At 71.9% G+C, this 57671-nt stretch carries 48 protein-coding genes and 1 riboswitch (1 of these 49 running past the window's edge); of the genes, 38 read left to right on the top strand and 10 right to left on the bottom strand.

All coding sequences use genetic code 11. The annotated features are described in order from the left end of the window. Window positions 1–95, bottom strand: partial view of a hypothetical protein gene (locus tag ACIP64_RS00240; protein WP_401580173.1) — the 5' end (the start) only. 733 nt of this gene lie to the left of the window's left edge; 95 of the gene's 828 nt are visible here — the first part of the coding sequence; its start codon is at window positions 93–95; its stop codon lies off the left edge, out of view. A gap of 341 nt (window positions 96–436) precedes the next feature. Between ACIP64_RS00240 and ACIP64_RS00235 the strand changes: the two genes are divergently transcribed. Genes ACIP64_RS00235 through ACIP64_RS00225 form a run of 3 tightly spaced genes read left to right on the top strand, consistent with a single transcriptional unit; the run spans window position 437 to window position 3687 of the window. After that, window positions 437–1228: an SDR family NAD(P)-dependent oxidoreductase gene (locus ACIP64_RS00235; RefSeq protein ID WP_401580171.1), complete on the top strand. Its 792-nt coding sequence runs from the start codon at window positions 437–439 to the stop codon at window positions 1226–1228. A gap of 39 nt (window positions 1229–1267) precedes the next feature. Further along, the gene (locus tag ACIP64_RS00230; RefSeq protein WP_401580169.1) at window positions 1268–1975 is read left to right on the top strand and encodes a lysophospholipid acyltransferase family protein; all 708 of its coding nucleotides are present in this window, start codon (window positions 1268–1270) and stop codon (window positions 1973–1975) included. Between the two features lie 11 nt (window positions 1976–1986). Continuing rightward, complete coding sequence (locus tag ACIP64_RS00225; protein WP_401580167.1) at window positions 1987–3687, top strand: FAD-binding oxidoreductase; 1701 nt, start codon at window positions 1987–1989, stop codon at window positions 3685–3687. Window positions 3688–3860: 173 nt separating this feature from the next. Here the strand turns inward: ACIP64_RS00225 and ACIP64_RS00220 are convergent, their stop codons facing one another. Then, window positions 3861–4904, bottom strand: a complete 1044-nt coding sequence (locus ACIP64_RS00220; protein ID WP_401580165.1) for a LacI family DNA-binding transcriptional regulator — start codon at window positions 4902–4904, stop codon at window positions 3861–3863. Between the two features lie 467 nt (window positions 4905–5371). Here ACIP64_RS00220 and ACIP64_RS00215 point away from each other — a divergent pair, with 467 nt between their 5' ends. The 7 genes from ACIP64_RS00215 to ACIP64_RS00185 all read left to right on the top strand — a co-directional run bounded on the left by ACIP64_RS00215 (window position 5372) and on the right by ACIP64_RS00185 (window position 11590). Beyond that, window positions 5372–6697: an ABC transporter substrate-binding protein gene (locus ACIP64_RS00215; RefSeq protein ID WP_401580163.1), complete on the top strand. Its 1326-nt coding sequence runs from the start codon at window positions 5372–5374 to the stop codon at window positions 6695–6697. Window positions 6698–6977: 280 nt separating this feature from the next. Beyond that, entirely contained in the window at window positions 6978–7970 is a 993-nt protein-coding gene (locus ACIP64_RS00210) for a carbohydrate ABC transporter permease (RefSeq protein WP_401580161.1), read from the top strand. Between the two features lie 14 nt (window positions 7971–7984). Continuing rightward, window positions 7985–8905: a carbohydrate ABC transporter permease gene (locus tag ACIP64_RS00205; RefSeq protein ID WP_401580159.1), complete on the top strand. Its 921-nt coding sequence runs from the start codon at window positions 7985–7987 to the stop codon at window positions 8903–8905. A gap of 184 nt (window positions 8906–9089) precedes the next feature. Continuing rightward, a complete protein-coding gene (locus ACIP64_RS00200) occupies window positions 9090–10541 on the top strand; it encodes a GH1 family beta-glucosidase (RefSeq protein ID WP_401580157.1) in 1452 nt (483 codons plus the stop codon). Between the two features lie 131 nt (window positions 10542–10672). Further along, a complete protein-coding gene (locus tag ACIP64_RS00195) occupies window positions 10673–10930 on the top strand; it encodes a type II toxin-antitoxin system Phd/YefM family antitoxin (RefSeq protein WP_401580155.1) in 258 nt (85 codons plus the stop codon). Next, complete coding sequence (locus ACIP64_RS00190; RefSeq protein WP_401580153.1) at window positions 10927–11187, top strand: Txe/YoeB family addiction module toxin; 261 nt, start codon at window positions 10927–10929, stop codon at window positions 11185–11187. The genes ACIP64_RS00195 and ACIP64_RS00190 overlap by 4 nt, the downstream gene beginning before the upstream one ends. A 28-nt stretch (window positions 11188–11215) precedes the next feature. Further along, complete coding sequence (locus ACIP64_RS00185; protein WP_401580151.1) at window positions 11216–11590, top strand: hypothetical protein; 375 nt, start codon at window positions 11216–11218, stop codon at window positions 11588–11590. 9 nt (window positions 11591–11599) lie between these two features. Here ACIP64_RS00185 and ACIP64_RS00180 read toward each other — a convergent pair whose 3' ends face one another. From ACIP64_RS00180 to gcvT, 4 genes are all read right to left on the bottom strand, one after another. Next, a complete protein-coding gene (locus ACIP64_RS00180) occupies window positions 11600–12982 on the bottom strand; it encodes an L-serine ammonia-lyase (protein ID WP_360909674.1) in 1383 nt (460 codons plus the stop codon). A gap of 154 nt (window positions 12983–13136) precedes the next feature. Beyond that, window positions 13137–14408 carry a serine hydroxymethyltransferase gene (gene glyA / locus ACIP64_RS00175; protein ID WP_401580149.1) on the bottom strand — a complete coding sequence of 424 codons (1272 nt, stop codon included), beginning with the start codon at window positions 14406–14408 and terminating at the stop codon, window positions 13137–13139. Between the two features lie 64 nt (window positions 14409–14472). Further along, a complete protein-coding gene (gene gcvH / locus ACIP64_RS00170) occupies window positions 14473–14853 on the bottom strand; it encodes a glycine cleavage system protein GcvH (RefSeq protein ID WP_360909670.1) in 381 nt (126 codons plus the stop codon). Between the two features lie 86 nt (window positions 14854–14939). Next, window positions 14940–16052, bottom strand: coding sequence for a glycine cleavage system aminomethyltransferase GcvT (gene gcvT, locus ACIP64_RS00165; protein WP_401580147.1), 1113 nt, complete (start codon window positions 16050–16052; stop codon window positions 14940–14942). A gap of 183 nt (window positions 16053–16235) precedes the next feature. After that, a riboswitch (glycine riboswitch) is annotated at window positions 16236–16338 on the bottom strand. A 172-nt stretch (window positions 16339–16510) separates the two neighbouring features. On the opposite strand from gcvT, the gene ACIP64_RS00160 reads away from it, so the two are divergent. Then, entirely contained in the window at window positions 16511–17200 is a 690-nt protein-coding gene (locus ACIP64_RS00160) for an AAA family ATPase (protein WP_401580145.1), read from the top strand. 56 nt (window positions 17201–17256) lie between these two features. Here ACIP64_RS00160 and ACIP64_RS00155 read toward each other — a convergent pair whose 3' ends face one another. Next, window positions 17257–17946: a hypothetical protein gene (locus ACIP64_RS00155; protein WP_401580143.1), complete on the bottom strand. Its 690-nt coding sequence runs from the start codon at window positions 17944–17946 to the stop codon at window positions 17257–17259. Between the two features lie 205 nt (window positions 17947–18151). On the opposite strand from ACIP64_RS00155, the gene ACIP64_RS00150 reads away from it, so the two are divergent. Beyond that, the gene (locus ACIP64_RS00150; protein WP_401581090.1) at window positions 18152–18922 is read left to right on the top strand and encodes an enhanced serine sensitivity protein SseB; all 771 of its coding nucleotides are present in this window, start codon (window positions 18152–18154) and stop codon (window positions 18920–18922) included. 54 nt (window positions 18923–18976) lie between these two features. Further along, window positions 18977–19756, top strand: coding sequence for an enhanced serine sensitivity protein SseB C-terminal domain-containing protein (locus ACIP64_RS00145; protein WP_401580141.1), 780 nt, complete (start codon window positions 18977–18979; stop codon window positions 19754–19756). A 63-nt stretch (window positions 19757–19819) separates the two neighbouring features. Here the strand turns inward: ACIP64_RS00145 and ACIP64_RS00140 are convergent, their stop codons facing one another. Continuing rightward, the gene (locus ACIP64_RS00140; protein WP_401580139.1) at window positions 19820–21331 is read right to left on the bottom strand and encodes a DUF885 family protein; all 1512 of its coding nucleotides are present in this window, start codon (window positions 21329–21331) and stop codon (window positions 19820–19822) included. 285 nt (window positions 21332–21616) lie between these two features. Between ACIP64_RS00140 and ACIP64_RS00135 the strand changes: the two genes are divergently transcribed. From ACIP64_RS00135 to ACIP64_RS00035, 21 genes are all read left to right on the top strand, one after another. Next, on the top strand, window positions 21617–22615 hold the full coding sequence (locus ACIP64_RS00135; RefSeq protein WP_401580137.1) for an ABC transporter permease: 999 nt from the start codon (window positions 21617–21619) through the stop codon (window positions 22613–22615). Between the two features lie 65 nt (window positions 22616–22680). Beyond that, window positions 22681–24447: an ABC transporter substrate-binding protein gene (locus ACIP64_RS00130; protein WP_401580135.1), complete on the top strand. Its 1767-nt coding sequence runs from the start codon at window positions 22681–22683 to the stop codon at window positions 24445–24447. Window positions 24448–24525: 78 nt separating this feature from the next. After that, window positions 24526–25539 carry an ABC transporter permease gene (locus ACIP64_RS00125; protein ID WP_401580133.1) on the top strand — a complete coding sequence of 338 codons (1014 nt, stop codon included), beginning with the start codon at window positions 24526–24528 and terminating at the stop codon, window positions 25537–25539. A gap of 218 nt (window positions 25540–25757) precedes the next feature. Then, window positions 25758–26819 (top strand): ABC transporter ATP-binding protein, encoded by a 1062-nt coding sequence (locus tag ACIP64_RS00120; protein ID WP_401581087.1) that lies wholly within the window; start codon window positions 25758–25760, stop codon window positions 26817–26819. Window positions 26820–26830: 11 nt separating this feature from the next. Continuing rightward, complete coding sequence (locus tag ACIP64_RS00115) at window positions 26831–27895, top strand: ABC transporter ATP-binding protein (RefSeq protein ID WP_401580131.1); 1065 nt, start codon at window positions 26831–26833, stop codon at window positions 27893–27895. A 72-nt stretch (window positions 27896–27967) separates the two neighbouring features. Continuing rightward, a complete protein-coding gene (locus ACIP64_RS00110; protein WP_401580129.1) occupies window positions 27968–28633 on the top strand; it encodes a trimeric intracellular cation channel family protein in 666 nt (221 codons plus the stop codon). A 109-nt stretch (window positions 28634–28742) separates the two neighbouring features. Then, window positions 28743–29912 carry a cysteine desulfurase family protein gene (locus tag ACIP64_RS00105; protein WP_401580128.1) on the top strand — a complete coding sequence of 390 codons (1170 nt, stop codon included), beginning with the start codon at window positions 28743–28745 and terminating at the stop codon, window positions 29910–29912. A 24-nt stretch (window positions 29913–29936) separates the two neighbouring features. Next, the gene (gene mnmA / locus ACIP64_RS00100; protein WP_401580126.1) at window positions 29937–31100 is read left to right on the top strand and encodes a tRNA 2-thiouridine(34) synthase MnmA; all 1164 of its coding nucleotides are present in this window, start codon (window positions 29937–29939) and stop codon (window positions 31098–31100) included. A gap of 55 nt (window positions 31101–31155) precedes the next feature. Further along, the gene (locus ACIP64_RS00095) at window positions 31156–31695 is read left to right on the top strand and encodes a TIGR00730 family Rossman fold protein (RefSeq protein WP_401580124.1); all 540 of its coding nucleotides are present in this window, start codon (window positions 31156–31158) and stop codon (window positions 31693–31695) included. Window positions 31696–31720: 25 nt separating this feature from the next. After that, window positions 31721–32410 carry an SDR family oxidoreductase gene (locus ACIP64_RS00090; RefSeq protein WP_401580122.1) on the top strand — a complete coding sequence of 230 codons (690 nt, stop codon included), beginning with the start codon at window positions 31721–31723 and terminating at the stop codon, window positions 32408–32410. Window positions 32411–32419: 9 nt separating this feature from the next. Further along, window positions 32420–33454, top strand: a complete 1035-nt coding sequence (locus tag ACIP64_RS00085) for a methionine synthase (protein WP_401581084.1) — start codon at window positions 32420–32422, stop codon at window positions 33452–33454. A gap of 46 nt (window positions 33455–33500) precedes the next feature. Further along, the gene (ligA, locus tag ACIP64_RS00080) at window positions 33501–35696 is read left to right on the top strand and encodes an NAD-dependent DNA ligase LigA (protein ID WP_401581081.1); all 2196 of its coding nucleotides are present in this window, start codon (window positions 33501–33503) and stop codon (window positions 35694–35696) included. 214 nt (window positions 35697–35910) lie between these two features. Next, window positions 35911–38019, top strand: a complete 2109-nt coding sequence (locus ACIP64_RS00075) for a putative bifunctional diguanylate cyclase/phosphodiesterase (RefSeq protein ID WP_401580120.1) — start codon at window positions 35911–35913, stop codon at window positions 38017–38019. Between the two features lie 204 nt (window positions 38020–38223). Continuing rightward, on the top strand, window positions 38224–38520 hold the full coding sequence (gatC, locus tag ACIP64_RS00070; protein WP_319659825.1) for an Asp-tRNA(Asn)/Glu-tRNA(Gln) amidotransferase subunit GatC: 297 nt from the start codon (window positions 38224–38226) through the stop codon (window positions 38518–38520). Window positions 38521–38525: 5 nt separating this feature from the next. Next, entirely contained in the window at window positions 38526–40019 is a 1494-nt protein-coding gene (gene gatA / locus ACIP64_RS00065; RefSeq protein ID WP_401580118.1) for an Asp-tRNA(Asn)/Glu-tRNA(Gln) amidotransferase subunit GatA, read from the top strand. Next, the gene (locus ACIP64_RS00060) at window positions 40016–40255 is read left to right on the top strand and encodes a hypothetical protein (protein WP_401580116.1); all 240 of its coding nucleotides are present in this window, start codon (window positions 40016–40018) and stop codon (window positions 40253–40255) included. The genes gatA and ACIP64_RS00060 overlap by 4 nt, the downstream gene beginning before the upstream one ends. A 25-nt stretch (window positions 40256–40280) precedes the next feature. After that, window positions 40281–41789 (top strand): Asp-tRNA(Asn)/Glu-tRNA(Gln) amidotransferase subunit GatB, encoded by a 1509-nt coding sequence (gene gatB, locus ACIP64_RS00055; protein WP_401580114.1) that lies wholly within the window; start codon window positions 40281–40283, stop codon window positions 41787–41789. A 261-nt stretch (window positions 41790–42050) separates the two neighbouring features. Next, a complete protein-coding gene (locus tag ACIP64_RS00050) occupies window positions 42051–44255 on the top strand; it encodes an MMPL family transporter (protein WP_401580112.1) in 2205 nt (734 codons plus the stop codon). A 17-nt stretch (window positions 44256–44272) separates the two neighbouring features. Further along, a complete protein-coding gene (locus ACIP64_RS00045) occupies window positions 44273–44908 on the top strand; it encodes a hypothetical protein (protein WP_401580110.1) in 636 nt (211 codons plus the stop codon). Window positions 44909–45057: 149 nt separating this feature from the next. Continuing rightward, window positions 45058–45285, top strand: a complete 228-nt coding sequence (locus ACIP64_RS00040; RefSeq protein WP_401580108.1) for a hypothetical protein — start codon at window positions 45058–45060, stop codon at window positions 45283–45285. A gap of 50 nt (window positions 45286–45335) precedes the next feature. Next, window positions 45336–48371, top strand: coding sequence for an AAA family ATPase (locus ACIP64_RS00035; RefSeq protein WP_401581080.1), 3036 nt, complete (start codon window positions 45336–45338; stop codon window positions 48369–48371). Window positions 48372–48465: 94 nt separating this feature from the next. Here the strand turns inward: ACIP64_RS00035 and ACIP64_RS00030 are convergent, their stop codons facing one another. Together ACIP64_RS00030 and ACIP64_RS00025 are read right to left on the bottom strand one after the other, a co-directional pair. Continuing rightward, window positions 48466–49677: a PQQ-dependent sugar dehydrogenase gene (locus tag ACIP64_RS00030; RefSeq protein ID WP_401580106.1), complete on the bottom strand. Its 1212-nt coding sequence runs from the start codon at window positions 49675–49677 to the stop codon at window positions 48466–48468. A 76-nt stretch (window positions 49678–49753) separates the two neighbouring features. Next, window positions 49754–50746, bottom strand: a complete 993-nt coding sequence (locus tag ACIP64_RS00025; protein WP_401581078.1) for an aldo/keto reductase — start codon at window positions 50744–50746, stop codon at window positions 49754–49756. Between the two features lie 56 nt (window positions 50747–50802). Between ACIP64_RS00025 and ACIP64_RS00020 the strand changes: the two genes are divergently transcribed. The 4 genes from ACIP64_RS00020 to ilvN all read left to right on the top strand — a co-directional run bounded on the left by ACIP64_RS00020 (window position 50803) and on the right by ilvN (window position 57506). Further along, window positions 50803–51756, top strand: a complete 954-nt coding sequence (locus ACIP64_RS00020; RefSeq protein ID WP_401580104.1) for a 2-hydroxyacid dehydrogenase — start codon at window positions 50803–50805, stop codon at window positions 51754–51756. A 282-nt stretch (window positions 51757–52038) separates the two neighbouring features. After that, window positions 52039–54858 carry an EAL domain-containing protein gene (locus tag ACIP64_RS00015; protein ID WP_401580102.1) on the top strand — a complete coding sequence of 940 codons (2820 nt, stop codon included), beginning with the start codon at window positions 52039–52041 and terminating at the stop codon, window positions 54856–54858. Between the two features lie 212 nt (window positions 54859–55070). Next, window positions 55071–56948 carry an acetolactate synthase large subunit gene (locus ACIP64_RS00010; RefSeq protein ID WP_401580100.1) on the top strand — a complete coding sequence of 626 codons (1878 nt, stop codon included), beginning with the start codon at window positions 55071–55073 and terminating at the stop codon, window positions 56946–56948. 30 nt (window positions 56949–56978) lie between these two features. Continuing rightward, window positions 56979–57506 (top strand): acetolactate synthase small subunit, encoded by a 528-nt coding sequence (gene ilvN, locus ACIP64_RS00005; RefSeq protein ID WP_401580098.1) that lies wholly within the window; start codon window positions 56979–56981, stop codon window positions 57504–57506. Window positions 57507–57671: the final 165 nt, after the last annotated feature.

Genomic DNA, 57671 nt, shown 5'->3' with positions numbered 1-57671 from the left:
CCGCGGTGGCTGCCGTGTGCCGTGCGGGCGAACTCCCGCACGTCGAAGCCCGCTGTACCGGGCGGCGCGGTCGCCGCCTCGTCGTGTGAGTGCATGCGCGGGCTTTCTGGGGGTGGGGGGAATTCCTGCGGGGCACCGGAACGCGCGAAACGCCGCCGGGGGCCATTACCTGCGACCGGGCAAGGGGCCGATGTGTGACAGGCGGGGCGATTCCCGAGTTCGCGTGATCACGCCCGAAAACGGGTGTCACAGGATCGGCGCATGCCCGGTCGAAGGATGTGAGCCGGAAAACAGGGGTGTGCTGTGCCCGCTTTCCGGCCCGCCCGTCGGACGGCTCGGAAGACCGCTTCCGGATCACCGGCGTGAAAGCGCTTGCCATCTCATATCGCCGTTATGAACGGGGAGTTCGTATGCCGATCAGATGCCCTGTGAAACCATGTTGAGCGGCACGCGGGTCGCGCTCGTCACCGGTGCCACGTCGGGAATCGGCGCGGCGTTCGCACGCGCTCTGGCCGACCGCGGATGGGACTTCGTCCTGGTGGCGCGCGACCGCGAGCGGCTCGCCCGGACGGCGGCCGAGCTCGAGTCCCGGGGCCGCGCCGTCGAGGTGCTGCGCGCCGACCTGTCCGACCGCGCCGACGTCCAGCGGGTCGCCGCCCGGCTGGCGGACCCCGCCCGTCCGGTGGACATGCTGGTCAACAACGCCGGCTTTGGCGTGCACGCATCGATGACCTCGGCCGACACCGTGCCGCACGACCGGGCGATCGAGGTCATGGGGCGCGCGGTCATGGTGCTCGGCGGCGCCGCCGGGCGGGCCATGCGCGAGCGCGGCCGCGGCGCGATCGTCAATGTGTCGAGCACGGCCGGCTTCGTCACGATGGGCAGCTATTCGGCCGTCAAGGGCTTTGTGACCCTGCTCACCGAGGGCCTGGCGAACGAACTGCGCGGCACGGGCGTCACCGTGACGGCGCTTTGTCCGGGCTGGGTCCGTACCGAATTCCACACCAGGGCCGGAATCCGCTCGTCGGGCATTCCCGACTTCCTCTGGCTCGACGCCGACCGGCTCGTGGCGGCGAGCCTGCGCGACGTACGGCGCGGACGGGTCATTTCCATACCGAGTTTCCGGTACCGGCTGCTCATCTGGGGCACGCGCCATCTTCCGCGCCGCTCGGTGCGATGGATCTCGCGGCGGATCTCGTCCAGCCGCAACGACACTCCCACTCCCTGAAAGAAGCAGTGCGGGCGAGCCCGCACCGGAAGGAAGCGGATGGCCGCGACGATGCGCGACCGTTTCACCTCACGCTCCCACGCCGCCGCGCGGTTCGTCGCGCAGCGCGGGCTGCTGAAGCCCGTCGTCTGGAGCGTGACCACCGTCACGGTGCTCGGGCGCGAGCGGCTGGCGGCCGTCGAGGACACGTACGTCGTCGTCGCCAACCACACCTCGCACCTCGACACGCCCCTCATCATGGGCGCGCTGCCCCGCCGGCTGGCGCGCTACCTCGCGGTCGGGGCCGCCGCCGACTACTTCTTCGACGTGTGGCGGCGGCGGGGCCTGACCGCCCTGTTCTTCAACGCCTTCCCGGTCGACCGCAGCGGGACCAACGCCCGCAAGGTGAGCGCCAGATCACTGCTGAACCGGGGAGTGCCGCTGCTGATCTTCCCCGAGGGCACCCGCTCGCGCGACGGATCGCTCGGGGCGTTCAAGCCCGGGGCGGCGGCGCTCGCCTCGTCGGCCGCGGTGCCGGTGCTCCCCGTCGCGGTCATCGGCGCGCACGCGGCGCACCCCCGCGGATCGAACTGGCCCCAGCCGGGCCGCCTGCCGGTCGGGGTGGTCTTCGGCGAACCGCTCACCGCCCGTCCCGGCGAGCCGGTGGGCGAGTTCAGCGAACGCATCCGCTCGGCGGTCGCCGCCCTGGCCGAGGAGCACACCGACCGGATCCTCGGCCCGCACACCACCGCACGCCGTCACACCTGAAGGAGACCCCCGTGACCGAACCCGCCCGCCGCACCGAGGCACCGCGCACCGATGAGGTGACACACATGAAGTGGTGGGGCTGGGGCGTGGAAGGCGTCGGCTTCCACCACGAGGACAAGCCCGCCTTCGCCCCGTTCGTCCACCGGGCCGTCGGGCTCGACCTCCGGGCGGCCGCGCGCACCGAGCGGCCCGACTTCTCGCAGGTCGAGGTGCCCGCCTCGACGGCGCCGGAGGAGTTCGTCGCGGCGCTGCGCGGCATCGTCGGACCCGGGAACGCCGTCGTGGACGACCTGGCCCGGGTCGTCCACACGTACGGCAAGAGCCTGCGCGACCTGGTCCGCCTGCGCGCTGGAAAGATCGCGCGCTGTCCCGATGTGGTCGTCTACCCGGCCGACGAGGCGCAGGTGCGGGGCGTCGTCGACGCCGCCGTCGCGGCGGACGCCGTGATCATCCCCTTCGGGGGCGGCAGCAACATCGCGGGCAGCCTGGAGCCGCACCCGGACGAGCCGCGGGTGGTCGTCTCGCTCGACCTCGGCCGCCTGCGCCGGGTGCTGGAGATCGACACGGACTCCGGCCTGGCACGCATCCAGGCCGGGACGCTCGGACCCGACCTGGAGGAGCAACTCAACCGGCACGGCTGGACGATGGGCCACTTCCCCGACTCGTTCACCCACTCCTCGCTCGGCGGGTGGGTCGCCACGCGCTCGTCCGGCATGCAGTCGGACAAGTACGGCGACATCGCAGACATCGTGAAGGGGCTGCGGGTCGTGCGGCCCGGCGGGGTCCTGGTGATCCGCGCCGTTCCGAGCGCGTCGACCGGGCCGAGCGTGCGGGAGATGGTGGTGGGCTCGGAAGGGCGGCTCGGCGTCATCACCGAGATCACGGTGCAGGTGCACCGGATCCCCGAGCGGCGCGCCATCCACGCGTACTTCTTCAAGGACTTCGACCACGGCCTCGCCGCCATGCGGGAGATCGCCGAGAGCGACGTCCCGCCCTCGGTCACCCGGGTCTCGGACGCACACGAGACGGGCTTCTCCCTGGCGACGGGCAAGGAGTCCAAGGGCGTCAAGAAGGCGGCCCAGGCCGCGCTGACGGCGTACCTCAAGAGACGCGGCTGGAAGCTCGACGAGATGTGCCTGTCCTTCATCGGCTTCGAGGGCGGCGAGGCGCACGTGAAACTCCAGAAGTCGCACATCGACCGGATCGTGCGCAAGCACCAGGGCATCGGCGTCGGCAAGGGACCCGGCGCGCTCTACGACCGGAAGAAGTTCGACACGCCGTACATCCGCGACTTCCTGCTCGACCGCGGCGCCGCCGGCGACGTGAGCGAGACCGCCGGTCCCTGGTCGAGGCTGCGCGACATCCATGCGGCGGTCTACGCGGCGGCCGACCGCGCGTACGAGGAGATCGGCCGCAGGGGATGGACGATGTCGCACCTGTCGCACTCGTACCACTCCGGTGCCTGCCTGTACTTCACCTTCGCCTTCGTCTTCGGCGACGACCCGCTCGGCGAGTACGACACGGTCAAGCGCGCGATCCAGCAGGCGTTCGCCGACGCCGGCGGCACGGTCTCGCACCACCACGGGGTGGGCCTGGAGCACGCGCCGTGGCTGGCGGAGGACATCTCGGCGCAGGGTGTCGCGGTCATGGCGGGGCTCTTCGAGGCCGCCGACCCGGGCGGCAACTTCAACCCGCGCAAGATCGTGGTCTGAGCGTGGCGGTGCGTCGCCGCCGGGTTCCGCACGCGCCGCCCCGAGGGCACGCGGGGCCCCGGCCGGTGCCGCGCGCGGGTGCGGGTCCGCCTGGTGGCCGCGCCGGCGACGCCGTGACCGCGACTCCGCGGCCGGCGCGTTCCGGCGCGCCCGGGCTCACCGCCCGGGAGCGCTCACGCGGACTGCCGCACCACCAGCCGCGTGGGCAGGACGACTTCCTGCCGGCCCGTGCCGAACTGGGCGATCTCGTCGAGGAGCAGTTTCGCCATCCGGTGGCCCATCTCCTCGATCGGCTGGCGGACGCTGGTCAGCGGGGGATCGGTGTGCCGGGCCACGATCGAGTCGTCGAAGCCGATGACGGCGACGTCGTCGGGTATCCGGCGTCCTGCCGCGCGCAGTTCGAGGATGGCGCCCGACGCCGTCACGTCGGAGGCGGCGAAGACGGCGTCCAGTCCGGGGCGCCGCCGCAGCAGTTCGCGCATGGCGGCCCGCCCGCCGTCCTCGGTGAAGTCACCGGCCGCGACGAGCCCTTCGTCGGCCACGACACCGGCGGCGTGCAGGGCGTTGCGGTAGCCGTCGAGGCGCCCCCGGGCGACGTCCATGTCCAGCGGGCCCGTGATGGTGGCGATGGTGCGCCGGCCCCCGTCGAGCAGGTGCCGGACCGCGGCCCGCGCGCCGCCCTCGTTGTCGGCGCGGACGTGCCCGAGGGGCTCCTCGGCGCCGCGGCGCCCCGCCAGCACCGTCGGGATGGCGCGCTCGGCCAGCAGGTCGGGGAGCGTGTCGTCGCGGTGGACCGCCACCATCAGCACGCCGTCCACGCGCTGTTCGGTCAGGTACGTGGCGAGCCGGGCCCGCTCGCTCTCGTCGCGCACGAGCACCAGCAGCAACTGCATGTCGGAGTCGGCGAGGCCGGAACTGACGCCCCGGATGATGGCCGAGAAGTACGGCTCGGAGAAGAGCCGGGTCTCGGACTCGGGGACGACCAGGGCGATGGAGTCGGTACGGCTGGTGACCAGCGAACGGGCCGCGCGGTTGGGGACGTAGCCGAGTTCGGCGATGGCCTTCTCGACGGCGGCGCGGGCCTGCGGGCTGACCTTGGGCGAGCCGTTGATCACCCGGGAGACCGTGCCGCGGCCCACACCGGCGCGAGCGGCCACCGCGTTCAGCGTGGGGCGTCTGGCTCGGGTGACCTCTGGTGGCTGTGCGGCAGGACTCATGATTCACCTTCCGGCGTACTGCGCGGGCTGCTTCATTGTGACCCCGGAGACCGGGAGGGCGGTCCTCGGGTGGCCCACCGGCCGCACTCCCGCGGCCTCTCAACCGTGACCTGCGAGGATTGTGCACCACGCTTCCGCGGCGCGACACATCCATGTGACGCGACGGACACGCTTGCGCAACGACGTCGTTTTCAACTCTTGACATCTGGCCCGTCACGAACGAGTCTTCCGGCATGCCGCATGGGAGCGGTCCCACGGTTCGCCGGGGGCGTCTCGCGCGGCGCCGAAGAACCGCAGGCCTTTCCCTCCGATCGTGCATCGAATGCCGTATGACCAGTGCTTTTTCGCCGTGCGTGGCGCTCTTGCACTGGCCGGCGCTCGACCCGCGAGGGACTGGTCAGGACCGTCGACCGCTGACGGCCCGAATCCTGAGGTCCGTTCCCCCACTGGAACAAGGAGTAGTGGAAATGCGCATAACTGGCACCGGCGGCGGTCGCGGCCGCAAAGTGGCGGTCCTGACCACGTCGGTCCTGGCGGCCTCGGCTCTGCTGCTCACGGGATGCAGCAGCAGTGACGACGGCGACTCGGACGCGTCCGCCTCCGGCGGCGGCATCACTCTCACCGTGGCCGACTTCGGACAGTTCGGCTACAAGGAAGCCGACCTGTTCGCCAAGTACCACCAGCTCCACCCGAACATCACGGTGAAGGAAGAAGTCACTGCGAACGAGCAGGACTACTACCCGAAGCTTCTTCAGCAGCTGAACACGGGGAGCGGTCTCGGGGACGTCACCGGCATCGAGGTCGGCCGCATCAAGGAGGTCGTCGACACCCAGGCCGACAAGTTCGCCGACCTGAGCAAGTCGATCAACGTGAGCGACTGGGTGTCCTGGAAGGAGAAGCAGGCCACCACGAAGGACGGCGCGGTCATCGGCGCGGGCACGGACATCGGCCCGATGTCGCTGTGCTACCGCAAGGACCTCTTCCAGCAGGCGGGCCTGCCTACCGACCGGGCGGAGGTCGCCAAGGCGGTCGCCGGCGGCTGGGAGGACTACCTCAAGCTCGGTGAGAAGTACAAGGCGAAGGCCCCCGCCGGGACCTTCTTCATGGACTCCGCGAGCGCCATGTACAACGCGGTTGTCAGCTCGGACGCCAAGCAGTACTACGACGCCGACGGCAACCCGATCTACAAGGACAGCCCGGCCGTGCAGCAGGGCTGGAACCTGGCCGCCGAGGCCGCGCAGAAGAAGCTGAGCCAGGGCCTGCCGCAGTTCACCGACGCCTGGACGGCGGCGCTGCGCAAGGGCTCCGTGGCCACCGTGGCCTGCCCGGCGTGGATGGCCAACCAGATCTCCAACAACTCCGGTGACGCCTACAAGGGCAAGTGGGACATCTCCCGCGCGCCCGGCACCACCGCGGCCAACTGGGGCGGTTCCTTCCTGGCCGTTCCCAAGGGCGGCAAGCACGTCAAGGAGGCCACCGACCTGGTCAAGTGGCTGACGGCCCCCGAGCAGCAGGCCGCCGTGTTCAAGGCGGCCGGCATCTTCCCGTCGAACCAGGGCGCCTACGAGCTCCCCGACGTGAAGAACGCCACGCTCGCGTACTTCAGCGACGCCCCCATCGGCCAGATCTACGCCGAGGAGGCCAAGTCCATCCCCGAGGCCGTGCTCGGCCCGAAGGACGGCGTGATCAAGGACACGATCTCCACGCAGATCAACAACATGGAGCAGCGGGGCACCAAGCCCGACGACGCGTGGAAGGCCGCGACCGACACGATCGACAAGGCCATCGGCTGACGCACGCCGGTGCGGGCGGCTCTGGCTGCCGCCCGCACCGGCCCGGGTGCCCGGGCCGCGCGGCGGGTCAGGGCCCGCCGCGGGGGCGGGGGCACCCGGGCCCGTGAGGGCGAGGGCGTCGCGGCGCCCGCCGCGCGGTCCCGGTACGGTGCCGTGCCGGCCGTGCCGCGCCCGGAACCGTACCGACCCGCTTCGGGGGATGAGGGGACCGGCGCCCGGCCCAAGGACGCGACTTCGGTCCCGAACGTACCCGGCCGAACCCCAGAGAAGGACCTCCTCCGTGGCAACAACGACCCCCACCCCGGACGCCGTCAGCCCGCCGCCCAGCGGCTCCGGCACCGCGTCGAAGAGCAGGCAGGCGTGGCGCAGCCGGCTGTGGCGCTTCGACGACAAGGCCTCCCCCTACGCGTACATCGCGCCCTTCTTCCTCATCTTCGGCGCCTTCGGCCTCTACCCCTTGCTCTACACCGGGTGGATCGCCCTGCACCGGGTGGAGATGACGAGCCTGGACCAGTCCCAGTGGGTGGGCTTCGACAACTTCACCAAGATCCTCCAGGACTCCGAGTTCTGGACGGCCGTCGGCAACACCTTCGTGATCGGCGTCATCTCCACCGTCCCCCAGCTGCTCGTCGCGCTGGGCCTCGCGCACCTGCTCAACTACAAGCTGCGCGCCAGCACCGTGTGGCGGACCGTCATCCTCACCCCGTACGCGACCTCGGTCGCGACCGCGGCCCTGGTGTTCGCCCTGGTCTTCCGGGCCGACGGCGGTCTGCTCAACTGGGTGCTGCACTTCGTCGGGTTCCACAACATCGACTGGGGCAACGGGGAGTGGACGTCCAAGATCGCCATCTCGGTGATCGTGATCTGGCGCTGGACGGGCTACAACACGCTGATCTACCTGGCGGCCATGCAGGCCGTGCCGGCCGACCTGTTCGAGGCGGCGGCGATCGACGGGGCGTCGCGGTGGCAGCAGTTCCGCAAGGTGACCATTCCCTCGCTGCGGCCGACGATCCTGTTCACGATCGTCATCTCCACCATCGGCTCGATGCAGCTCTTCGGTGAGCCGCTGCTGTTGCAGGGCGGAACCCTCGGATCCATCGGCGGCAGCGAGCACCAGTACGAGACCCTCAGCATCTATCTCTTCAATTACGGCTGGAAGCTGGGGCACTTGGGCCCGGCCGCGGCCGTGGCCTGGGCGATGCTCGTCCTGCTGCTGCTCATTGCCCTGATCAACTGGATCGTCGGCCGGCTCGTGCGCAAGAGCGCGGCCTGACGGGAGCGACTTCGATGACCACGACCAGTCCCACCAGCACCGCACCGGACCTCCGTGCGGCAGGTCTGCCCAAGCCCCAGGGCCGGGGCCGGGGCCGCCTCAAGCTCGGCGCCGGCCAGCAACTCAAGGCCGGCCCGCTGACCTACACCGCTCTCGTCGTCGTCGGCCTGGGCTCGATCTTCCCCCTGTACTGGACCCTGGTCGCCGCCTCGCACGACCAGCAGCGCGTCCTGGACACGCCGCCGCCGCTCGTGCCGGGCGGCCGCCTGTGGAGCAACCTCCAGGCGGCCTGGGAGCAGGCGAACCTGGGCAAGGCGATCGTCAACAGCATCGTGGTGTCCGGCTGCATCACGCTCGCCACGCTGTTCTTCTGCACCCTGGCCGGATACGCCTTCGCCAAGATGCGGTTCCGCGGGCGCGGCGCCCTGATGACGGCCGTCATCGCCACGCTCACCATTCCGCCGCAGCTCAGCGTCGTCCCGCTGTTCATGATGATGTCGGACATCGGCTGGGGCGGAAAGCTGGAGTCGGTGATCTTCCCGACCCTCGTCGGCGCCTTCGGTGTCTTCTTCATGCGCCAGTACCTCATCGAGGCACTGCCCTACGAACTGATCGAAGCCGCCAAGGTGGACGGCGCGAACAACCTCCGGATCGTCTGGAGCGTGGTCCTGCCGGTGGCACGCCCCGCGATGATGGTGCTGGGCATGCTCACCTTCGTCCAGGCGTGGAACGACTTCTTCTGGCCCTTCCTCGCGTTGAACCAGCAGAACCCCACGATCCAGGTGGCCCTCGGCCAGCTCAGCGCCTCCTACACCCCGGACCAGAGCATCGTCATGGCCGGCGCCCTGATCAGCACCCTGCCGCTGCTCCTGGTGTTCGTGATCTTCGGCAAGCAGATCGTCGGAGGCATCATGGCGGGCGCCGTGAAGGGCTGACACCGACCGCACCGGGCCGGAGGCCGCGGCAGCCCAGGTGCCGCCGCGTCCACCGTGCCCCGCGGCCCGCCCCGAGGGCGGGCCGCACCCGGCGGGCGCCCACGCCCACTTCCCCGCCGCACTTCCCGCGAGCCGGACCCCGCTGTCCAGGCCGTTCACCCGATACTTTGGGAGCGTTCTCACGATGACCGCCGTACGACCCGAGGCGAGCCCCCGGCCGGCCTCGGCCTCTTCCTTCCCGCAGGGCTTCATCTGGGGAGCCGCCACCGCCTCGTACCAGGTCGAGGGAGCCGCAGCCGAGGACGGCCGGACCCCCTCCATCTGGGACACCTTCAGCCACACCCGCGGAAAGGTCAGAAACGGCGACACGGGGGACATCGCCGCCGACCACTACCACCGCTACCGCGACGACGTCGCGCTCATGAAGGACCTCGGACTCCAGGCGTACCGCTTCTCCGTCTCCTGGTCCCGCGTGCAGCCCACCGGCCGCGGGCCCGCGGTCGAGCGCGGCCTGGACTTCTACCGCCGGCTCACCGACGAGCTGCTGGAGGCCGGCATCACCCCGGTCGCCACCCTGTACCACTGGGACCTGCCCCAGGAACTGGAGGACGCGGGCGGCTGGCCGCACCGCGACACCGCCCACCGCTTCGCCGAGTACGCCGACATCATGGCCCGCGCCCTCGGCGACCGGGTCGGCGTCTGGACCACCCTCAACGAGCCGTGGTGCTCGGCGTTCCTCGGTTACGGCTCCGGCGTGCACGCGCCGGGCCGCACCGACGCGGCCGCCACCCTGCGCGCCGCCCACCACCTCAACCTGGGCCACGGCCTGGCGATCGGCGCCCTGCGGGCCGCGCTGCCGGTGTCCGCGCAGACCTCCATCACGCTCAACCTGCACCAGGTGCGCCCGCTCACCGACAGCGCGGGCGACGTCGAGGCCGCGCGCCGGATCGACGCCGTCGGGAACCGGGTCTTCACTGGCCCGATCCTGGACGGCGCCTACCCCGAGGACCTGCGCCAGGACACCCGGCACCTGGTCGACTGGGACGCCCTGGTGCACGACGGCGACCTGGCGGAGATCTCCCGCCCGATCGACGTGCTCGGCGTCAACTACTACTCCCCGACGGTCGTCTCGCTGCCCGCCGACGGCGCCGGCACCACGAAGAACGACGGGCACGGCGCCAGCGACCACTCGCCGTGGAGCGGCTCCGAGCACATCGCCTTCCACCTCGCCAACGACAACCTCACGGCGATGAACTGGGCCATCGACCCCAGCGGACTGCGCACCCTGCTGACCGACCTGGCGGCCTCGCACCCCGAACTCCCCCTGATGGTCACGGAGAACGGCGCCGCCTTCGACGACTACGTCTCGCCCGAGGGCGTGGTCAACGACCCGCAGCGGATCAGCTACCTCCACGCCCACCTGGACGCGGTGCGCGAGGCCATCGCCCAGGGCGCGGACGTGCGCGGCTACTTCCTGTGGTCCCTGCTGGACAACTTCGAGTGGTCCTACGGGTACTCCAAGCGCTTCGGCACGATCTACGTCGACTACGCGACCCAGCGCCGCATCCCGAAGGCGAGCGCGCACTGGTACGCGAACGTGATCCGGGAGAACGCGCTCCCCGCCGGCGAGGAGTAAGCGCCGACCTGTCGCGGGTCCGAAGGGCGCCGGGGGTGCCGCCGTGTGGGGCGGCGGCACCCTCGGCGCCCGTTCCGTTGCCCGCTCGCACCGCAGGACGTACAATTTTTTGTACCTATAGGAGGCCGACTGTGAAGACCATGTCGTACTCGGAATCGCGGGCGAAGTACGCGGAAGTGCTCAACGCGGTGACCGACGACCGCGAAGAGATAGTGATCACGCGCGCCGGGCACGAGCCGGTTGTCATCGTCTCCCTCGAGGACTACGAGTCCTTGAAGGAGATGGCGTATCTCCTGCGCAGCCCCGCGAACGCACGCCGCCTCCTGGCTTCCATCGAGGAGTTGGAGAACGGCGGCGGCACGGTGCGGGAGCTGACGGACCCGGAGTGAAGATCACCTTCTCCTCCCGTGCCTGGGAGGACTACCTCTGGTGGCAGGTCCAGGACCGCAGGATTCTGAAGCGGATCAACACGCTCATCGCAGATGTGGCACGCAACGGCAATGAGGGAATCGGCAAACCCGAACCCCTCAAGCACGGCTTCCCTGGCTATTGGTCGCGCCGCATCAATGACGAGCACCGACTGATCTACAAAGTCACGGACGACTCGATTCTGGTCGCGCAGTGCCGATACCACTACGAGAGCTGACGACTGCGTTTCCGGGAGACGGATACTGATGTCCGCCATGGTGGGATTCAGCGACGGAAGCGACTGGTCGGTCGGCCGGCGCGGCTGGAACAGCCTGCTGGACCGGACCCGAGAGCAGCTTCGCGCGCAGGGGCTCGACAGCCTGCAGTGGGAAATCTTCGACTACGGCGTGGATTTCGAGGCGCACCCGGAGCACATTCGCCGTCCCCTGGCGCGGGCACTCCTCGCCGCGGCTCGCGGGCTGCAGATCGAGCTCGGTGCCCAGGAGGGCTGGGACGCCGGCAACGGCCCTACTTCGGCAGCCTGGTGGAACTGCTCGAGCACGAATCCGCCTGACGGCACCGTACATGGGACGGCGGAGCCCCCCGCGAGGTTCTCGCGGGGGGCTCCGGGCCAGGTATGACCCCGCGGGCTAGCACTCGATGACGTTCACCGCGAGACCGCCCCGCGCGGTCTCCTTGTACTTGACCTTCATGTCCGCCCCGGTCTCCTTCATGGTCTTGATGACCTTGTCGAGGGAGACGTGGTGCCGCCCGTCGCCGCGCATCGCCATCCGCGCGGCCGTGACGGCCTTGACCGCGGCCATGCCGTTGCGCTCGATGCAGGGGATCTGGACGAGGCCGCCGACGGGGTCGCAGGTGAGGCCGAGGTTGTGCTCCATGCCGATCTCCGCGGCGTTCTCGACCTTCTCCGGGCCGCCGCCGAGGACCTCGGCGAGCCCGCCCGCGGCCATCGAGCAGGCTGAGCCGACCTCGCCCTGGCAGCCGACCTCGGCGCCGGAGATCGAGGCGTTCTCCTTGAACAGCATGCCGATCGCGCCCGCCGCGAGGAGGAAGCGGACGACGCCGTCCTCCTTCTCCGCCTCCGTCGACGCCTGGGCCACGAAGTTCACGTAGTAGTGGAGGACGGCCGGGATGATGCCGGCGGCGCCGTTGGTGGGCGCGGTGACGACGCGGCCGCCCGCCGCGTTCTCCTCGTTGACGGCCATGGCGTACAGCGTCACCCACTCCATCGCGTGGGCGGCCGTGTTGCCCTCCGCGCGCAGCTGCCGGGCGGTGGCCGAGGCGCGGCGGCGGACCTTGAGGCCGCCGGGGAGGATGCCCTCGCGGGTCATGCCCGCGGCGACGCACTCCTTCATGACGCCCCAGATCTCCAGCAGCCCGGCCCGGATCTCCGCCTCGGAGCGCCAGGCCTTCTCGTTCTCCAGCATCAGGCCGGAGATGGACAGACCGGTCTCCTGGGTGAGGCGCAGCAGCTCGTCGCCGGTGCGGAAGGGGTACTTCAGCACGGTGTCGTCGAGCTTGATGCGGTCCTCGCCCACCGCGTCCTCGTCGACGACGAAGCCGCCGCCCACCGAGTAGTAGGTCTTCTCCAGCACGGGCGCACCGGACTCGTCGTAGGCGAAGAGCGTCATGCCGTTGGCGTGGTACGGCAGGGAGCGGCGCCGGTGCAGGACGAGGTCGTTGTCGGCGGAGAAGGGGATGTCGTGGGCGCCGAGCAGGTTGATGCGGCCGCTGCTGCGGATGAGCTCGACACGCTCGTCGGCGGTCTCCACGTCGACGGTGCGGGGGGACTCGCCCTCGAGGCCGAGCAGGACCGCCTTGGGGGTGCCGTGGCCGTGCCCGGTGGCGCCGAGGGACCCGAAGAGCTCGGCGCGCACGGAGGCGACACCGACGAGCAGTCCGTCGTTCTTCAGGCGCTGGGCGAACATCCGGGCGGCCCGCATCGGGCCCACGGTGTGCGAGCTGGAGGGGCCTATGCCGATCGAGAAGAGGTCGAAGACGGAGATGGCCACGGTGAAGGACTCCTCGGGTTCACGGACCCCGTTGTCCGTGGGTGGCCGGCGGGATCGCCGCCGGGTGGTGCGGATGGCGTGCACGGGTGTGGCGCGCAAGGTCCAGTGTGCGGGACCGCCCGCCCGGGCGGTCCCGCACACGGGGTGACGGCCGTTACTTCAGGCCGGGGTACAGCGGGTGCTTCCCGGCGAGCGCGGCGACCCGGGCGCCGAGCGCCTTGGCGGTCTCCGCGTCGAATCCGGGCTTGAGGGCCTCGGCGATGACGTCGGCGACCTCGCGGAAGTCGTCGGTGCCGAAGCCGCGGGTGGCCAGCGCGGGCGTGCCGATGCGCAGACCGGAGGTGACCATCGGCGGGCGCGGGTCGTTCGGGACGGCGTTGCGGTTGACCGTGATGCCGATCTCGTGGAGCCGGTCCTCGGCCTGCTGCCCGTCCAGCTCGCTGTCGCGCAGGTCGACCAGGACCAGGTGCACGTCCGTGCCGCCGGACAGGACCGAGACGCCGGCCTCGGCGAGGTCGGACCGCGTCAGCCGCTCGGCGAGGAGCTTCGCGCCCTCCAGGGTGCGGACCTGGCGGTCCTTGAAGTCCTCGCTCGCCGCGACCTTGAAGGCCACCGCCTTCGCCGCGATGACGTGCTCCAGCGGGCCGCCCTGCTGGCCCGGGAAGACCGCCGAGTTGATCTTCTTGGCGAGTTCGGCCGTGCTCAGGATGACGCCGCCGCGCGGGCCGCCCAGGGTCTTGTGCGTGGTCGTGGTGACGACGTGCGCGTGCGGTACGGGGGAGGGGTGGAGCCCCGCCGCGACCAGGCCGGCGAAGTGCGCCATGTCGACCATGAGGTAGGCGCCGACCTCGTCGGCGATCCGCCGGAAGGCCGCGAAGTCCAGCTGGCGCGGGTACGCGGACCAGCCGGCGATGATCAGCTTCGGCCGGGACTCCTTGGCCAGCCGCTCGACCTCGGCCATGTCGACCTGGCCGGTCTCGGCGTCCACGTGGTAGGCGACCACGTTGTAGAGCTTGCCGGAGAAGTTGATCTTCATGCCGTGGGTCAGGTGCCCGCCGTGGGCGAGGTTCAGGCCCAGGATCGTGTCGCCGGGGTTCAGCAGCGCGAACATCGCGGCCGCGTTGGCCTGCGCGCCCGAGTGCGGCTGGACGTTGGCGTGCTCGGCGCCGAACAGCGCCTTGACCCGGTCGATGGCGAGCTGCTCGACGACGTCGACGTGCTCGCAGCCGCCGTAGTAGCGGCGGCCGGGGTAGCCCTCGGCGTACTTGTTGGTGAGCACCGAGCCCTGGGCCTGGAGCACCGCGACCGGAGCGAAGTTCTCCGAGGCGATCATCTCCAGGGTGGACTGCTGGCGGTGCAGTTCGGCGTCGACGGCGGCGGCGACGTCGGGGTCGAGCTCGTGCAGGGAGCTGTTGAGAAGCGACATCTGGGGGGTCATCCGTCCGGAGGTCGGGGTGGGCAGGTCGGGGCGGCGGGGCGCCGCGGCGGCGTCAGCTGCCGGTGAAGGCGGTGTACTCGTCCGCCGAGAGCAGGTCGGCGGGCTCCTCGGACACCTTCACCTTGAACAGCCAGCCGCCCTCGAAGGAGGCCGAGTTCACCAGGGAGGGGTCGTTGACGACGTCCTCGTTGACCTCGGTGACCTCACCGGAGACGGGGGAGTACAGGTCGCTGACCGACTTGGTGGACTCCAGCTCGCCGCAGGTCTCGCCCGCGGACACCGAGTCGCCGACCGCCGGGAGCTGGACGTAGACGACGTCGCCGAGGGCGTTCGCCGCGTGCTCGGTGATGCCCACCGAGGACACGCCGTCCGCGTCCGCGGCCGACAGCCACTCGTGCTCCTTGCTGTAACGCAGCTGCTGGGGGTTGCTCATGACGTGATTCTCCTGGATGACGGGATGTGCTGGTGAACGGCTGTCTTGACAGGTGGGACGGCTGTGCCCGGGGTACGGACGGGGCCTCAGCGCTGCCGCTTGTAGAACGGCAGGGCCACCACCTCGTACGGCTCATGCGTACCGCGGATGTCCACGCCCACACCGGAGGTGCCCGGCGCGGCGTGCGCGGCGTCCACGTAGGCCATGGCGATCGGCTTGCCCAGGGTCGGGGACGGGGCGCCCGAGGTGACCTCGCCGATCACGGCACCGCCGGCCACCACCGGGTAGCCCGCGCGCGGGACCCGGCGGCCCTCGGCGACCAGGCCCACCAGCGTGCGCGGCGGTTCGGCCGCGGCGCGCTCCGCGGCGGCGGCCAGCGCCTGCCGGCCCACGAAGTCACCGGGCTTGTCGAACTTCACGACCCGGCCGAGGCCGGCGTCGAACGGCGTGAGGGCGGTGGTCAGTTCGTTCCCGTACAGCGGCATGCCCGCCTCCAGGCGCAGCGTGTCCCGGCAGGACAGGCCGCACGGCACCAGGCCGGCGTCCGCCCCCGCGTCGGTGAGCGCCTGCCACAGCTTCTCGGCGTCGGCCGGGTCGACGAACAGCTCGAAGCCGTCCTCGCCGGTGTACCCCGTCCGGGCGATCAGCGCCGGGACGCCGGCGACCGTGCCGGGCAGTCCGGCGTAGTACTTCAGCCCGTCGAGGTCCGCGTCGGTCAGCGACTTCAGGATGCCGGGGGACTGCGGCCCCTGGACGGCGATCAGCGCGTACGCGTCGCGGTCGTCGCGCACGGCCGCGTCGAAGCCGGCCGCCCGCTCGGTCACGGCGTCCAGGACCACCTGCGCGTTGGAGGCGTTGGCGACGACCATGTACTCCTGGTCGCCGAGGCGGTAGACGATCAGGTCGTCCAGGATGCCGCCGTCGGGGGCGCAGATCATCGTGTAGCGCGCGCGGCCGACCGCCAGCGCGGAGATGTGGCCGACCAGCGCGAAGTCCAGCGCCTCGCCCGCGGCGGGGCCGGTGACCGTGATCTCGCCCATGTGGGAGAGGTCGAACAGACCGGCCCTGGTCCGTACGGCGGTGTGCTCGTCGCGCTCGCTGGCGTACCGCAGCGGCATGTCCCAGCCCGCGAAGTCGGTCATGGTGGCACCGAGGGACCGGTGCAGGGCGTCCAGCGCGGTACGGCGGGGTTCACTCATCGGGCGGGCTCCCAAGGACATGGAAAACAGGTCGGACGATGACAGGAAGGGGGCTTGCCCTCCCCATCTGTCATCGGAACCTGAGAGGTTCACCTGGACCCTCCGCGCGGAGGAGCCCCGGTTTGCACCTTGGGTGGGGCGGCCGCCCCCGACCGGGAGGGCTCGCCCGCTTTTCAGATGTGCCTCGGACGCGCGGTATCTGTGCCTGAGAGATTCAAGGGAGGACTTGCTCCTTCGGCGCCCCGCCCGCCACGGCGGGAGCGGGGAACTCTCCCGCGCGGCCTCGAACGGCCGATATGTGATTGAGGCCGCCATCATTGCACGGCCGCTCCGCCTTGTCGCGGTCGTGTCCCCGATGTCCCGGTCGGGTCCCGATCGTGTCGTCACCGCGTCGCTTCCCTGGGTAGGTGCATACCGAGGATTTACCATTTCTTGAAAGTCTCACCGGGAGGGCGACTGTGCGGTGGCAGAGTGCGTACGCGACGGCCGGGGCACCGGCCGCTTCCCCTCCGGCGGCCCTGCGGCCGGCGGTCCCTCCCCGCGGCGCGGTCCGCGCCGCACGCTCGGTGCGCCCGCGCAGGCTGGTCGACCTGCGCGCGGGGCGCACCCGGGTGCGGCGGCTGCGCTACCCCGCCGGCGACGTGCTGATCGTCTCGGGGCTCCCCGGCGGCGGCAAGAGCACGCTGATGCGCCGCGTGTCCGGTGACACCGTGCTGATCGACTCCCAGGACGTCCGTGAACGCTGGCAGGCCCGCATGCCGCGGCTGCTGCCGTACGCCGTCTACCGCCCCCTGGTGCGGCTGGCGCACTACCTGGGGCTGTGGCGGGCGCTGCGCTCCGGGGCCGGTGTCGCCCTGCACGACTGCGGCACCCTGCCGTGGGTGCGCGCCTGGGTCGGACGGGAGGCCCGGCGCCGCGGCCGGGGGATGCACCTGGTGCTGCTCGACGTGCCCGTGGAGGCCGCCCGTGACGGGCAGCGGGAGCGGGGGCGGGGGGTGTCGGCGTACGCCATGGCCCGGCACCAGCGGGCCTCGCGGCTGCTGCTGCGCGCGGCCGAGGAGGGCCGGCTGCCGGCCGCGTGCACCTCGGCGGTGCTGCTGGACCGCGAAGCGGCCCGGCAGCTCGAGGCCATCGACTTCGACGGCTGAGCGGCCGGGCCGCCACGGTACTGCGGTGACCGGGCGCCACCTGCCTTGCCGGCGGACTACTGGACCGGCGCGGCGGCCTCGGGCGCCACGGGCACGCCCGGGGCCTGCGGGTCCTGCGCCGACTCGTCCTCCAGCGGCAGCGGGACGGGAAGGGGAAGCGGAAGGAGGCCGGTCAGCAGCTTCGGCACGGACAGCAGCAGCGCCTGCAGGTCGGCGACGACGGTGGCCACACCGGCGGTCACCGCCGCGAGGTTCTTGTCCACGACGGCCTTCACCAGCGTGGCGACGTCGTCCACCAGCTTCTTGAGCTGGGCCTGGATGTCGGACACGGCGTCGGCCGCGCGCTCGCTGCCGTCGGCGGGGTCGGCCGGAAGCTGTGCGGCCGGGTCGGCGGGGACGGAGGAGTCCTCGGCCGACGGGTCCGCCGAGGCGACCGCCTGGTCGACGACCGTGGACAGCTGCCGGGTCGCCTCCTCCAGGCCCTGGCGGAGCTCGTCGAGCTTCGCGGAGTCGGGACCCTGGGCCTGGGCCTCCTGCGTGAGCTTCGCGCCGATCGACAGCGTGTCACCCAGCTTGGCGATGAGGTCGGCACGGCCGGAATCCGCCGCGTCGGCGGCAGGCGCCAGGTGAACGGCCGTGATCCGGACCGGGGCGTGGGCACTCGCGACACCGCCGGTGAGGCCCATCGTCAGCGAGCCGCAGACGGCGGCGGCTATGAGGGCGGAGGTGGTCCTGGTGATGCGCATATTGAGGAATCTCCCAAGTGAGGGTTTTGTCCTTGCCTGCCCCACCTTGTGAGAAGTCGTGACCCCTCGCAACCGGACGGTCGCCCGGTGTGACGGTTCCGGGCCCGGAGGGGTCCGCGGCGCCCGCCTGCGGATAGGGTTTTGGCAGAGGGCACCACGACCGGTTATTGCGAGGCGAGACGCAGTGAACATCCCTGGGCAGCGGATACCCGACGGATTCGCCCCGGCGTTCGCCGGCGAGCAGGCCGCCGGTACCTGGCCCGCCAATGAACTCGAGGAAGTCCTCTCCGCCGCCCTCGGCGATCCCGGTGCGACCGCCCGGGTCCTGGAGGTGCTCGGCCGCTCGGAGTTGTGGATCCCGCTGCCGGCCGGCGGCAGCCAGGCCAGCGCCGATCTGGACCTGCCCACCATCGAACTCGGCGGCGGCGCCTTCGTCCCGGTGTTCAGTTCCGAGCAGCAGTTCCTGCACGCCGCGCGGGGCATGGACTTCGCCGTCGCCCCGGCCCGCGAGTTCGCGCGCGGACTGCCGCCGCAGGTCGGCATCGCGGTCAACCCCGGTGGCGCGGTGGGGATTCCGCTGCCGCCCCCCGCCGTCATGGAACTGTGCCGCACGGCCCGCGAGCCCGGCACGCCGACCGGCGCCCGGGTGCGGCTGTGGGAGCCCTCGCCGGACGAGGAGCCGGTGGAGTTCCTGGCCGCCGCCGCGGGCGAGTTCGCCGTCACCCCGGTCGTGCTCAGCGCGCGCCGCGCCCTGGCCAGCGTCGAGGGGGACCCGGCCGTGCTCTTCATCGGCGTCGAACTCGACCGCTGGCAGGAGGAGGACCGGGCCGCGGCGATGACCGCGCTCGGCACGGCGCTCGGCGCCGTCCCGGTGCCGTGGCCGGTCAATCTCGTACTGCTCGACGTCGCACAGGACCCCGTGGGGGACTGGATGGTCGAACGCGTGCGACCCTTCTTTGTCGGTGCCGGCGCATAACCTGGGTCCGGCAGGCGAAGCAGCAGACGACGCAGAGGCGGAAGGGCGGGTCACGTGAGCGCGGGCGCGGGAGGGGACGGCGGGCTGGAGCAGGCGCTGCGGCAGGTGACGCCCGGTGGGTTCGACGCGTACGAGACGCTGCTGCGCGCGCTCGCCGACGGCGAGGTGTGGATGCTGCTGTGGCAGGGCACCCCGGGCGGCACGGACGCGCAGTACGGCAACATGGAGGTGGGCGGCCTCGGTTACGCCCCCTGTGTGACGTCCTCGCGCGAACTGGCCGCCAGCGGCTGGACCCGGGCCCACGAGGTGGTGTCCGGACGGGAGGTCGCCGCCTCCCTCTTCCCGGACCGCTGGGGCCTGTGGCTCAACCCGCACGCGCCCGGCGGCGGGGTCGGCGTCCCCTGGCTCGACCTGCGCCGGATCGGTCTCGGGCTGGACCAGGCCCCCGCCGGACCGCTGCGGATCGCCGAACCCGCGCTCCAGATCCCGCAGTACTACGCCCTGTTGTCGCAGCAGGCCCACCGCACCCCCTCGGTGCGCTCCCTGCGGCGCGCCTGGGTCCAGCCGGTCCTGGGCGAGCCGTATCTCGCGATCGGCGTCGACCTCTACGACGCGGGCCCCCAGTCCGCGGAGACGGTGCGCCAGATGATGCAGTCCGCCCTTCCCGCGGTGCCCCAGGGGCTGCCCGTCGCCGCGGTGGCCCTCGCCGACGAGTACGACCCCGTGGGCATGTGGATGCGGTCCGCCGCACAGCCCTTCTACGACCGTGACGCGCACGCGGGCGGCGGGGGCGCCGGCGCCGTCCACGGGGGCTGGGCGCCGCAGCGCTACTGAGGGCCCAGGAGGCGGCCGAGGGGTCTGCCCCGGCCGCCCCCGGGATCCGTCCTCCCGGGTCCGTCAGAGCACCGCGGGGATCAGTCCGAGCGGAGGGCTGCCCAGCTCCAGCAGGGACGTGTGGAACCGCTGGAGCGTGAAGTCCTGCCCCCACTCCTGCCGGGCCCGCTCCCGCAGCCGCATGATCTCCAACTTGCCCCAGGTGTACCGCCCGTAGGCCGCGTCGAAGGTGCCCCTGCGGGCCTCGGAGGCCGCGCCCGCGCGTGCCAGGTGGGCGTCGCGCATGAACCGCGCGGTGGCCTCCTCCGGCGTCATCGCCCCCGTGTGCAGCCCGATGGCGCAGGCGAGCCGGGTGACGCGGACGAGCGCCTCCAGGGCGACGCCGATCGCGAAGCGCGGGTCGCGGGAGCGGAAGCCCTCCTCCAGGCAGACCTCCTCCACGTAGTGGGCCCAGCCCTCGCAGAAGGAGAGCGAGTGCAGCACCCGCCGGACCTGGGTGGGTGCGTGCCGCAGTGCCCGGCCGTGGGCGAAGTGCCCCGGTGCGACCTCGTGCACGGTGATCGCGGGCAGGCTGGTGCGGCTGAAGACCGACAGCCACTCCTCGCGCTCCTCCTCCGGCCACTCCGGCTCCGGCGGGGTGACGTGGTACCAGGAGGCGCTGTCGGCCTCCTCGGGGGCCGCCCAGGTCATCATCGCCATCGACCAGCGCCGCGACGGCGGCGCGGGACCCACCAGGCAGTCCCCGTCGAGCCACGGCACGAGCCGCCGGCGCCGGGTGAACTCGATGACCTCCTCGGTGAGCCGGGCGGCCTCGGGGATCACCCCCTCCGCGCCGGGGTGGTCGGCGAGCAGCCGCGGGATCAGCTCGTCGACGGTGTGCCCGGGGTCGAGCCGCCGGCAGGACTCGGTCAGCAGCTCGGTGAGCCGGTCGCGTTCCCGTTCGGCCTCCTCGGCGAGCGCGGACAGGTCGACCGGCAGGCCTTCCTGACTGCCCATCAGCAGAGCGAGGGCGTCGCCGCCGAGCCGCGGGTCGGGGTCGCCGGTCTCGGCGGCGCGGGCGATGTGGTCCACCAGCCGGCGGTGCGCGGCGAGCGCGGGACCGGCCTCGGGCTCCTCGTCCGGGTCCAGCCCGGCGGCCAGCCCGCGAACCGCCCCCAGGAGTGCCCCGGCGACGGGCGCACTCACCCGGTCGAGGGACGCGACGGCCGCGTCCACGGCGTCCGGCCACTGCGCCAGGTGCCGTCTGCGGGCCTCGGCGAGCTCCTCACGCGGGGCGTACTCCCGGTCGTAGGGGGTCAGTTCGAGGTTCGACAGATGCGGATAGGGGTCGCGCCGGTGCAGCTCCAGCTCGCCGTACTGGACCCTGAGGGTGTCCTCGAAGACCGAAAGGTGCCGTTCGTCGTGCGGGTCCTCCAGGGCCGCCTCGCGGCGCCGCGAGGCGGCCAGTGCTGACAGGCCGCGGCGCACGCCGTCCGGGGACAGATCCTGCACCTGACCGTCGTACTCGTGCAGTCCCGCCATCTCCCTGACGACGGGAACCATGAGGTCGCACACCGCGCGCAGCCGATCATTCATGGCCCCGAAGGTAGCGAGTCGAGAGCACTCCCGGCGATCTGTCAACGCGCGTAACACTGCGGTAATAACAGGCGAAGGGTCACCACATCACGGTTGCGCATACATTCACCGCCAGGTCTGGTGTGTGATCGCGACCAGCATCCAGACTCACCCGCCAGGGGGTTCCACAACCCCCGCATTCACTTTGTCACAGCACCTCGGCATCACCAGCACCAACGATGAGTAAAGCCGCTACAGCGGCGGGCGCGCGCCGGTAACCCGCCGGCGAGAGGGGTCAGTTTCACCATGACCGCACCGATAGAGACCACCGCTTCACAGACCGAGGCACCGCCGGAGGCTGTGCTGAGCGGGGCCACCCGGAGTCAGATCGAGGGACGTTCCCTCGGCCAGATCGCCTGGATGCGCTTCAAGCGTGACAAGGTGGCCGTGGCCGGCGGCATCGTTGTGATCCTCCTGGTGCTGCTGGCGGTCCTTGCCAAGCCCATCGAGATGGTCTTCCATCTCGACCCCAACGCGTTCCACCAGGACCTGGTCGATGCCGAACTGCTGTCCCCCAAGGGCGGCTGGGGCGGTATGAGCTGGTCCCACCCGCTGGGTGTGGACCCGCAGTTCGGCCGCGACATCCTGGCCCGCATCATCGAGGGCTCCTGGATCTCGCTCCTGGTCGCCACCGGGGCGACGATCCTCTCCAACGTGATCGGCACCGTGCTCGGCATCGTCGCCGGCTACTACGGCGGCTGGGTCGACAGCCTGATCAGCCGGATGATGGACATCTTCCTGGCGTTCCCGCTCCTGCTCTTCGCGATCTCCATCTCGGCCTCGCTGCAGGACGGCGCCTTCGGCCTGAACGGGCTGCCGCTGCGGATCTGCGTACTGATCTTCGTCATCGGCTTCTTCAACTGGCCGTACATGGGACGTATCGTCCGCGGCCAGACCCTGAGCCTGCGGGAGCGCGAGTTCGTGGACGCGTCCCGCAGCCTCGGCGCCCGTGGGCCGTTCATCCTCTTCCGGGAACTGCTGCCCAACCTGGTGGCGCCGATCCTCGTCTACTCGACGCTGCTGATCCCGACCAACATCCTCTTCGAGGCGGCGCTCAGCTTCCTCGGGGTCGGCATCGCCCCGCCGCAGGCTTCCTGGGGCAACATGCTGACCAGTGCCGTCGACGTGTTCCAGGCGGACCCGCAGTACATGTTCGTGCCGGGCCTGGCCATCTTCATCACCGTCTTGGCGTTCAACCTGCTGGGCGACGGGCTGCGTGACGCCCTCGACCCCCGCAGCAAGTGACTCGGCGCGCGGTCAACGTGCTCCGCAGTGCAGCAACATCACCGAATGAGGGGGCTTACCTCGGCATGAACAGCAGAAAAGCAACAGCCATAGTGGCGCTTGCCACGGCTATGGCCCTGGGCGCGTCCGCGTGCAGCAGCGGCACCAAGAGCGGCGGCTCCGGCGGCGGCGGCAGCAAGGCGAGCGCCGCCAAGGACGCGGCCCTGACCTCGATCGTCAACAAGTCGGACAAGAAGGGGGGTACGGTCACGATGGAGGACTCCGACGTGCCGGACTCCCTGGACCCGGGCAACACGTACTACGGCTGGGTGCAGAACTTCTCCCGTCTGTACGCCCGCACTCTGCTGACGTTCAAGCCCGCCGCGGGCAAGGAGGGTCTGGAGCTCGTCCCGGACCTGGCGACCGGCCTCGGCAAGGCGTCCGCGGACGCCAAGACCTGGACCTACACCCTGCGTGACGGTGTCAAGTTCGAGGACGGCACCCCGGTCACGTCCAAGGACGTCAAGTACGCGATCGAGCGCAGCAACTTCGCGCCCGAGGTCATGGCCAACGGCCCGACGTACTTCAAGGCCTACCTCGACGGTGGCGACAAGTACCAGGGTCCGTACAAGGACAAGTCCCCCGAGGGCCTGAAGTCCATCGAGACCCCGGACGACAAGACCATCGTCTTCCACCTGAGCAAGCCCTTCGCGGACTTCGACTACCTCGCGACGTTCTCGCAGACGGCCCCCGTGCCGGCGGCGAAGGACACGGGCGCGACGTACGTCCAGCACATCGTGTCGACCGGCCCGTACAAGTTCTCCTCGTACACCGAGGGTTCGGGTGCCACGCTGGTACGCAACCCGCAGTGGGACAAGTCCACGGACCAGATCCGCACCGCGCTGCCGGACAAGTTCGTGCTGAAGCTGAAGGTCAACCCGCTCACCATCGACAACAACCTGCTGGCGGACAACAGCACGGTCGACGGTGCCGGCGCCGGTGTGCAGCCGCAGACCCAGCCGAAGATCCTCACCAGCCCGAAGAACCTGAAGAACAGCGACAACTCCATCGCCGGTGCGACCTCGTACATGGCGATGAACGTCAACGTCGCGCCGTTCAACAACGCCGACTGCCGCAAGGCCGTCCAGTGGGCGCTCGACAAGGCCTCGGTCCAGGCGGCCGCGGGTGGTGGCGTCAAGGGCGACATCGCCTCCACGCTGATCCCGCCGTCGGTCAACGGGTTCAACAAGTTCAACCTGTACGAGACCCCGGGCGACAAGGGTGACGCGGCCAAGGCCAAGGCGTCCCTGACCGCTTGCGGCAAGCCGGACGGCTTCAGCACCACGCTGACGGCGCGCACGGACCGTCCGTCCGAGGTCGCCATGGCCACCGCGATCCAGGCCTCGCTGAAGAAGGTCGGCATCGACGCCAAGATCCAGACCTTCCCGGCCGGCAAGTACTTCTCGAACTACGTCGGTGTGCCGAGCTACGTGCACGAGCACAAGATCGGCCTGATGATGATGGCCTGGGGTGCCGACTGGCCGACCGGCTACGGCTTCCTCGACCAGATCGTCGACGGCTCCGCGATCAAGCCCTCGGGTGGCAACAACCTGATGGAGCTGAACGACCCGGCCATCAACAAGGCCCTGTCCGACGCCATCGCGAACACCGACTCCGCGGCCCGCACCAAGGCCTGGGGCGACATCGACAAGATGGTCATGGAGAACGCCTCGGTCGTGCCGCTGCTGTGGCGCAAGAACCTCCTGTACCGTCCGCCGTCCGCCACCAACGTCACGGTGACTGAGGCGTACCTCGGTATGTACGACTACCTGCTGATCGGCTCGTCCAAGTAATCGGAAGGCAGGTGAAGGCATCGGTGTCCCGCCGGGCCGGGTGACCCCCCGGCCCGGCGGGCCCGACGCCGCACGGCTGTGGCTGCGTACATCATTCGACGCGTGTTCGCCGCGGTGATCCTGCTGCTGGTCGTCAGCGCAGTCACCTTCGCGATCTTCTTCCTGGTCCCCCGCCTCGGCGGGCAGACCACCACCCAGTTGGCGACCCAGTACGTGGGCAAGGACGCCAACCCCGCCTCCATCGCGGCGGTCAAGAAGAACCTCGGGTTCGACCTGCCGCTCTACCAGCAGTACTGGCACTTCCTGAAGGCCCTGGTCGTCGGCGCCGACTACAAGTTCGGCCCGGACGCCACCCACTGCGGCGCCCCCTGCTTCGGCTACTCCTTCAAGTCGCACGTCGAGGTCTGGCCGCAGCTGAAGGACCGGATCCCGGTCTCCTTCTCGCTGGCCATCGGCGCGGCGGTCATCTGGGTGATCAGCGGTGTGGCGGTGGGTGTGGTCTCCGCCCTCAAGCGGGGTTCCCTCTTCGACCGGCTCTCGATGGGTGTGGCCCTCGCCGGCGTCTCCCTCCCCATCTTCTTCACCGGCATCCTGGTGCTCGGCGTGTTCCAGTTCCAGATCCCGATCTGGTCGGAGGGCATCAACTACGTCCCGTTCACCGAGAATCCGGCGGACTGGGCATGGAACCTGCTGCTCCCCTGGTGCACCCTCGCGTTCCTCTACTCGGCGCTGTACGCCCGGCTCACCCGGGCAGGCATGCTGGAGACGATGGGCGAGGACTACATCCGCACCGCGCGGGCCAAGGGCCTGCGGGAGCGCAAGGTCGTCGTCAAGCACGGCCTGCGGGCCGCGCTCACCCCGATCGTCACCATCTTCGGCATGGACTTCGGTCTGCTCATCGGCAGCGCGGTCATCACGGAGAACGTGTTCTCGTTCAAGGGGATCGGCGCCTACGCCGTCTCCGGCGTCCAGGACAACGACCTGCCGATCGTGCTGGGTGTGACCCTGGTCGCCGCCTTCTTCATCGTCGTCTGCAATCTCCTGGTGGACCTTGTGTACGCCGCCATCGACCCCAGGGTGAGGTTCTCGTGAGCACCGCCGACAGCACCTCGAACGGCTCCTCCGGGGCCACGGAGGCCTCCTCGGAGGCTTCCGGGGAGGCCACGTCCGCGAAGGAAGGTTCCGGCACGGAGCCCGCCGTGGACCTCGTGGACACCGCGTCCCCCGAGGACGTCACGGCGGACGCCGCCGGCGAGGAGGCCGCCGCCCCGGCGGCCGCCGAGGTCCCGGCGCAGCAGCCCCGGGCCTCCCTGGCGGTCGGCGAGCCCGGGCCCGCCGTACCCCCGGACGCCGGGGACGCGTTCCTCTCGGTGCGCGACCTGAGGATCCACTTCAACACCGACGACGGCCTCGTCAAGTCGGTGGACGGGCTGAGCTTCGACCTCCGCCGCGGCCGCACGCTCGGCATCGTCGGCGAGTCGGGTTCCGGCAAGTCGGTCACCTCGCTCGGCATCATGGGCCTGCACCGCACGGCCAAGGCCACGATCTCCGGTGAGGTCTGGCTGGACGGCGAGGAGCTCATCGGCGCCGACCAGGACCACGTCAGGCGGCTGCGCGGCAGCAAGATGGCGATGATCTTCCAGGACCCGCTGTCCGCGATGCACCCCTATTACAGCGTCGGCGCGCAGATCGTCGAGGCGTACCGGGTGCACCACTCGGTGACCAAGAAGGCGGCCCGCGCCCGGGCCGTGGAGATGCTGGACCGGGTCGGCATCCCCGAGCCCGCCAAGCGCTTCGCGGACTACCCGCACCAGTTCTCCGGCGGTATGCGTCAGCGCGCGATGATCGCGATGGCGCTCTCCAACAACCCCGAGCTGCTGATCGCCGACGAGCCGACCACCGCGCTCGACGTCACCGTGCAGGCGCAGATCCTGGACCTCATCCGGGACCTGCAGAAGGAGTTCGGCTCCGCGGTCATCATGATCACCCACGACCTCGGTGTCGTGGCGGAGCTCGCCGACGACCTGCTGGTGATGTACGGCGGCCGGTGCGTGGAGCGCGGCAGCGCCGAGAAGGTGTTCTACGAGCCGCAGCACCCCTACACCTGGGGCCTGCTCGGCTCGATGCCGCGCATCGACCGCGAGCGCACGGACCGGCTGATCCCGGTCAAGGGATCGCCGCCCAGCCTCATCAACGTGCCCTCCGGGTGCGCCTTCCACCCGCGGTGCCCGTACGCGGGACTCACCGACGGCGCCAGCAGCACGGTCGTTCCGGAGCTGCGCGACGTCGGCGCCGGGCACCTCGCGGCGTGCCACCTGAGCACGGCGGACCGGGAGCGCATCTGGACCGAAGAGATTGCGCCGAAGCTGTGAAAGGCCAGGAGATGACGATCCCCCAGCAGTCGACCGCCGAAGGGTCGGACGCCCTGCTCAAGGTGAGCGGCCTGGTCAAGCACTTCCCGATCACCAAGGGCCTGCTGCGGCGCCAGGTCGGCGCGGTCAAGGCCGTCGACGGCATCGACTTCCACGTCAACGCCGGCGAGACCCTGGGCGTGGTCGGCGAGTCCGGCTGCGGCAAGTCCACCATGGGCCGGCTGATCACCCGGCTGCTCGAACCGACCGGCGGGACCATCGAGTTCGACGGCCGGGACATCACGCACCTCGGCACGGGCAGCATGCGCCCGCTCCGCCGCGACGTGCAGATGATCTTCCAGGACCCGTACTCCTCCCTCAACCCGCGGCACACCGTCGGCACCATCGTCGGCGCGCCGTTCCGGTTGCAGAAGGTCCAGACGGAGAACGGGGTGAAGAAGGAGGTCCAGAACCTCCTGGAGCTGGTCGGCCTCAACCCCGAGCACTACAACCGCTACCCGCACGAGTTCTCCGGCGGCCAGCGGCAGCGCATCGGCATCGCCCGCGCGCTGGCGCTCAAGCCGAAGCTCGTGGTCGCGGACGAGCCGGTCTCCGCGCTGGACGTCTCCATCCAGGCCCAGGTGGTCAACCTCCTGGACGACCTCCAGTCCGAGCTCGGCCTGACGTATGTGATCATCGCGCACGACCTGTCGGTGATCCGGCACGTGTCGGACCGCATCGCGGTCATGTACCTCGGCAAGGTCGTCGAGGTCGCCGACCGCGAGGACCTCTACACCAAGCCGATGCACCCGTACACCAACGCCCTGCTCTCCGCGGTGCCGGTGCCGGACCCCAAGCGGCGTACCGAGCGGGAGCGCATCCTGCTCACCGGCGACGTCCCGTCGCCGATCGCACCGCCGCCGGGCTGCCGGTTCCACACCCGGTGCTGGAAGGCGACCGAGGTGTGCAAGACCACCGAGCCGCCGCTGGTCGCCCTGGCCACCGGCCACCAGGTGGCCTGCCACCACCCCGAGAACACCGGCGGGGAGTCCGGCGGGGCGACCGGCCCCGCACGGAAGGCGGCCACCGAGGCCTGACCGGCCCGACCGGCCCGACCGGCCGCACCGGCCGCACCGGCCGCACCGGGCCGCCCCTGCACAATGGGACCGGTGCACACCGAACTGTTCAGCCACTCCGTCCAGCACATACTCGACCTCGCCGGAATCTTCGTCTTCGCGATATCCGGCGCACTGCTCGCCGTACGCAAGAATTACGACGTGTTCGGCATGGCGGTGCTCGCCGAGGTCACCGCGCTGGGCGGAGGGCTGTTCAGGGACCTGATCATCGGGGCGGTCCCGCCGGCCGCGTTCACCGACCTCGGGTCCTTCCTGACCCCGCTGATCGCGACCGCGGTGGTCTTCTTCCTCCATCCGCAGGTGGAGCGGATCAACCCCACCATCAGCGTCTTCGACGCCGCCGGGCTCGGCCTGTTCTGTGTGACCGGCACCACCAAGGCCTACGCGTACGGGCTGAACCTCACCGCCTCCGCCACACTCGGGCTGGCCACCGCGGTCGGCGGCGGTGTGCTGCGCGACCTGCTGGGCAATGAGGTGCCGTCCCTGCTGCGCTGGGACCGCGACCTGTACGCCGTGCCGGCCATCGTCGGGGCCTCCGTCGTGGCCCTGCTCATCCACTTCGGGGCGCTGACCCCCGCCACCGGCGTGGTCGCCGTCGTGAGCGCCTTCGGTCTGCGGCTGCTGGCGATGCGCTTCCACTGGCGCGCCCCGCGCGCCTGGCACCGGCACAGCCGGGCCGAGGAGGACGCCGCCGTGTGAGACGTGCCACGGCGGCTGCCGGACGGTGCTTGTGCGGCCCGGGACCGGGCTCTGACGGGGCGCCGGGGCGGGTCCGGGAGGCCGCCGGACCCGTAGAATCACGCTCACCATGGCCTACTTCGACCACGCCGCCACGACACCGATGCTGCCGGAAGCCGTGGCGGCGATGACCGCGCAACTCGCCGTCACGGGCAACGCGTCCTCCCTGCACGCGGCCGGCCGAAGGGCCCGGCGCACGGTGGAGGAGTCCCGTGAAGCCCTGGCCGCCGCGCTCGGCGCCCGGCCCAGTGAGATCGTCTTCACCGGGGGCGGTACCGAGGCCGACAACCTCGCCGTCAAGGGCCTGTTCTGGGCCCGGCGCGAGGCCGATCCGCGGCGTACGCGCGTGCTGGCCAGCCCGGTCGAGCACCATGCCGTACTGGACGCCGTCGACTGGCTCGCCGAGCACGAGGGCGCGCGCGTGGAGTGGCTGCCCGTCGACGGACACGGGCGCGTGCACGCGGAGGCGCTGCGCGAGGCCATCGCCCGTGACCCGGACGATGTCGCCCTGGCCACCGTGATGTGGGCCAACAACGAGGTCGGCACCATCATGCCGATCAAGGAACTCAGCGCCGTGGCGCGGGAGTTCGACGTGCCCCTGCACTCCGACGCGGTGCAGGCGCTCGGCCAGGCCGAGGTGGACTTCGCGGCCTCGGGACTCGACGCGATGACCGTCACCGCCCACAAGGTCGGCGGCCCCTACGGGGTGGGGGCGCTGGTGCTGCGCCGCGAGGTCGGTCCCGTGCCGCTGCTGCACGGCGGCGGCCAGGAGCGCGGCGTGCGCTCCGGCACCCTGGACGTCCCCGCGGTCGCCTCCTTCGCCGTCGCCGGCGCCCTGGCGGCCGAGCACCGCCAGGAGTTCACCCGGGACGTGGGCGCCCTGCGCGACGACCTGGTCGACCGGGTCCGCGCCGCCGTCCCCGACGCGATCCTCAACGGCGATCCCGACCCGGAGGGCCGTCTCGCGTCCATCGCGCACTTCTCCTTCCCCGGGTGCGAGGGCGACTCCCTGCTCCTGCTGCTGGACGCCCAGGGGGTCGAGTGCTCCACGGGCTCCGCCTGCACCGCGGGTGTGCCGCAGCCCAGCCATGTCCTGCTGGCCATCGGCGCCGACCCCGACCTCGCCCGCGGCTCCCTGCGCTTCTCGCTGGGCCACACCTCCACCGCCGCCGACGTGGACGCCCTGGTGACCGCCATCACGCCGGTCGTCGCCCGCGCCCGCAGCGCCGGGCTGTCCTGACGCGCGCGTATTGTGGACAGCGCTATGACTGACTTCCCCGGTGCACCCACAGGCCCTGGCGACGGGCGTCGCCTCCGTGTGCTCGCCGCGATGAGCGGCGGCGTCGACTCGGCCGTCGCGGCCGCCCGTGCCGCCGAAGCGGGGCACGACGTGACCGGCGTGCACCTGGCGCTGTCCGCGAACCCCCAGTCGTTCCGTACCGGCGCGCGCGGCTGCTGCACCATCGAGGACAGCAACGACGCCCGCCGGGCCGCCGACGTGATCGGCATCCCCTTCTACATCTGGGACCTGGCCGAGCGCTTCCGGGCCGATGTCGTCGAGGACTTCGTCGCCGAGTACGCCGCCGGGCGCACGCCCAACCCGTGCCTGCGCTGCAACGAGAAGATCAAGTTCGCGGCGCTGCTGGACAAGGCGCTCGCCCTCGGCTTTGACGCGGTGTGCACCGGCCACTACGCCGCGGTCGTGGTCAACGACGACGGCAGCCGTGAGCTGCACCGCGCCTCGGACGCCGCCAAGGACCAGTCGTACGTCCTCGGCGTGCTGGACGAGCGGCAGCTGGCGCACGCGATGTTCCCGCTCGGCGACACGCTCACCACCAAGGACGAGATCCGGGCGGAGGCGGCCCGCCGCGGCCTGTCCGTGGCGAAGAAGCCGGACAGCCACGACATCTGCTTCATCGCCGACGGCGACACGCAGGGTTTCCTCGCCCGGCGGCTCGGCACCGCCGAGGGCGACATCCTCGACGAGGACGGCAACCGCCTGGGCAGCCACGACGGCGCCTTCGGCTTCACCGTGGGCCAGCGCAAGGGCCTGCGGCTCGGCGTCCCGGCCGACGACGGCAAGCCCCGCTACGTGCTGGACATCTCTCCGGTGAACAACACCGTCACCGTCGGCCCGGCCGACGCGCTCGACGTCACGGCGCTCACCGCGATCCGCCCGCGCTGGTGCGGCACCGCCCCCGTGGGGGACGGCCCGCGGGCGTACACCGCGCAGTTGCGCGCGCACGGCGAGGACGTGCCGGTCGTGGCGGAACTGGCCGGTGAGGAGCTGCGCGTCCGCTTCACGGGCGACCCCGTCCGGGGTGTCGCGCCGGGCCAGGCGGTCGTGCTGTACGACGGCACCCGCGTCGTCGGCTCGGCCACCATCGCCGCCACGGAGCGCCGCGCCCGGGCCGCCGCCTCGGCGTGACCGGGCGGGGGCCCTCCGCATCGGCCCGACCGGCCGATGCGGGAGACTGGGCCGTATGAACATCTGCGTCTTCCTCTCCGCCGCCGACCTGGACGCCCGTTACACCGAACCGGCCCGCCGGTTCGCCGAGTTGATCGGCAAGGGGGGCCACACCCTGGTGTGGGGCGGCTCGGACGTGGGCCTGATGAAGGTGGTGGCCGACGGGGTGCAGGAGCACGGCGGACGCCTGGTCGGGGTCTCGGTGGAGTTCCTGGCGGCCAAGGCCCGCAAGAACGCCGACGAGATGGTGACCGCGGCCGACCTCGCCGAGCGCAAGGCGGAGCTGCTGGCCCGCGCCGACGCCGTCGTGATCATGGTGGGCGGCACCGGTACCCTGGACGAGGCCACCGAGATCCTGGAGCTGAAGAAGCACGGCCTGCACGCCAAGCCGGTCGTCCTGCTCAACACCGCGGGCTTCTACGACGGGCTCAAGCAGCAGTTCCAGCGCATGGACGCGGAGGGCTTCCTGCCGCTGCCCCTCACCGACCTGGTGTTCTTCGCGGAGGACGAGGTCGCGGCGCTCGCGTGGCTGGAGGAGACCGCGGGCATCCTGTGAGCCCGGGTGATGCGAGCATGGGGCCATGTCGATTCACCTGATCACCGGAGCCGGTTCCGGCATCGGCGCCGCCGTGGCGCGGCGCCTGCTCGACCGCGGCGACGAGCTGTGGCTGCTGGCCCGCAACGCCGGACGCGCCAAGGAACTGGCCGACAGCTTCCCCGGCGCCCGTACGCTCGTCGGCGACCTGGCCGAGCCCGAGCGGCTGTCGTGGGCCCTGGGCCACCAGGAACCGCCGGACCGGCTGGACTCGCTGCTGCACGTGGCGGGCGTGGTGGACCTCGCGCCGGTCGGCGAGCTGACCCCGAAGACCTGGAACCAGACGCTCGCGGCCAACCTCGTCGGCCCCGCCGAGCTGACCCGTCTCGTCCTGCCCCAACTGCGGCTCTCCCGCGGCCACGTGGTGTTCGTCAACTCCGGCGCGGGTCTGAACGCCCACGCGCAGTGGGGCGCGTACGCGGCCAGCAAGCACGGACTCAAGGCGCTCGCGGACTCGCTGCGCGAGGAGGAGCACGCCGGCGGGGTGCGGGTCACCTCCGTCTACCCGGGCCGCACCGCGACGCCCATGCAGGTCAAGGTGCACCAGCAGGAGGGCAAGCCGTACGACGCCTCCCGCTGGATCGACCCGGAGTCGGTCGCGACGGCGGTCCTGGCCGCCCTCGACCTGCCGCGGGACGCCGAGGTCAACGACCTGACGATCCGCCCGGGAGCCTGACCGGTGGCCATGGGCGAGGAGAAGCGGTTCGTGCTGCGCCCCGGCACGGCCACCGGCGTCGGCTCCCTGCCGGGCGGCGACGCCCGCGAGGCGGCGCGCACGGCGACGGGGGCGTTGGAGGCGCTCCCGTTCCTGCCGGAACTGCCCGCGCGCGGCCCGGGCGCCGACATGATCGGCCGCACCCTCGGGATGCTGGTCGAGCTGTACGCGCGGGTGGAGCCCAGCGGCTGGCGGTTCGGGGACCGGCCGGGCCGGGACACCCGGCGGGCCAGGGCGTGGCTGGTGGAGGACCTGGACGCGCTGGAGGAGTTCACCCAGGGCTACCAGGGACCGCTGAAGGTCCAGGCCGTGGGCCCGTGGACGCTGGCGGCCTCGGTCGAGCTGAAGAACGGCGAGGCGGCCCTGTCCGACCCGGGGGCCTGCCGCGACCTGGCCGCCTCGCTCGGCGAGGGACTGCGGCTGCACCTGGAGGACGTGCGCCGGCGCGTGCCCGGCGCGCAGCCCGTACTGCAGCTGGACGAGCCGTCGCTGACGGCCGTGCTGCGCGGGCAGGTCAGGACGGCCAGCGGCTACCGCACGCACCGCGCGGTCGACCGGGGAGTGGTCGAGGGCGCGCTGCGGGACGTCATGGCGGCCGCCGGCGGCGATGCGGGCAGCGTCGGTGGTGTACCGGTGATCGTGCACTCGTGCGCGCCGGACGTGCCGTTCGCGCTGCTGCGGCGGGCCGGGGTGGCCGGGGTGTCGTTCGATTTCGCACTGCTCACGGAGCGTGACTGGGACGCCTTCGGTGAGGCGGCCGAGGCAGGGACCGCGCTCTTCACCGGTGTCGTGCCGGGTACCGATGCCCCATTGTCCGACCCTGCCGGTAGCGTCAGTGGTGTTCGGGCGCTGTGGCGCAGGCTGGGGCTGTCCCCGGAGGCTCTGGGCACCTCCGTGGCGGTCACCCCGGCCTGCGGTCTGGCGGGGGCCTCACCGGCCTATGCCCGTGCCGCGCTCACGCATTGCGCGAAGGCGGCACGCTCGCTCGTCGACAACCCTGAGTGAGCCCAGAGTGAGGAAGGACGTGGACGTGGACGTGGAGAACTCCGAGATCCCCGAGGCCGCCCGGAACGAGGACGTGCCGGCGGAGGCGCGCGAGCTGCACGCCTCGCTGGCCGAGCAGGTCGAGGAGCACCGCTTCCGCTACTACGTCAAGGACCAGCCGGTCGTCAGCGACGCCGACTTCGACAAGCTGCTGCGGCAGTTGGAGGCGCTGGAGGACGAGCACCCCTCGCTGCGCACCCCCGACTCGCCGACGCAGAAGGTGTCCGGTGCCTACGAGACCGAGTTCACCTCGGTCGAGCACCGCGAGCGCATGCTCTCGCTCGACAACGCCTTCACCGAGGAGGAGCTCGACGCCTGGGCGGAGCGGCTGGCCGGCGAGCTGGGCCCCCCGGCGGGCGAGGGCGGCGGCTACCACTTCCTGTGCGAGCTCAAGGTGGACGGCCTCGCCGTCAACCTCACCTACGAGAACGGGCGCCTGGTGCGGGCCGCCACTCGCGGCGACGGCCGCTCCGGTGAGGACATCACGTCCAACGTCCGCACGATCGCCGAGATCCCCGACCGGCTGGCGGGGGAGCGGGTGCCGGCCCTGGTGGAGATCCGCGGCGAGGTCTTCTTCCCCATGGAGAAGTTCGAGGAGCTCAACGCCCGCCTGGTCGAGGCGGGTGACAAGCCCTTCGCCAACCCGCGCAACGCCGCCGCCGGTTCGCTGCGCCAGAAGGACCCGCGGGTCACCGCGAGCCGGCCGCTGCACATGGTGGTGCACGGCATCGGCGCCCGCGAGGGGTTCGCGATCGACTGCCAGTCGCACGCCTACGAGCTGCTGCACGAGTGGGGCCTGCCCACCACCAAGTACGCCCGCGTCGTGGACACGATCGCGGGGGTCAAGGAGGCCATCGCCTACTACGGCGAGCACCGCCACGACGTCGAGCACGAGATCGACGGCATCGTCGTCAAGGTGGACGAGATCCCGCTCCAGGGCCGGCTCGGCTCCACCGCCCGCGCCCCGCGCTGGGCCATCGCCTGGAAGTACGCCCCGGAGGAGGTCAACTCCAAGCTGGTCGACATCCGGGTCGGCGTCGGCCGTACGGGCCGGGTGACGCCGTACGCCGTGGTCGAGCCGGTCACGGTGGCCGGCTCCGAGGTCGAGTTCGCCACCCTGCACAACCAGGACGTGGTCAAGGCCAAGGGCGTGCTGATCGGTGACACCGTCGTGCTGCGCAAGGCCGGCGACGTCATCCCGGAGATCCTCGGCCCGGTCGTCGACCTGCGCGACGGCAGCGAGCGCGCGTTCGTCATGCCCGCCGAGTGCCCCGCGTGCGGCACCCCGCTGCGGCCCATGAAGGAGGGCGACATCGATCTGCGCTGCCCCAACGCGCGGGGCTGTTCGGCACAGATTCGGGAACGGGTGTTCTACCTGGCCGGCCGCAGATGCCTGGACATCGAGAACTTCGGCTACGTCGCGGCCGCCGCGCTCACCGGGCCGCTGGAGCCCGCCGACCCGCCGCTGCGCGACGAGGGCGACCTGTTCGACCTGACCCCCGAACAGCTGCTGCCCATCCGCGCCCATGTGCTCGACCAGAACAGCGGCCTGCCCAAGCGCGACCCGAAGACCGGGGAGGAGAAGGTCGTCTCCGTCTTCGCCAACCAGCAGGGCGAGCTCAAGAAGAACGCCGTGGCCATGCTGGAGAACATCCAGAAGGCCAAGGAGCAGCCGCTCGCCCGCGTCATCGCCGGGCTGTCGATCCGTCACGTCGGCCCGGTCGCCGCCGAGGCGCTGGCGCGCGAGTTCCGCGACCTGGACGCCGTCTTCGCCGCGGACGAGGAGCGGCTGGCCGGCGTGGACGGGGTCGGCGGGATCATCGCCGCCTCCCTCAAGCAGTGGCACGAGGAGGACTGGCACCGCGAGATCCTGCGCAAGTGGAAGGCGGCCGGCGTCCGCTTCACCGAGGAAGGCTCCGACGAGGGGCCGCGCCCCCTGGAGGGGCTGACCGTGGTCGTCACCGGCACCCTCGCCACGCACACCCGTGACGGCGCCAAGGACCAACTCACGTCCCGCGGCGCCAAGGTCACCGGCTCGGTGTCCAAGAAGACCGACTTCGTGGTGGTCGGCGACAGCCCGGGATCCAAGTACGACAAGGCCGTGCAGCTCAAGGTGCCGATCCTGGACGAGGCCGGGTTCGCCGTCCTGCTGGAGCAGGGCGCCGACGCCGCCCGGGAGGCCGCCGTGAACCCCGCGGAATGACGTCCCATCACCACCCGTTCGGCCCATACCAGAACGATCCGGTTGACTGGGATCCATTCGGGCAACCCCCGCCGATCGGTGCCCGTGACAGCCTTTGGCGGCCTACTGTTGAGAGGCGCGCCTTCCGGGCATCAGCCCTGCAGCGGTTCCGCGGCTCCCTGCCGCGGGCAGGGCGTGTGGTTCGACGGCACACGCGGCTGCGAGAGGGACGGGCATGGAACCGACGGACAGCGCCGGACCGGCGCCACGGCTGCGCAGGCAGACCGTGCCGGTGCTGCCCGCCGCGGCGCTGCGCTACGCGGTTGTGGGGGCGGCCACGGCGGCCCTCCTGGTGGGCGTCGTCCGGATGGTGCTGGACGGCGCCGCGTTCTTCCCCGGCGGTGACGTGGGCTGGGCGTTCGCCGTGCTCACCGGGATCATCGTCGGCCACCTCGTCGCGATGGGCCGCGACCGCTGGTGGGGAGGCACGGGCTCCGGCGCCGCCCTGACCCTGGCGATGCTGCTGCTGTACGGCTGGGTGCCCGCGGTCCTGGTCAGCCTGGCCGTCGTCGTACTCGTCGGCACGGCCCGCCGGCACCGCTGGCGGCAGGCCCTGCTGCACGGCGCGGTGGACATCCTCGGCATCGGCGCGGCCTCGCTCGCGCTGTCCGGCTTCGGTATCCACCCGACCGTCGAACACCCCTGGCAACCCGCCACGTGGGGTATGGGAGCGATCCCGTCGGTGTTCGGCGCCGCGCTCGCCTACCTGGCTGCGACCCGGACCCTGCTGTGGTACGCCATCGTGCCGCGCGCCGGAGCCCTGCCGACGGTGGCCAGGACCGCCCTCATACGCCAGGGCTTCGTCGGTGTGGCGCTGCTCGGGATCTCCCCGCTGATCATCATCGTGGCGGCCGATCTGCCGCTGCTGCTGCCGCTGTTCGCCGTGCCGCTCATCGCCCTGGACTCCACCTTGTGGATCGCCCACGCGCGCGCCGAGGAGCAGCTGCGCGATCCGCTGACCGGGCTGCCGAATCGTCAGTGGCTGCTGGAACGCACCTGGACGGCACTGGAGGACGCCGACCGCGAGGGCGCGCGGACCGCGCTCGTGCTGATCGACCTCGACAAGTTCCGCTCCGTCAACGACACGCTCGGCCACATGGCCGGCGACCGCCTGCTGCTGCAGATCGCCGACCGGCTGCGGCTGGCGCTGCCGCGCGGCGCGGAGGCCGCCCGGCTCGGCGGCGACGAGTTCGCGGTCCTGCTGCCCACCTGCGACTCGCCCACCCGTGCCCAGCGCATCGCCCGGGCCCTGGTCGCGGCGCTCGGCTCACCGCTCAGTCTCGACGGCCTGACCCTGGTGCTGGAGGCCAGCGCCGGGGTCGCCGTCTTCCCCGACCACGCCTCCGACGCCGAGGGACTGCTGCGCCGTGCCGACGTCGCGATGTACCAGGCGAAACGTGACCGCAGCGGGGTCGAGGTCTACGAGTCCTCCCGCGACGGCAACACCCCCGACCGGCTCGGGCTCCTCGGCGACCTGCGCCGCGCCCTGGACCGCGGCGAGGTCGAACTCCACTACCAGCCCAAGGTGCGCTTCGACGGGCACGTCGCCGGGCTGGAGGCGCTGGTGCGCTGGGTGCATCCCGAGCGGGGGAGGGTGAGCCCGGAGGAGTTCATCGCCATCGCCGAGACCTCCGGGCTGATGCCGCAGCTGACCGAGTACGTCCTGGAGACCGCGCTCGGCCAGGTCGCCCGCTGGCGCGCGATGGGCCTGGACGTGCCCGTCGCCGTCAACGTCTCCCCGCGCGACGTCCACTCGCCGGGTTTCGCCGGGGCCGTCGCCGCGCGCCTGGCCCGGCACGGGGTCCCGCCGGGGGCGCTGCAACTGGAGATCACCGAGCACGTGCTCCTGGACGACCCGCAGCGCGCGGCGGACACGATGGCCGGGCTCACCGGCCACGGCGTGAAGATGTCCCTGGACGACTTCGGCACCGGCTACTCCTCCCTGGTCCACCTCAGGCGCCTGCCGGTGAGCGAACTCAAGATCGACCGCTCGTTCGTCGCCCGCCTCGTGGTCGACGCCGAGGACGCGGAGATCGTGCGCTGCACGATCGACCTCGCGCACTCCCTCGGCCTCCTCGTCGTGGCGGAGGGCGTCGAGGACGACCGGACCTGGGAGCGCCTGCGCGACCTGGACTGCGACGCCATCCAGGGGTGGCTCGTCGCCGCCGCCATGCCCCCGGACGAGGCCACCGCCTGGCTCCGGCTGCGCAGCCACGTCGGCTGGCACCGCCCGGCCGAGCTGGAAGCCGCCAAGGAGCGCGCCGCCGTCCCCGACGCCCAGTGACGGTTCCCCTGCGCCCGTGCGGCCTACTGCCCTGCCCCGGGAAACCGGCACCGTGACCCCGCCCGCCACACGGGCATCACGGGCCGCAGGGACGGCCGCGCGGACCCGCGGACGGCGGCAAGCGCAAACCGTTTCGCCCCCGGGGCGCCCGCGCCCATAGGATTGGGCGCGAAAAGACCGAACTCACCCCCAGAGGATCGCTGCATGCCAGGCATCACGCGCGAGGAGGTCGCCCACCTCGGACGGCTGTCGCGTCTTGAGCTGAAGGACGAAGAGCTCGACCACTTCGCCGGACAGCTCGACGCCATCATCGGCGCGGTCGCCCGCGTCGCCGAGGTGGCCGGCGAGGACGTACCGCCGACCTCCCACCCGCTGCCGCTGACCAATGTCATGCGCCCTGACGAGGTCCGGCCCAGCCTGACCCCGGCGGAGGCGCTGTCCGGCGCCCCCGCACAGGAGCAGCAGCGCTTCAAGGTGCCGCAGATCCTGGGGGAGGACTGATCACGATGAGCGAACTGACCAGGCTCACCGCCGCGCAGACCGCGGCCGCCGTCGCCTCCGGCGAGACCTCCGCCGTCGAGGTCGCCAAGGCCCACCTGGACCGCATCGCCGCGGTCGACGAGAAGGTGCACGCCTTCCTGCACGTGGACACCGAGGGCGCCCTTAAGGCGGCGAAGGCCGTCGACGACAAGCGCGCCGCGGGCGAGAAGCTGGGCCCCCTCGCGGGCGTCCCGCTGGCCCTGAAGGACATCTTCACCACCAAGGGCATCCCGACGACCGTCGGCTCCAAGATCCTCGAAGGCTGGATCCCGCCGTACGACGCGACGCTGACCGCCCGCCTCAAGCAGGCCGGCATCGTCATCCTCGGCAAGACCAACATGGACGAGTTCGCCATGGGGTCCTCCACCGAGAACAGCGCCTACGGCCCGACCGGCAACCCGTGGGACCTCACCCGCATCCCCGGCGGCTCCGGCGGCGGTTCGTCGGCCGCCCTGGCCTCCTTCCAGGCCCCGCTGGCCATCGGCACCGACACCGGCGGCTCCATCCGCCAGCCGGCCGCCGTCACCGGCACCGTCGGCGTCAAGCCGACGTACGGCGGAGTCTCCCGCTACGGCATGGTGGCCTTCAGCTCCTCCCTGGACCAGGGCGGCCCCTGCGCCCGCACGGTCCTGGACGCGGCGCTGCTGCACGAGGTCATCGCGGGCCACGACCCGATGGACTCCACCTCCATCGACGCGCCCGTGCCGCCGGTCGTCGAGGCCGCGCGCCAGGCCGACGTCAAGGGCATGCGGATCGGCGTCGTCAAGGAGTTCGCGGGCGAGGGCTACCAGGCCGGCGTCATGGAGCGGTTCACCGAGTCGGTCGAGCTGCTGCGCGAGCTCGGCGCCGAGGTCGTGGAGCTGTCCTGCCCGTCGTTCCAGTACGCGCTCGCCGCGTACTACCTGATCGCGCCGTCCGAGGCCTCGTCCAACCTGGCCCGCTTCGACGGCCTGCGCTACGGCCTGCGCGTCGGCGACGACGGCACCCGCAGCGCCGAGGACGTCACCGCCCTCACCCGCGAGGCCGGCTTCGGCCCCGAGGTCAAGCGCCGCATCATGCTCGGCACGTACGCGCTCAGCTCCGGCTACTACGACGCGTACTACGGCAGCGCCCAGAAGGTCCGCACCCTGATCACGCGGGACTTCGAGCGCGCCTTCGGGCAGGTCGACGTGGTGATCTCGCCGACGACCCCGACCACCGCCTTCCCGATCGGGGAGCGCGTGGACGACCCCATGGCGATGTACCTCGCCGACCTGTGCACCATCCCGGCCAACCTGGCGGGCAACTCCGCCATGTCCGTGCCCTGCGGCCTCGCCTCCGAGGACGGGCTCCCGGTCGGGCTGCAGATCATCGCCCCGGCGATGGCCGACGACCGGCTCTACCGTGTCGGTGCGGCCGTCGAGGCGGCCTTCACCGCACGCTGGGGGCACCCGCTGCTGGAGGAGGCACCGATCCTGTGAGCAAGCTCGAGAAGGCCAAGGGCTTCAAGAAGAGCAAGTCCGGCACCTACCTGTCCATCGGCACCACGCTCTTCGGTGCGGTGAGCGTCGCACGGCAGCTGAAGAAGAGCCGCGCCGAGAGCGACACGCTGCTGCTGATCGACGCGGTCGTCAGCGCCGCGGCGATCGCGACCGGCGTCGCCCTGCTGGTCCGCCAGCTGCGGCGGCTCGGCGACGACGACGTGCTGTCATCCTGACGGGGAACTGAGAGGTATCAAGACTGTGACCGTCACGGACCTGGTGTCCTACGAGGACGCGCTCGCGTCCTACGACCCGGTGATGGGCCTGGAGGTCCACGTCGAGCTCGGCACCAAGACGAAGATGTTCTGCGGCTGCTCGACCACCCTGGGCGCCGAGCCGAACAGCCAGGTGTGCCCGGTGTGCCTGGGCATGCCCGGCGCGCTTCCGGCCGTCAACGCGACCGGCGTCGAGTCCGCCATCAAGATCGGTCTCGCGCTCAACTGCGAGATCGCCGAGTGGTGCCGCTTCGCCCGGAAGAACTACTTCTACCCGGACATGCCGAAGAACTTCCAGACCTCCCAGTACGACGAGCCGATCGCCTTCAACGGCTACCTCGACGTGCAGTTGGAGGACGGCGAGGTCTTCCGCGTGGAGATCGAGCGCGCCCACATGGAGGAGGACACCGGCAAGTCCACCCACGTGGGCGGTGCCACCGGCCGCATCCACGGCGCCTCGCACTCGCTGCTGGACTACAACCGGGCCGGCATCCCGCTGATCGAGATCGTCACCAAGCCGATCGAGGGCGCCGGCGAGCGCGCGCCCGAGGTCGCCAAGGCGTACGTCACCGAGCTGCGCGAGCTGATCAAGGCGCTGGGCGTCTCCGAGGCCCGGATGGAGATGGGCCAGATGCGCTGCGACGTGAACCTGTCGCTGCGCCCCATCGGCCGGGAGAAGTTCGGCACCCGCAGCGAGACCAAGAACGTCAACTCGCTGCGCAGCGTCGAGCGGGCCGTGCGCTTCGAGGTCCAGCGGCACGCGGCGGTGCTCTCCTCGGGCGGCACGATCGTCCAGGAGACCCGGCACTTCCACGAGGACACCGGCTCCACCACCTCCGGCCGCATCAAGGAGGAGGCGGAGGACTACCGGTACTTCCCGGAGCCCGACCTCGTCCCCGTGGCGCCGGCCCGGGAATGGGTCGAGGAGCTGCGGGCGGGCCTGCCCGAGCTGCCGCGCGTGCGCCGGATGCGCCTCCAGGAGGACTGGGGCATCTCGGACCACGAGATGCAGTCGGTGCTCAACGCGGGCGCGATCGACCCGATCGTCGCCACCATCGAGGCCGGGGCCGACGCGGCCTCCGCCCGCAAGTGGTGGATGGGCGAACTGGCCCGCCGCTCCAACGAGGACGGCGTGGAGCTGTCCGCCCTGCCGATCACCCCGGCCCAGGTGGCCCGGGTGTCGGCGCTGGTGGCCGAGGGCTCGCTCAACGACAAGCTGGCCCGCCAGGTCATCGAGGGCGTGCTGGCCGGCGAGGGCGGGCCGGACGAGGTCGTCGACAAGCGCGGCCTGAAGGTCGTCTCGGACGAGGGCGCGCTCGGCGCGGCCGTCGACGAGGCCATCGCGGCCAACGCGGCGGTCGCCGACAAGATCCGCGGCGGCAACCTGGCCGCGGCCGGCGCGCTCATCGGCGCCGTCATGAAGATCACCCGCGGCCAGGCGGATGCCAAGCGCGTGCGCGAACTGGTCCTGGAGAAGCTCGGCGTGCAGGGCTGATCCCGGCGCGGCCGGTACGGCCGGCGCGGCGACGCAGGAAGGGGCGGGCTCCCGTTGACGGGGGCCCGCCCCTTCGGCTTTGTCACGGGTCCGCCGGAGATAAGGCCGCGATAAATTCCCCTGGGGCCATGTGATTCGAGGCACGAAAACGGCCAACGATCTCCTCTTCCTGGTTCAGTCGAAGACGAACGTGGTGTTCTTCGTGGGGCCTTCTCCTCCCGTAAAGATCCACGCAACCTCCAGGGAAGAGCAGGAGCGCGTATGGCCGCACTGGCCCGGTGGTGCCTCGACCGCCGACTCCTCGTCGTCGTCCTCTGGCTGGCCGCCCTCGTCGGCCTGTCCTCGGCGGCCCTGGTGGCCGGCTCCGCGTACTCCAACGACTACGACATCAAGGGCACGGACTCCAGCACGGCGACCGCCCTGCTCAAGGAGGCCTTCCCGGGCTCCTCCGGCGACAGCGACACGATCGTCTGGCACACCGACCGGGGCACCGTCAGCGCCGCGCCCGTCAAGGAGCGGCTGACCGGGGCCCTGGAGGAGGTCGCGGCGCTCCCCGGCGTCGCCTCGGTCACCGGCCCGTACGGCGCCGAGGGCGCCGGCCAGATCAGCCGGGACGGCCACACCGCCTACGCCATGGTGATGTTCGACCGGCCGTCGGAGGAACTGCATGCGGGCGAGGTGCAGAAGGTCGTCGACACCGCGCGGGCGGCCGCCGACGCCGACACCGCGGTCGCGCTCGGCGGCAGTGCCATCGCGCTCACCGAGGGCGGCGGCGGCCACATGAGCGAGGTCGTGGGCGTCGCCGTCGCGGCCGTGGTCCTGCTGCTGGCGTTCGGCTCGCTCTTCGCGATGTTCCTGCCGATCGTCACCGCGCTGGTGAGCGTGGGCACCGCGTACATGGCCGTCGAACTGCTCAGCCACCTGCTGCGGGTGGCCGACTTCGCGCCGATGCTCGGCCTGCTCGTCGGGCTCGGCGTGGGCATCGACTACGCGCTGTTCATCGTCACCCGGCACCGCAGAGGCCTCAAGCAGGGACTGCCGGTGCGCGAGGCCGCGGAGAAGGCGGTCGCCACGACCGGGCGGGCCGTGGTCTTCGCGGGCGGCACCGTGTGCGTGGCGCTGCTCGGCATGCTGATCCTGCGGCTGTCCTTCCTCAACGGCGTCGCCGTCGCCGCGTCCCTCACCGTGATGCTCACCGTCGCCGCCTCGGTGACGCTGCTGCCGTCCCTGCTCGGCGTGATCGGCATGAGGGCGCTCAGCCGCCGGGAGCGCCGCCGGCTCGCCGAGCACGGTCCCGCACCGGAACTGCCCACCGGGCTCGCCGCGCGCTGGTCCGCCTTCGTCGAGCGGCACCCGCGGATCCTCGCGACGGTCGCCGCCGCCGTGATGCTGCTCCTGGCCGTGCCCACCCTGTCCCTGCACCTGGGCGCCTCGGACCAGGGCAACGACGCCACGGGGACCTCCACCCGGCAGGCGTACGACATGCTGTCGGACGGCTTCGGGCCCGGCTTCAACGGGCCGCTGCAACTGGTCGCCAAGTCCGGCGACGCGGCCGACCGGGCGGCCCTGGACCGGCTCACCGACGTACTCCAACGCACTGAGGGCGTCGCCGCGGTCCACATGGAGTCCGCGCAGCACGGCAACGGCCTGAACGTCCTGGACGTCGTCCCGACCACCTCCCCGCAGGACCAGGCGACCGACCGGCTCGTCACCCACCTGCGCCGGGACGTCGTCCCCGAGGCCACCGAGGGCACCTCGCTCCAGGTGTACGTCGGCGGCGTCACCGCCGGCTACGCGGACTTCGCCTCGGTGATCGTCGGCAAACTCCCGCTGTTCGTCGGCTCGGTCGTCGGCCTCGGCTGCGTGCTCCTGCTGCTGGCGTTCCGCAGCATCGGCATCCCGCTCAAGGCGGCGGTCATGAACATCGCCGCGGTCGCCTCCTCCTTCGGGATCGTGGTGGCGATCTTCCAATGGGGCTGGGGCAGCGAGCTGCTGGGCCTCGGGGCCGCCGGGCCGATCGAGCCCTTCCTCCCGGTGATCATGGTCTCGGTGCTCTTCGGGCTCTCGATGGACTACCAGGTCTTCCTGGTGAGCCGGATGTACGAGGAGTGGCGGGAGACGCACGACAACCGGCGGGCCGTCCGGGTCGGCCTGACCGAGACCAGCCGCGTGATCAACTCCGCGGCGGTCATCATGGTCTCCGTCTTCCTGGCCTTCGTCCTCAGCGGCGACCGGGTGATCGCGATGTTCGGCATCGGACTGGCCGCCGCCGTGGCCCTGGACGCCTTCGTCCTGCGAACGCTGCTGGTCCCGGCGTTGATGCACCTGCTGGGGCGGTGGAACTGGTGGCTGCCGGAACGGCTGGACCGGCGCCTGCCGAAGATCTGCATCGAGGGTCCCCGAGGCACCTGCGACGGCTCCGGGGGGCCCGAAAGCGCGGATTCTCAGGAAGTTCTCAGAATTTGACCCTACGGTTGCCGCTCATGGAGACCATCAAGACCGCGGACGCGGCAGCCGGCACGACCACCGACGCCGTGGAGACCGTGTCCGACGGCGCCACGACGGACGCCGCCGCCAAGAACAGCGCGCAGACCGAGACCAGCACCAGCACCAGTACGGAGCAGGCCGAGAAGGCAGAGCCCGTCGAGAACACCGACGCGGACGACGAGTTCGCCGAGGACGAGGGCGACGGGGACACCCCCGCCGGCCGCTCCGCCGCGGTCGCCCCGGGCGCCGCGGCCGTCGTGGGCGCCGCCCTCGGCCTGGCCTCCCTGACCGGCACCTGGATGGGCACCGTCCTGTCCGCCCGCCGTGAACTCGTCGGGCAGATCGGCGCCTCCTCCGCGAGCCCCGCCGAGCAGATCAACCAGATATACGCCGCGCCCTGGCACACCGTGGCCGCGATCAACGGGGCCTTCGCGCTGGTAGCGCTCATCGTCACCGGCATCGTGCTGCTCGCCGTGCGGGACTCCGCCCCGTGGGCGCGCGCCCTCGCCTGGGGCGGGCTGGTGCTCGGTGCCCTGGGCCTGCTCATCGCGGTCGGGATGTACTTCGACCTGTTCGCCTCCCTGCCCACCGTGCCCGCCACGCCTGCCGCGCCCGCCGGAGCCGGCGGCTGACCCTGGGCACCCGCCGGGGCCGCCTAAGGCATCCCGGCCGCCGAACCCTGGGAGGTTGCCCGATGCGGCGCCCCCGCCTTGGGGACGAGGCTGAAGTCACCGGAGAACGAAGCCGGTCGACCATCCGCCCCGTCCCCAAGGAGTCGGCGATGTACCTGCACGAAATGCTCGGCCGGGCCCGCACCGAGGAACTGCTGCGCGAGGCCGAGGAGTTCCGCCTGGCGCGCGCCGTGCGGCAGGCCGCGCGCGAGACCGCCGCCGTTCGCCGGGCCGCGCGCCGCGGCGGCACCGAGGCCGCACCCGACGACGGGGAGGCCCGGCCCGCCAGGGCCGCCCGGCGCGGCCGGCGACCGCGCCGGCTGGGCGCGACCGGATGACCGTCACGGTGCCGGCGCAAACCGGTACCGCGCTGTCGGACCCCCGTGCGATGCTCGGGACCGTGCAGAACCAGTCCGTCAGCCCGGTGTTCGTGGGCCGAGCCCGCGAACTGACCCGGCTCGCCTCCGCGCTCGCCCGCGCCCACGCGGGCGAGCCGCAGGCGCTGGTCATCGGCGGCGAGGCGGGGGTCGGCAAGACCCGGCTGGTGGAGGAGTTCCTGACCGCGGCCCGCGGTCCCGGCACGGTGACCGCCGTCGGCGGCTGCGTCGAGATCGGCGCGGACGGCCTGCCGTTCGCCCCTGTCGCCACGATCCTGCGCTCCCTGCACCGGCAACTGGGCGACGAACTGACCGCCGCCGCCACGGGCCGCGAGGGCGAACTCGCCCGCCTGCTGCCCGGGATCGGGCTGCCCGGCGGCCCCGACGCGCCGCAGGACCGGCACGACGAGGACGGCCGGGCCCGGCTGTTCGAGCTCACCGCGCGCCTGCTGGAGCGGCTCTCCGAGGACCGCACCCTCGTCGTCGCCCTGGAGGACCTGCACTGGGCGGACCGCTCCACCCGCGAACTTCTCTCCTACCTGCTGCGGTCGGCGTCCCGCGGACGGCTGGTCGTGCTGGCCACGTACCGCTCCGACGACATCCACCGCCGCCACCCGCTGCGGCCCTTCCTCGCCGAACTCGACCGGATGCGCACCGTGGAGCGCGTCGAGCTGTCCCGCTTCAGCCAGGCCGAGGTGCGCGCCCAGGTCGCCGGCATCCTCGCCGCGGAGCCCACGCCCTCGCTGGTCGAGCGGGTCTTCGCCCGCTCCGACGGCAACCCCTTCTTCGTCGAGGAACTCGCCTGCAGCATCACGCAGGGCTGCCGTACCGGACTCAGCGACAGCCTGCGCGACCTGCTGCTGGTGCGGGTCGAGACGCTGCCCGAGACCGCGCAGCGGGTCGCCCGCGTCGTCGCCGAAGGCGGCTCCGCCGTCGAGTACCGGCTGCTCGCCGCCGTCGCCGGGCTCGGCGAGGACGAACTCCTGGAGGCACTGCGGGCCGCCGTCGGGGCCAAGATCCTCCTGCCGACCGAGGACGGCGACGGCTACCGCTTCCGGCACGCGCTGGTCCGCGAGGCCGTCGGCGACGACCTGCTGCCGGGGGAGCGCAGCCGCCTCAACCGCCGCTACGCCGAGGCGCTGGAGGCCGAACCCGCCCTCGTCCCGGCCGACGAACTGCCCGCCCGGCTGGCGAGTCACTGGTACCACGCGCACGATCCGACCCGCGCGCTGCCCGCCGTGCTGCGCGCCTCGGTCGCCGCGCGGCGCCGGCACGCCTACGCCGAGCAGCACGGCCTGCTCGAACGCGCCCTGGAGCTCTGGGACGACGCCCCGCGGGACGTACGGGCGGCACTGCGGCCGATGGACTACGTCGAGGTCTACCCGCCCTGCGGCTGCGACCCCGGCAGCACACCCCTGCGCTATCTCGACCTGCTCGCCGAGACCGCCGTCGCCGCCCGGCTCAGCGCCGACCGCGAAGGGGCGTACGACGTCACCAAACGCGCCCTGCGGCTGCTCGAACGCGACGACGACCCGCTGCGCGCCGCCTGGTTCTGGATTCAGCGGTCGCGGCTGATGGTGGCGATGGGGCGCGGCGACGGGTGGGCGGAGATATCCCGCGCCGAGAAGCTCGTCGAGGGCCTGCCGCCGTCACCTGTCCACGCCGACGTGCTGGAGAGCGCCGCCGGCTGGGGCATGCTGCACAATCCGGGGCCGGAGAGCGTCGGCACCGCCGAGCGCGCCGTCGAACTGGCCCGGCTCGTCGGGGCGGAGGAGACCGAGATCCGCGCCCGCATCACCCTCGGCGTCCTGCTCGGCGCCTGCGGCGACGTGGACGGCGGCCTCCGCGAGCTCGCCGCGGCCCGCGAACAGGCCGCCGACTCCGGCCGGCACGCCGGCCTCGTGGTCAACGCGGACGCCAACCTCGCGGCCGCCCTGGAAGCGGTGGGCCGCTCGGAGGAGGCCGTGGCCACCGCACGCCGGGGCGTCGAGAACGCCCTGTGTCACGGGCTGCGCGACGGCGCTGCCTTCGCCGCCGCCAACGAGGCCGAGTCCCTGCTCGCGCTCGGCCGCTGGGACGAGGCGGCGGCTCTCGCCACCCACGGCCGCGACACCTCGGAACACGCCCTCTACCTCGGCTGGGCGGCGACGCTGCTGGCCCATGTCGCCGTGCTGCGCGGCGACCACGCGGCGGCCGAGGCCGAGGTCGCCGCCGCCCGCGAGCACCTGGGCGCCGAGGAACACCAGCCGCAGAACACCGTGCCGCTGCGCCACTTGGCGGTGGCCGCCGCGGCCGGACACGGACGCTTCCTCGAAGCCCGCGCCGGGGTGCGCGCCGCACTCGCCGCCGGGTTGCCGCCCGCCGTCCACCGGTACGCCTGGCCGCTGCTGCACACCGCCGCCGCGCTGGAGGCCGACGCGCTGGGCCTGCCCGGCGCCGACGCCGACCGGGCCGACACGCTCGCCCTCATCCGCGCCGCCGCGCGGCGGCTGCCCCGCCTCGCCCCGGTGTGGGCGGCCTACGCCCTGCTGGTCGACGCCGAACTGGCGCGTGCGGAAGGCGGCACGGAGCCCGCGCCCTGGGCGGCCGCGGAGGAGGCGTTCGGGGCCCTGGACCGCCCGCACCCGCTGGCCCAGGTACGCCTGCGGCACGCCGAGGCACTGCTCGCCCGGGGCGGTCCCGAGGCCCGCGACCGCGCGGCCGCCCTGCTCCGGCAGGCCCGTGACGCGTCGGCCGCCCTGGGCGCGGCGTCCCTGACCGAGGCCGTGGAACTGCTCGCCCGCCGCGGCCGCCTGTCGCTCGACGCCGCGGAGGCCCCGGCCGAGGAGGAGCCCGAGCCGTTCGGCCTCACCACGCGCGAGCGTGAGGTGCTCCGCCGCGTCGCCGCGGGCTGGACCAACCGCCGCATCGCCGAGGAGCTGTTCATCTCGCCCAAGACCGCGAGCGTGCACGTCTCCAACATCCTGGCCAAACTCGGCGTCTCCGGCCGCGGCGAAGCCGCCGCGCTCGCGCACCGCCTGCGTCTCTTCCCGGATGTGCCGGCCTAGCTCGCGCGTTGGCGTTCCTCCGTGGCCCGGGTCGGCGTTCCGGCGCGAACAGCTCCCGCAGCGCGTCGAACATCGCACCCCCGGGGTGTCGTCGTCAGCCGACCTTCAGCCGCAGTATGCGGTCGTCGCCCTTGCGGGGATCCCCCCGGCCGTCGGTGTTGCTCGTCGTCAGCAGCAGGTCGCCGTCGGCTTCGGCCACGACCGTGCGCAGCCGCCCGTAGGTGCCGACGAGGAAGGCCTGCGGCGGCGCCGCGGCCTTCGTGCCCGCCAGCGGGATGCGCCACAGCCGGGCGCCGCGCAGCGAGGCCATCCACAAGGAGCCCTTGGCGTAGGCGATGCCGCTGGGGGAGGCGTCGTCGGTGTGCCAGGTGGCGATCGGGTCGGCGTAGCCCGCGCGGTGGGCCAGCCCCTCGACGACGGGCCAGCCGTAGTTCTTGCCGGGCTCGATGAGGTTGACCTCGTCCCAGGTGTCCTGGCCGAACTCCGAGGCCCACAGCCGCCCCTCGGCGTCCCAGGTGAGGCCCTGCACGTTGCGGTGGCCGTAGGAGTAGACGAGGGAGTCCGCCTCGGGATTGCCGTGCACGGGTTCGCCGTCGGGCGTCATGCGCAGGATCTTGCCGCCGAGGGACTTCTTGTCCTGGGCCAGGCCGCGGTCGCCGCTCTCGCCGGTGCCCGCGTACAGCATGCCGTCCGGGCCGAAGGCGATCCGGCCGCCGTTGTGGATGGCGCCGTGCGGAATGCCGCGCACGATGGTGTCGGGGGCGCCGAGCTGCTCGCCGGCCGGCTTGGCCGGGTCGTAGAGCATGCGGGCGATGCGGTTGTCGGAGTCGGTGGTGAAGTACGCGTACACCAGGTGGTCGGTCGCGAAGCCGGGGGAGACCGCCAGCCCGAGGAGGCCGCCCTCGCCGCCCGAGGAGACCCCGGGCACCGTGCCGGCCTCGGTCGTGCGGCCGGTGGCCGGGTCCACCCGGACGATCCTGCCGGTGTCGCGCGAGGCGACCAGCAGCCCGCCGTCCTGCAGGACCGCCACGCCCCACGGGGTGTTCAGCCCGGTCGCGACGGTGCCGACGACCTTCACCGAGCCCTTCGCGGGCGCGGCGGGGACCGTCGAGCCGCCGCCGGGCGGCGAGGCCGGGGCGGCACCGGAGGAGGAGGCGGGGGCGGAGGTCGCGGAGGCCGTCAGCGCGTCCCCGGAGGAGCATCCCGCGGTCAGCAGTGCGGCAGCGGCCAGCACGGCGGTGACAACGGCGGCACGGCGTCCCACGCTTCCCTCCCGGCGGTCCTGCGGCACGGACTTCAAGCACATCACATCTGTCTCTACACCGCCCGGCCGTTGCCGGTTCCCGCCGCGGCGGGAAAACCGGGACAAGGGGGCGGCGCGGTCAGTCCCAGGAGCCGCGGGCCGGCGGCAGGCCGGCTATCTCGGTGAAGTCCTCGGCGGTCAGCGCGAGTTCGGCGGCACCGGCGTTCTCGGCCGCCCACCGCTCCCGCTTGGTCCCCGGCACCGGCACCACCTGCGGTCCCTGGGCGAGCACCCACGCCAGCGCCACCTGCGCAGGCGTCGCGCCGCGCGCCTCGGCGACCCGGCGCAGTCCCGCCACGATCGGCTGGTTGGCGGCCATCATCTCGGCGGTGAACCGCGGGTGCCGTGCTCGCGTGTCGTCGCGCTCGAAGCCCTGGCCCGGGGTGAGCGTGCCCGTCAGGAAACCGTTGCCCAGCGGCATCGCCGCCATGAAGCCGACACCGCGCTGCGTGCACCACGGCAGCAGCTCGGCCAGCGCGTCGGGCGACCACACCGACAGTTCGGCCTGCACACAGCTGACCGGGAACACCTGCTGGACCCGCCGCAGGTGGGCGAGCGTCTCGTCGTAGATCCGCGACCCGGCGCGGCGTGCCGGCCGCGCGCCGACCGCGCACCACCCCAGCGCGCGCACCTTGCCGGCGGTGACCAGTTCCGCCATCGCGCCCCAGGTCTCCTCGACCGGCACCTCCGGATCGGCCCGGTGCAGTTGGTAGAGGTCGATCACGTCCGTCTGCAGCCGCCGCAGCGAGGCGTCGCAGGCCCGCCGCACATAGGAGGGCCGCCCGTTGGCCACCAGGTGCTGCTCGCCCACCAGCAGACCGCACTTGGTGGAGACGAACGCCTCGTCCCGGCGCTGCTTCAGCACCCGCCCCAGCAGCAGCTCATTGGTGAACGGGCCGTAGATGTCGGCGGTGTCCAGCAGCGTCGCCCCCCGGTCCAGCGCCGCGTGCACCGTCCGCAAGGACGCTTCCCCGTCCTGCTGCGATGTGGTGTACGCCCAGCTCATCGGCATGCACCCGAGTCCCACGGCGCCCACCTCGAGAGCCGCCGCCCCGACCGTCCTGCGCTCCACCTGGATGACCTCCGCTGACCACTCGCGCCGCCCCACTGTGTCATAGCCTCCTGACCATGGCTGACATCACCCGGAACCACCGCCCCACCGCATGGCTGCCGATCCCCGCCGAGGACATCGGGGGGCTCCCGGACACCGTCGACTACCTTTTCTGGGACGGCGCCGAGGACTACCCCGGCGACCCGGCGGAGACGGACTTCTACGTAGTGCCGTACATGAAGGGCGCGGAGGTCGCGGGCCGTCCGCTCCCGCGGATGACGGGCCTTCAGGTGGTGCAGACGCTCAGCGCCGGCGTGGACCACGTACTGCCGCACCTGGCCGAGCTCCCCTCCGGCGTGCGCCTGTGCAACGCGCGCGGTGTCCACGAGGCGAGCACCGCGGAACTGGCCTTGGCGCTCACCCTGGCCTCCCTGCGCGGCATCCCGCGCTTCGTGCGCGGGCAGGACGCCGAGGAGTGGCACGACGGCTTCTACCCCGCCCTGGCCGACAAGAGCGTCCTGATCGTCGGGTACGGGTCCATCGGCGCCGCGATCGAGGACCGGCTCGCGCCCTTCGAGTGCGACGTCGTCCGGGTCGCCCGCCTGGCGCGCCGCTCCCCGCGCGGCCCGGTGCACGCCCTGGGGGACCTGCCCGCGCTGCTGCCCGCCGCCGACGTGGTCGTCCTCTCGACCCCGCTGACCGAGGCCACCCGGGGGCTGGTGGACGCCGCGTTCCTGGCCCGGATGAAGGACGGCGCCCTCCTGGTGAACGTCGCGCGCGGGCCCGTGGTGGACACCGGTGCCCTGGTCGCCGAGCTGACGTCGGGCCGGGTGCGCGCGGCACTCGATGTCACCGACCCCGAGCCGCTGCCCGCGGGGCACCCCCTCTGGCACGCCCCCGGTGTCCTCATCAGCCCGCACGTCGGCGGCAGTACGTCCGCCTTCCTCCCCCGGGCCAGGCTGCTGCTGCGCGAGCAGCTGCGCCGGTTCGCGGCGGGTGAGAACCTGGCCAACATCGTGACCACGACCTGACGGCCCCTTAACTCCCTTGTGGCACCGGGTGACTGGAAACGCTCCTGGAACCGCTTGCCGGTCACGCTGTGTAGAGGAACTATGTCCCTGAGTGACCGCTCTGGTGTATCGTCCCGGATTGGGGGAACGCGACCGGCGTGGCGTGGAATGCCGCGAACGGGCGCGGGACGGCTCAGGACTTGATGGGGGGCGACGGGCGATGTGCGGCCAATGGAGAGAGCACCGCAAGCGGGACCACGGCACACCACGCCGGGAGCGCTCACGGCATTCCCGGACGACGCCGTGAGTGCCCAGGGGGCGGTTCTCGCGGGACCCCCGGTCCCCGAGGGCCGGTCGATCCTGCCGCAGCTCGTCGTGGCCGTGCTCTGCGGCGGCTATGCGATCGGCGCCGCCCTCGGATGGGGTTCCGAGGAGCTGGCCGTGGTGATGGGGGACTTCGGGCTCTCCGGCGCCGCCCTGGCGGCCACCGTCTCGTGCCTGGCGTACATCCGCACCGTGTCACGCCGAAAGCGGCCCGCCTGGGTGCTGTTCGCCCTGTCGTCCGCCATGGTCGCGCTCGGCAACGGCATCTGGGGCTGGTACGAGGTCGTGCTGCGCGAAGACGTGCCGCGCACCTCGCTCGCCGACTTCTGCTTCCTGCTCTTCGCCCCGCCCGCGATCATCGGCCTGCTGGTGCTGGCCAAGCGCCCGGACAGCCGGTCCGGCTGGGTCTGCCTGGGGCTGGACGCCTGGCTCATCGCCGGCTCGCTGGTCACCCTGTCCTGGACGCTCGCGCTCGCCCAGGCCGCACTGTGGGACGGGCGGAGCACCGCGTGCATCGCCCTGTCGCTGGCGTATCCGCTGCTCGACATCCTGCTCGTCAGCATGGTGCTGGCGCTGCACTTCCGGCGTTCCTCGGCCAACCGGGCGGCGGTCAACACCGCCATCGCCTCGCTCGCCCTGACGGTGCTGTGCGACGCCCTGTTCACCTCGCCCCTGCTGCGCGAGCACTACCGTTCCGGCCAGATCCTCGACGCGGGCTGGTTCGCGGGCAGCATGCTGCTGGCCTACGCGCCCTGGGTGGGCCACCGGGAGCGGGTCGCCGAGCGGCGGGCCGCCCCCCAGCCGCGCCGTGCGACCGGCTCCCTGGCCGCGCTCACGCCGTACCTCGCCGCCGCGGTCTGCGTCCTCGGCATCCTCTACAACGCCATCGACGGCCGCAGGATCGACCGCGTGGTGCTGTTCGCCGGCTGCACCGTGGTCCTCGCCCTGGTGGTGCGCCAGGGCATCATGCTGCTCGACAACATCTCCCTCGCCCAGGAGCTCGCCCAGAAGGAGAACCACTTCCGCTCCCTGGTGCAGGGCTCCAGCGACGTCATCATGATCGCCTCGCCCACCGGCGTGCTGCGGTACGTCAGCCCCGCCGCCACCGGTGTGTACGGGAGGGAGGCGGAGGAGATGGTCGGCACCGAGTTCGCCTCCCACATCCATCCCGACGACCTCGGGCGGGTGCTGCACGAGGTGCGGCGCTTCCTGGCCGCGCATCCCGCGCAGGAGCCCGCCACCCGCATCGAGTGCCGCATCCACCACGGGGACGGAAGCTGGCTCAATGTCGAGTCCAGCGTCAACCGCTACCAGGGCGGCCTGATCTTCAACAGCCGCGACGTCACCGAGCGCGTCCGGCTCCAGGCGCAACTGCAGCACAGCGCCTCCCACGACCCGCTCACCGACCTGCCCAACCGCGCCCTGTTCACCGAGCGCATCCGGCAGGCCCTCGGCGGCCGCCGCGCCGGGGACGGCGAACCCGGCACCACCGCGGTGCTCTTCATCGACCTCGACGGCTTCAAGGCGGTCAACGACACGGTCGGCCACCAGGCCGGCGACGAGCTGCTGATCCAGGCCGCCCGCCGGCTCCAGGAGTCCGTGCGCGCGGGCGACACCGCGGCCCGCCTCGGCGGCGACGAGTTCGCCGCCCTCATCTGCGGCACCAGCGCCGACCGCCATCTGCGCGAGTACCAGGTGCACGAGGTCGCCGACCGGCTGCGGGCCGCGCTCTCCGAGCCCTACCGCGTGGACGGCACGGAGGTGCGGGTGGCCGCCAGCATCGGTGTCGCCTTCGCCGACCCGGGCGTCAGCCCCGGCGAGCTGCTGCGCAACGCCGACCTGGCGATGTACCGGGCCAAGCAGGCCGGCAAGGGCCGGGTGGAGATGTACGCGCCCGCCATGCAGGCCGAGGTGGTACGCCGTGCCGAACTGGCCGGACGCCTGCGCTCGGCGCTGCGCGACGGCGAGTTCGCGCTGCTCCACCAGCCGGTGGTCGACCTGTGCAGCGGTGAGGTCACCGCGGTCGAGGCGCAGGCCCGCTGGCGCTCCGCCCAGGGCATCCTCTTCACCCCCGCGGAGTTCCTGCGGGTCGCCGAGGACACCGACCGCACCTCCCAGCTGGCCCGCTGGCTGCTGGAGGAGGCCGTGCGCCAGGCCGCGCTGCGGCACGCGGCGGGCCTGCCGGTCCCCGTCGCCGTCCGGCTGTCCACGCGCCGGCTGATGCACCGCGAGCTGCCCACGAAGGACATCGAGGCGCTGCTCGCCCAGCACGAGCTGCCCCCGGGCGCCCTGCTGCTCCAACTGGCCGACCAGGACCCCCGCATCTCCTTCGACGAGCTGGAGCGCCGGCTGACCGCGCTGCGCCGCCTCGGGGTGAAGATCGCCCTGGAGGGCTTCGGCACCGGCTACGCGCCGATGAACGTCCTGCGGCGGCTGCCGCTGGACGTCCTCAAGCTGGACCGGGGACTGACCGAGGGCGTTGTGGAGTCCGCCCGGCTGCGCAAGATCACCGCGGGGCTGCTGGGCATCGCCGAGGACCTCGGCATCCGCTCGGTGGCCGAGGGGGTGGACCGCCCGGAGCAGGTGCTCGCGTTGCGTGAGATGCGATGTACGCACGGCCAGGGCATGGCATTCTCGGGGCCTCTGGACGAGCACCGGCTGCGCTCCTCGCTGACCCGCGGCGGCTACCCCGTCCCCGGGGACACGGCCCTCCTGGCGGGCGGCAGGACCCCCGCGCACGGCACCTGCACCACCGACGAGATTCTCTCGAATGCTGAGACGCCCGTCCCACCCGCTTGACACCCCGCAGGCCCGAGGAGGAAGGTCAGTCCCATGCGCACCCGAATTCTCGTACTTGGAAAGCGCGTCGGCTGACCCGAGGCCGCATCCCGCCTCGTGGAAACCACCGACGCGCTCCCCTCGCTTGCCCCTGGGCACGAGGGGTTTTTTGTTGCCTGGGATTCAGACAAACCACCCTCTCCACCCTCAAACTTCTGAGAGATGAGAAGCAGATGACCGAGCAGGCCACCGGGGCCCACCACCCGCAGCCGCGGGCCCGCGGCGCCGCGCCGCAGCCCGTCACCGCCGAGCGCGTCACGGGCGCCCAGTCCCTCATCCGCTCGCTGGAGGCGGTCGGCGCCGACACCGTGTTCGGTATCCCGGGTGGCGCGATCCTTCCGGCCTACGACCCGCTGATGGACTCCAAGAAGGTGCGCCACGTCCTGGTCCGCCACGAGCAGGGCGCCGGACACGCCGCCACCGGCTACGCGCAGGCCACCGGCAAGGTCGGCGTCTGCATGGCCACCTCCGGTCCCGGTGCCACCAACCTTGTCACCCCGATCGCCGACGCGCACATGGACTCGGTCCCCATGGTCGCGATCACCGGCCAGGTCGCGTCCAAGGCGATCGGCACCGACGCCTTCCAGGAGGCGGACATCTGCGGCATCACCATGCCGATCACCAAGCACAACTTCCTGGTCACCGATGCCGCCGAGATCCCGCGGACCATCGCCGAGGCCTTCCACATCGCCTCCACCGGCCGCCCCGGCCCGGTCCTGGTCGACATCGCCAAGGACGCCCTCCAGGCGCAGACCACCTTCTCCTGGCCGCCGGCCACCGATCTGCCCGGCTACCGCCCGGTGACCAAGCCGCACGCCAAGCAGATCCGCGAGGCCGCCCGGCTGATCAACGAGGCCCGGCGCCCCGTGCTGTACGTCGGCGGCGGCGTCCTCAAGGCCCGCGCCACGACGGAGCTGCGCATCCTGGCCGAGCTGACCGGCGCCCCGGTGACCACCACGCTGATGGCTCTCGGCGCCTTCCCCGACAGCCACGCCCAGCACGTCGGCATGCCCGGCATGCACGGCTCGGTCTCCGCCGTCGCCGCGCTGCAGAAGGCCGATCTGATCATCGCCCTCGGCGCCCGCTTCGACGACCGGGTCACCGGCAAGCTGGACTCCTTCGCCCCGTACGCCAAGATCGTCCACGCCGACATCGACCCGGCCGAGATCTCCAAGAACCGGGTCGCCGACGTGCCGATCGTCGGTGACGCCCGCGAGGTCCTCGCCGACCTGATCGTCGCGGTCCAGGCCGACCACGACGCCGGCCACCGCGGCGACTACACCGAGTGGTGGAAGCTGCTCAACGGTCTGCGCGACACCTACCCCCTCGGCTACGACCTGCCCGCCGACGGCAGCCTGTCCCCGCAGCAGGTCATCCAGCGCATCGGCGAGCTGGCCCCGGAGGGCACCCTCTTCGCCGCCGGCGTCGGCCAGCACCAGATGTGGTCCTCGCAGTTCATCTCCTTCGAGCGGCCCAACACCTGGTTCAACTCCGGCGGCGCCGGGACCATGGGCTACGCGGTGCCCGCGGCGATGGGTGCCAAGGCGGGCATGCCCGGCTCCACCGTGTGGGCGATCGACGGCGACGGCTGCTTCCAGATGACCAATCAGGAACTGACCACCTGCGCGCTGAACAACATCCCGATCAAGGTCGCCGTCATCAACAACGGTGCCCTCGGCATGGTCCGCCAGTGGCAGTCGCTCTTCTACAACGAGCGCTACTCCAACACCGTCCTGCACGGCGGCGAGACCAACGCCGGCAGCGGCTCCCACACCGGCGCCAGCGAGGGCCCGCGCAGCGGCACCCGTGTCCCGGACTTCGTGAAGCTGGCCGAGGCCATGGGCTGCGTCGGCCTGCGCTGCGAGGACCCCGCCGACCTCGACGAGATCATCGAGAAGGCCAATGCCATCAACGACCGCCCCGTGGTCGTCGACTTCATCGTCCACGAGGACGCCATGGTGTGGCCGATGGTCGCCGCCGGCACCTCCAACGACGAGATCATGGCCGCCCGCGACGTCCGCCCGGACTTCGGCGACGCGGCCGACGACTGAGGACCGAGAGAAGCAGAGGAACGACGCGACATGTCCAAGCACACGCTCTCCGTCCTGGTGGAGAACAAGCCCGGTGTCCTCGCCCGGATCACCGCCCTGTTCTCCCGCCGCGGCTTCAACATCGACTCCCTCGCGGTCGGCACCACGGAGCACCCCGACATCTCCCGCATCACCATCGTGGTGAACGTGATCGACGAGCTCCCGCTGGAGCAGGTCACCAAGCAGCTCAACAAGCTCGTCAATGTGCTGAAGATCGTCGAGCTGGAGGCCGGTTCCGCCGTCCAGCGCGAGCTGGTCCTGGTGAAGGTGCGAGCCGACAACGAGTCGCGCTCCCAGATCGTCGAGATCGTGCAGCTGTTCCGGGCCAAGACCGTTGACGTCTCCCCGGAGGCCGTCACCATCGAGGCCACCGGCGGCGCCGACAAGCTGGAGGCCATGCTGAAGATGCTGGAGCCGTTCGGCATCAAGGAACTGGTCCAGTCCGGCACGATCGCGATCGGCCGCGGCGCCCGTTCGATCACCGACCGGTCCCTGCGTGCCCTCGACCGGACCGCATAGCGAGACCGCAAAACTAGTTCTCCGCCCACGGACGTACTGTGTGGGCAACCCGCCAGATCCAAGGAGAGACCCGAAGTGGCCGAGCTGTTCTACGACGACGATGCCGACCTGTCCATCATCCAGGGCCGCAAGGTCGCGGTCATCGGCTACGGAAGCCAGGGCCAC

The sequence above is a fragment of the Streptomyces sp. NPDC088733 genome, from assembly GCF_044751185.1.
In the GTDB taxonomy this organism is placed as follows: Bacteria; Actinomycetota; Actinomycetes; order Streptomycetales; family Streptomycetaceae; genus Actinacidiphila.
Note: the sequence above shows the minus strand (reverse complement) of the source record. Positions and strands in the feature narration are given on the sequence as shown.

Excerpts from the sequence above, each read along its gene's own strand:
- ACIP64_RS00235 (WP_401580171.1), top strand. The coding sequence starts at position 437 with ATGTTGAGCGGCACGCGGGTCGCGCTCGTCACCGGTGCCACGTCGGGA.
- ACIP64_RS00230 (WP_401580169.1), top strand. The coding sequence starts at position 1,268 with ATGGCCGCGACGATGCGCGACCGTTTCACCTCACGCTCCCACGCCGCC.
- ACIP64_RS00220 (WP_401580165.1), bottom strand. The coding sequence starts at position 4,904 with ATGAGTCCTGCCGCACAGCCACCAGAGGTCACCCGAGCCAGACGCCCC.
- ACIP64_RS00215 (WP_401580163.1), top strand. The coding sequence starts at position 5,372 with ATGCGCATAACTGGCACCGGCGGCGGTCGCGGCCGCAAAGTGGCGGTC.
- ACIP64_RS00205 (WP_401580159.1), top strand. The coding sequence starts at position 7,985 with ATGACCACGACCAGTCCCACCAGCACCGCACCGGACCTCCGTGCGGCA.
- ACIP64_RS00200 (WP_401580157.1), top strand. The coding sequence starts at position 9,090 with ATGACCGCCGTACGACCCGAGGCGAGCCCCCGGCCGGCCTCGGCCTCT.
- ACIP64_RS00185 (WP_401580151.1), top strand. The coding sequence starts at position 11,216 with ATGTCCGCCATGGTGGGATTCAGCGACGGAAGCGACTGGTCGGTCGGC.
- glyA (WP_401580149.1), bottom strand. The coding sequence starts at position 14,408 with ATGTCGCTTCTCAACAGCTCCCTGCACGAGCTCGACCCCGACGTCGCC.
- gcvH (WP_360909670.1), bottom strand. The coding sequence starts at position 14,853 with ATGAGCAACCCCCAGCAGCTGCGTTACAGCAAGGAGCACGAGTGGCTG.
- gcvT (WP_401580147.1), bottom strand. The coding sequence starts at position 16,052 with ATGAGTGAACCCCGCCGTACCGCGCTGGACGCCCTGCACCGGTCCCTC.
- ACIP64_RS00155 (WP_401580143.1), bottom strand. The coding sequence starts at position 17,946 with ATGCGCATCACCAGGACCACCTCCGCCCTCATAGCCGCCGCCGTCTGC.
- ACIP64_RS00140 (WP_401580139.1), bottom strand. The coding sequence starts at position 21,331 with ATGAATGATCGGCTGCGCGCGGTGTGCGACCTCATGGTTCCCGTCGTC.
- ACIP64_RS00135 (WP_401580137.1), top strand. The coding sequence starts at position 21,617 with ATGACCGCACCGATAGAGACCACCGCTTCACAGACCGAGGCACCGCCG.
- ACIP64_RS00130 (WP_401580135.1), top strand. The coding sequence starts at position 22,681 with ATGAACAGCAGAAAAGCAACAGCCATAGTGGCGCTTGCCACGGCTATG.
- ACIP64_RS00115 (WP_401580131.1), top strand. The coding sequence starts at position 26,831 with ATGACGATCCCCCAGCAGTCGACCGCCGAAGGGTCGGACGCCCTGCTC.
- ACIP64_RS00105 (WP_401580128.1), top strand. The coding sequence starts at position 28,743 with ATGGCCTACTTCGACCACGCCGCCACGACACCGATGCTGCCGGAAGCC.
- mnmA (WP_401580126.1), top strand. The coding sequence starts at position 29,937 with ATGACTGACTTCCCCGGTGCACCCACAGGCCCTGGCGACGGGCGTCGC.
- ACIP64_RS00095 (WP_401580124.1), top strand. The coding sequence starts at position 31,156 with ATGAACATCTGCGTCTTCCTCTCCGCCGCCGACCTGGACGCCCGTTAC.
- ACIP64_RS00090 (WP_401580122.1), top strand. The coding sequence starts at position 31,721 with ATGTCGATTCACCTGATCACCGGAGCCGGTTCCGGCATCGGCGCCGCC.
- ACIP64_RS00085 (WP_401581084.1), top strand. The coding sequence starts at position 32,420 with ATGGGCGAGGAGAAGCGGTTCGTGCTGCGCCCCGGCACGGCCACCGGC.
- ACIP64_RS00075 (WP_401580120.1), top strand. The coding sequence starts at position 35,911 with ATGGAACCGACGGACAGCGCCGGACCGGCGCCACGGCTGCGCAGGCAG.
- gatC (WP_319659825.1), top strand. The coding sequence starts at position 38,224 with ATGCCAGGCATCACGCGCGAGGAGGTCGCCCACCTCGGACGGCTGTCG.
- gatA (WP_401580118.1), top strand. The coding sequence starts at position 38,526 with ATGAGCGAACTGACCAGGCTCACCGCCGCGCAGACCGCGGCCGCCGTC.
- ACIP64_RS00050 (WP_401580112.1), top strand. The coding sequence starts at position 42,051 with ATGGCCGCACTGGCCCGGTGGTGCCTCGACCGCCGACTCCTCGTCGTC.
- ACIP64_RS00045 (WP_401580110.1), top strand. The coding sequence starts at position 44,273 with ATGGAGACCATCAAGACCGCGGACGCGGCAGCCGGCACGACCACCGAC.
- ACIP64_RS00040 (WP_401580108.1), top strand. The coding sequence starts at position 45,058 with ATGTACCTGCACGAAATGCTCGGCCGGGCCCGCACCGAGGAACTGCTG.
- ACIP64_RS00035 (WP_401581080.1), top strand. The coding sequence starts at position 45,336 with ATGCTCGGGACCGTGCAGAACCAGTCCGTCAGCCCGGTGTTCGTGGGC.
- ACIP64_RS00030 (WP_401580106.1), bottom strand. The coding sequence starts at position 49,677 with ATGTGCTTGAAGTCCGTGCCGCAGGACCGCCGGGAGGGAAGCGTGGGA.
- ACIP64_RS00020 (WP_401580104.1), top strand. The coding sequence starts at position 50,803 with ATGGCTGACATCACCCGGAACCACCGCCCCACCGCATGGCTGCCGATC.
- ACIP64_RS00010 (WP_401580100.1), top strand. The coding sequence starts at position 55,071 with ATGACCGAGCAGGCCACCGGGGCCCACCACCCGCAGCCGCGGGCCCGC.
- ilvN (WP_401580098.1), top strand. The coding sequence starts at position 56,979 with ATGTCCAAGCACACGCTCTCCGTCCTGGTGGAGAACAAGCCCGGTGTC.